This window comes from Nodosilinea sp. P-1105, from assembly GCF_012911975.1.
Lineage (GTDB): Bacteria > Cyanobacteriota > Cyanobacteriia > Phormidesmidales > Phormidesmidaceae > Nodosilinea.
Map to the genome: position 1 here is coordinate 1 of NZ_SMDQ01000031.1, position 55,867 is coordinate 55,867.

General features: G+C 54.5%; 59 protein-coding genes, 1 tRNA gene and 2 pseudogenes. 36 read left to right on the forward strand and 26 right to left on the reverse strand.

Translation table 11 applies throughout. The features are described 5' to 3' along the window. The coding region (locus E1H13_RS14080) for a photosystem II q(b) protein (protein ID WP_169614055.1) at nt 1-732 on the forward strand (732 nt) is incomplete at its 5' end. A 175-nt stretch (nt 733-907) separates the two neighbouring features. Here the strand turns inward: E1H13_RS14080 and E1H13_RS14085 are convergent. Continuing rightward, the gene (locus tag E1H13_RS14085; protein ID WP_206070504.1) at nt 908-2,056 is read right to left on the reverse strand and encodes a sensor histidine kinase; all 1,149 of its coding nucleotides are present in this window, start codon (nt 2,054-2,056) and stop codon (nt 908-910) included. A gap of 305 nt (nt 2,057-2,361) precedes the next feature. Between E1H13_RS14085 and E1H13_RS14090 the strand changes: the two genes are divergently transcribed. After that, a complete protein-coding gene (locus tag E1H13_RS14090) occupies nt 2,362-2,640 on the forward strand; it encodes a hypothetical protein (RefSeq protein WP_169614057.1) in 279 nt (92 codons plus the stop codon). Between the two features lie 44 nt (nt 2,641-2,684). Here the strand turns inward: E1H13_RS14090 and E1H13_RS14095 are convergent, their stop codons facing one another. Further along, complete coding sequence (locus E1H13_RS14095; protein WP_169614058.1) at nt 2,685-3,059, reverse strand: hypothetical protein; 375 nt, start codon at nt 3,057-3,059, stop codon at nt 2,685-2,687. 148 nt (nt 3,060-3,207) lie between these two features. Beyond that, complete coding sequence (locus E1H13_RS14100) at nt 3,208-3,597, reverse strand: glutamyl-tRNA amidotransferase (RefSeq protein ID WP_169614059.1); 390 nt, start codon at nt 3,595-3,597, stop codon at nt 3,208-3,210. Between the two features lie 120 nt (nt 3,598-3,717). On the opposite strand from E1H13_RS14100, the gene E1H13_RS14105 reads away from it, so the two are divergent. Continuing rightward, complete coding sequence (locus E1H13_RS14105; RefSeq protein ID WP_169614060.1) at nt 3,718-4,590, forward strand: bile acid:sodium symporter family protein; 873 nt, start codon at nt 3,718-3,720, stop codon at nt 4,588-4,590. A 16-nt stretch (nt 4,591-4,606) separates the two neighbouring features. On the opposite strand, the gene glgP is transcribed toward E1H13_RS14105, so the two are convergent. Beyond that, nucleotides 4,607-7,237, reverse strand: a complete 2,631-nt coding sequence (gene glgP, locus E1H13_RS14110; RefSeq protein ID WP_169614061.1) for an alpha-glucan family phosphorylase — start codon at nt 7,235-7,237, stop codon at nt 4,607-4,609. A gap of 296 nt (nt 7,238-7,533) precedes the next feature. On the opposite strand from glgP, the gene E1H13_RS14115 reads away from it, so the two are divergent. Continuing rightward, nucleotides 7,534-7,671, forward strand: coding sequence for a hypothetical protein (locus E1H13_RS14115; RefSeq protein ID WP_169614062.1), 138 nt, complete (start codon nt 7,534-7,536; stop codon nt 7,669-7,671). A gap of 147 nt (nt 7,672-7,818) precedes the next feature. On the opposite strand, the gene E1H13_RS14120 is transcribed toward E1H13_RS14115, so the two are convergent. Further along, the gene (locus tag E1H13_RS14120) at nt 7,819-8,628 is read right to left on the reverse strand and encodes a hypothetical protein (RefSeq protein WP_169614063.1); all 810 of its coding nucleotides are present in this window, start codon (nt 8,626-8,628) and stop codon (nt 7,819-7,821) included. 284 nt (nt 8,629-8,912) lie between these two features. On the opposite strand from E1H13_RS14120, the gene E1H13_RS14125 reads away from it, so the two are divergent. After that, nucleotides 8,913-9,446, forward strand: coding sequence for a pentapeptide repeat-containing protein (locus E1H13_RS14125; RefSeq protein WP_169614064.1), 534 nt, complete (start codon nt 8,913-8,915; stop codon nt 9,444-9,446). A gap of 145 nt (nt 9,447-9,591) precedes the next feature. On the opposite strand, the gene E1H13_RS14130 is transcribed toward E1H13_RS14125, so the two are convergent. Then, entirely contained in the window at nt 9,592-9,711 is a 120-nt protein-coding gene (locus E1H13_RS14130) for a photosystem II reaction center X protein (RefSeq protein WP_169614065.1), read from the reverse strand. Nucleotides 9,712-10,006: 295 nt separating this feature from the next. On the opposite strand from E1H13_RS14130, the gene E1H13_RS14135 reads away from it, so the two are divergent. Next, nucleotides 10,007-10,291: a YggT family protein gene (locus E1H13_RS14135; RefSeq protein WP_169614066.1), complete on the forward strand. Its 285-nt coding sequence runs from the start codon at nt 10,007-10,009 to the stop codon at nt 10,289-10,291. 39 nt (nt 10,292-10,330) lie between these two features. Here the strand turns inward: E1H13_RS14135 and accC are convergent, their stop codons facing one another. Further along, nucleotides 10,331-11,677 carry an acetyl-CoA carboxylase biotin carboxylase subunit gene (gene accC, locus E1H13_RS14140; protein WP_169614067.1) on the reverse strand — a complete coding sequence of 449 codons (1,347 nt, stop codon included), beginning with the start codon at nt 11,675-11,677 and terminating at the stop codon, nt 10,331-10,333. A gap of 183 nt (nt 11,678-11,860) precedes the next feature. Here accC and E1H13_RS14145 point away from each other — a divergent pair. Beyond that, nucleotides 11,861-11,942: transfer RNA gene (locus E1H13_RS14145), tRNA-Leu, on the forward strand. 92 nt (nt 11,943-12,034) lie between these two features. Here the strand turns inward: E1H13_RS14145 and pstB (E1H13_RS14150) are convergent. The 6 genes from pstB (E1H13_RS14150) to E1H13_RS14175 form a co-directional block, all read right to left on the reverse strand. Then, nucleotides 12,035-12,847, reverse strand: a complete 813-nt coding sequence (gene pstB / locus E1H13_RS14150; RefSeq protein ID WP_169614068.1) for a phosphate ABC transporter ATP-binding protein PstB — start codon at nt 12,845-12,847, stop codon at nt 12,035-12,037. 178 nt (nt 12,848-13,025) lie between these two features. Next, entirely contained in the window at nt 13,026-13,934 is a 909-nt protein-coding gene (gene pstA, locus E1H13_RS14155) for a phosphate ABC transporter permease PstA (protein ID WP_169614069.1), read from the reverse strand. Nucleotides 13,935-14,117: 183 nt separating this feature from the next. Further along, a complete protein-coding gene (gene pstC / locus E1H13_RS14160) occupies nt 14,118-15,086 on the reverse strand; it encodes a phosphate ABC transporter permease subunit PstC (RefSeq protein ID WP_169614070.1) in 969 nt (322 codons plus the stop codon). 121 nt (nt 15,087-15,207) lie between these two features. Next, complete coding sequence (gene pstS, locus E1H13_RS14165) at nt 15,208-16,317, reverse strand: phosphate ABC transporter substrate-binding protein PstS (RefSeq protein WP_169614071.1); 1,110 nt, start codon at nt 16,315-16,317, stop codon at nt 15,208-15,210. 538 nt (nt 16,318-16,855) lie between these two features. After that, complete coding sequence (locus tag E1H13_RS14170; protein ID WP_169614072.1) at nt 16,856-18,172, reverse strand: ATP-binding protein; 1,317 nt, start codon at nt 18,170-18,172, stop codon at nt 16,856-16,858. Between the two features lie 577 nt (nt 18,173-18,749). Continuing rightward, a complete protein-coding gene (locus E1H13_RS14175) occupies nt 18,750-19,445 on the reverse strand; it encodes a response regulator transcription factor (RefSeq protein WP_169614073.1) in 696 nt (231 codons plus the stop codon). 220 nt (nt 19,446-19,665) lie between these two features. Between E1H13_RS14175 and E1H13_RS14180 the strand changes: the two genes are divergently transcribed. Beyond that, on the forward strand, nt 19,666-20,079 hold the full coding sequence (locus E1H13_RS14180) for a hypothetical protein (RefSeq protein ID WP_169614074.1): 414 nt from the start codon (nt 19,666-19,668) through the stop codon (nt 20,077-20,079). 258 nt (nt 20,080-20,337) lie between these two features. Here E1H13_RS14180 and pstB (E1H13_RS14185) read toward each other — a convergent pair whose 3' ends face one another. Further along, nucleotides 20,338-21,144 carry a phosphate ABC transporter ATP-binding protein PstB gene (gene pstB, locus E1H13_RS14185; RefSeq protein ID WP_169614075.1) on the reverse strand — a complete coding sequence of 269 codons (807 nt, stop codon included), beginning with the start codon at nt 21,142-21,144 and terminating at the stop codon, nt 20,338-20,340. 980 nt (nt 21,145-22,124) lie between these two features. Between pstB (E1H13_RS14185) and E1H13_RS14190 the strand changes: the two genes are divergently transcribed. The 25 genes from E1H13_RS14190 (at nt 22,125) to E1H13_RS14310 (ending at nt 44,715) form a co-directional block, all read left to right on the forward strand. Further along, nucleotides 22,125-23,117 (forward strand): ligase-associated DNA damage response exonuclease, encoded by a 993-nt coding sequence (locus E1H13_RS14190; RefSeq protein WP_169614076.1) that lies wholly within the window; start codon nt 22,125-22,127, stop codon nt 23,115-23,117. Nucleotides 23,118-23,765: 648 nt separating this feature from the next. Beyond that, nucleotides 23,766-24,047 (forward strand): hypothetical protein, encoded by a 282-nt coding sequence (locus E1H13_RS14195; RefSeq protein WP_169614054.1) that lies wholly within the window; start codon nt 23,766-23,768, stop codon nt 24,045-24,047. Then, nucleotides 23,935-25,422 (forward strand): nitrogenase cofactor biosynthesis protein NifB, encoded by a 1,488-nt coding sequence (gene nifB / locus E1H13_RS14200; protein WP_169614077.1) that lies wholly within the window; start codon nt 23,935-23,937, stop codon nt 25,420-25,422. Before E1H13_RS14195 ends, nifB begins: the two co-directional genes overlap by 113 nt. Nucleotides 25,423-25,604: 182 nt before the next feature. Continuing rightward, entirely contained in the window at nt 25,605-25,982 is a 378-nt protein-coding gene (locus E1H13_RS14205) for a 4Fe-4S dicluster domain-containing protein (RefSeq protein ID WP_169614078.1), read from the forward strand. Between the two features lie 195 nt (nt 25,983-26,177). Then, nucleotides 26,178-27,371: a cysteine desulfurase NifS gene (gene nifS, locus E1H13_RS14210; protein ID WP_169614079.1), complete on the forward strand. Its 1,194-nt coding sequence runs from the start codon at nt 26,178-26,180 to the stop codon at nt 27,369-27,371. Nucleotides 27,372-27,529: 158 nt separating this feature from the next. Continuing rightward, complete coding sequence (nifU, locus tag E1H13_RS14215; RefSeq protein WP_169614080.1) at nt 27,530-28,486, forward strand: Fe-S cluster assembly protein NifU; 957 nt, start codon at nt 27,530-27,532, stop codon at nt 28,484-28,486. 289 nt (nt 28,487-28,775) lie between these two features. After that, nucleotides 28,776-29,648 (forward strand): nitrogenase iron protein, encoded by an 873-nt coding sequence (gene nifH / locus E1H13_RS14220; protein WP_169614081.1) that lies wholly within the window; start codon nt 28,776-28,778, stop codon nt 29,646-29,648. 124 nt (nt 29,649-29,772) lie between these two features. Beyond that, nucleotides 29,773-31,215 (forward strand): nitrogenase molybdenum-iron protein alpha chain, encoded by a 1,443-nt coding sequence (gene nifD, locus E1H13_RS14225; RefSeq protein ID WP_169614082.1) that lies wholly within the window; start codon nt 29,773-29,775, stop codon nt 31,213-31,215. 182 nt (nt 31,216-31,397) lie between these two features. After that, on the forward strand, nt 31,398-32,969 hold the full coding sequence (nifK, locus tag E1H13_RS14230) for a nitrogenase molybdenum-iron protein subunit beta (protein ID WP_169614083.1): 1,572 nt from the start codon (nt 31,398-31,400) through the stop codon (nt 32,967-32,969). An 86-nt stretch (nt 32,970-33,055) separates the two neighbouring features. Next, nucleotides 33,056-33,349 (forward strand): nitrogen fixation protein NifZ, encoded by a 294-nt coding sequence (locus E1H13_RS14235; protein ID WP_169614084.1) that lies wholly within the window; start codon nt 33,056-33,058, stop codon nt 33,347-33,349. A gap of 207 nt (nt 33,350-33,556) precedes the next feature. Beyond that, nucleotides 33,557-36,316: a bifunctional nitrogenase iron-molybdenum cofactor biosynthesis protein NifEN gene (locus E1H13_RS14240; RefSeq protein WP_169614085.1), complete on the forward strand. Its 2,760-nt coding sequence runs from the start codon at nt 33,557-33,559 to the stop codon at nt 36,314-36,316. A 184-nt stretch (nt 36,317-36,500) separates the two neighbouring features. After that, nucleotides 36,501-36,926, forward strand: a complete 426-nt coding sequence (nifX, locus tag E1H13_RS14245) for a nitrogen fixation protein NifX (RefSeq protein WP_169614086.1) — start codon at nt 36,501-36,503, stop codon at nt 36,924-36,926. Then, nucleotides 36,923-37,399, forward strand: coding sequence for a NifX-associated nitrogen fixation protein (locus E1H13_RS14250; protein WP_169614087.1), 477 nt, complete (start codon nt 36,923-36,925; stop codon nt 37,397-37,399). The genes nifX and E1H13_RS14250 overlap by 4 nt, the downstream gene beginning before the upstream one ends. 89 nt (nt 37,400-37,488) lie before the next feature. Further along, complete coding sequence (locus E1H13_RS14255; RefSeq protein WP_169614088.1) at nt 37,489-37,698, forward strand: CCE_0567 family metalloprotein; 210 nt, start codon at nt 37,489-37,491, stop codon at nt 37,696-37,698. After that, a complete protein-coding gene (nifW, locus tag E1H13_RS14260; protein WP_169614089.1) occupies nt 37,695-38,012 on the forward strand; it encodes a nitrogenase-stabilizing/protective protein NifW in 318 nt (105 codons plus the stop codon). Before E1H13_RS14255 ends, nifW begins: the two co-directional genes overlap by 4 nt. Nucleotides 38,013-38,191: 179 nt before the next feature. Continuing rightward, the gene (locus tag E1H13_RS14265) at nt 38,192-38,980 is read left to right on the forward strand and encodes a HesA/MoeB/ThiF family protein (protein ID WP_169614090.1); all 789 of its coding nucleotides are present in this window, start codon (nt 38,192-38,194) and stop codon (nt 38,978-38,980) included. Between the two features lie 335 nt (nt 38,981-39,315). Next, entirely contained in the window at nt 39,316-39,681 is a 366-nt protein-coding gene (locus E1H13_RS14270) for an iron-sulfur cluster assembly accessory protein (RefSeq protein WP_169614091.1), read from the forward strand. Between the two features lie 95 nt (nt 39,682-39,776). Further along, on the forward strand, nt 39,777-40,076 hold the full coding sequence (locus tag E1H13_RS14275) for a 2Fe-2S iron-sulfur cluster-binding protein (RefSeq protein ID WP_169614092.1): 300 nt from the start codon (nt 39,777-39,779) through the stop codon (nt 40,074-40,076). 78 nt (nt 40,077-40,154) lie between these two features. Continuing rightward, nucleotides 40,155-40,409 carry a ferrous iron transport protein A gene (locus tag E1H13_RS14280; RefSeq protein ID WP_169614093.1) on the forward strand — a complete coding sequence of 85 codons (255 nt, stop codon included), beginning with the start codon at nt 40,155-40,157 and terminating at the stop codon, nt 40,407-40,409. Nucleotides 40,410-40,550: 141 nt separating this feature from the next. Further along, entirely contained in the window at nt 40,551-41,078 is a 528-nt protein-coding gene (locus E1H13_RS14285; RefSeq protein ID WP_169614094.1) for a flavodoxin, read from the forward strand. A gap of 191 nt (nt 41,079-41,269) precedes the next feature. Continuing rightward, nucleotides 41,270-41,863, forward strand: a complete 594-nt coding sequence (locus E1H13_RS14290) for a CBS domain-containing protein (RefSeq protein WP_206070511.1) — start codon at nt 41,270-41,272, stop codon at nt 41,861-41,863. An 87-nt stretch (nt 41,864-41,950) separates the two neighbouring features. Next, nucleotides 41,951-42,943 carry a cysteine synthase A gene (gene cysK, locus E1H13_RS14295; RefSeq protein WP_169614095.1) on the forward strand — a complete coding sequence of 331 codons (993 nt, stop codon included), beginning with the start codon at nt 41,951-41,953 and terminating at the stop codon, nt 42,941-42,943. Nucleotides 42,944-42,966: 23 nt separating this feature from the next. Continuing rightward, the gene (locus E1H13_RS14300; RefSeq protein ID WP_169614096.1) at nt 42,967-43,590 is read left to right on the forward strand and encodes a cupin; all 624 of its coding nucleotides are present in this window, start codon (nt 42,967-42,969) and stop codon (nt 43,588-43,590) included. 10 nt (nt 43,591-43,600) lie between these two features. Then, nucleotides 43,601-44,053, forward strand: a complete 453-nt coding sequence (locus E1H13_RS14305) for an ArsC/Spx/MgsR family protein (protein ID WP_169614097.1) — start codon at nt 43,601-43,603, stop codon at nt 44,051-44,053. Between the two features lie 59 nt (nt 44,054-44,112). After that, on the forward strand, nt 44,113-44,715 hold the full coding sequence (locus E1H13_RS14310; RefSeq protein WP_240966636.1) for a class I SAM-dependent methyltransferase: 603 nt from the start codon (nt 44,113-44,115) through the stop codon (nt 44,713-44,715). Nucleotides 44,716-44,838: 123 nt separating this feature from the next. Here the strand turns inward: E1H13_RS14310 and E1H13_RS14315 are convergent, their stop codons facing one another. From E1H13_RS14315 to E1H13_RS14335, 6 genes are all read right to left on the reverse strand, one after another. After that, nucleotides 44,839-45,141, reverse strand: a complete 303-nt coding sequence (locus tag E1H13_RS14315) for a hypothetical protein (RefSeq protein WP_206070513.1) — start codon at nt 45,139-45,141, stop codon at nt 44,839-44,841. A 99-nt stretch (nt 45,142-45,240) separates the two neighbouring features. Continuing rightward, on the reverse strand, nt 45,241-45,792 hold the full coding sequence (locus E1H13_RS14320) for a hypothetical protein (protein ID WP_169614100.1): 552 nt from the start codon (nt 45,790-45,792) through the stop codon (nt 45,241-45,243). 147 nt (nt 45,793-45,939) lie between these two features. Continuing rightward, nucleotides 45,940-46,131 carry a hypothetical protein gene (locus tag E1H13_RS14325; RefSeq protein WP_169614101.1) on the reverse strand — a complete coding sequence of 64 codons (192 nt, stop codon included), beginning with the start codon at nt 46,129-46,131 and terminating at the stop codon, nt 45,940-45,942. A 125-nt stretch (nt 46,132-46,256) separates the two neighbouring features. Continuing rightward, nucleotides 46,257-46,505 (reverse strand): hypothetical protein, encoded by a 249-nt coding sequence (locus E1H13_RS26910; protein ID WP_206070515.1) that lies wholly within the window; start codon nt 46,503-46,505, stop codon nt 46,257-46,259. After that, nucleotides 46,498-46,767: a hypothetical protein gene (locus E1H13_RS26915; RefSeq protein ID WP_206070517.1), complete on the reverse strand. Its 270-nt coding sequence runs from the start codon at nt 46,765-46,767 to the stop codon at nt 46,498-46,500. Before E1H13_RS26915 ends, E1H13_RS26910 begins: the two co-directional genes overlap by 8 nt. Before the next feature lie 166 nt (nt 46,768-46,933). Continuing rightward, complete coding sequence (locus E1H13_RS14335; RefSeq protein ID WP_169614102.1) at nt 46,934-47,434, reverse strand: hypothetical protein; 501 nt, start codon at nt 47,432-47,434, stop codon at nt 46,934-46,936. A 617-nt stretch (nt 47,435-48,051) separates the two neighbouring features. Between E1H13_RS14335 and E1H13_RS14340 the strand changes: the two genes are divergently transcribed. Next, nucleotides 48,052-48,861, forward strand: a complete 810-nt coding sequence (locus tag E1H13_RS14340) for a hypothetical protein (RefSeq protein WP_169614103.1) — start codon at nt 48,052-48,054, stop codon at nt 48,859-48,861. A 175-nt stretch (nt 48,862-49,036) separates the two neighbouring features. Here E1H13_RS14340 and E1H13_RS14345 read toward each other — a convergent pair whose 3' ends face one another. Continuing rightward, nucleotides 49,037-50,050, reverse strand: a complete 1,014-nt coding sequence (locus E1H13_RS14345; RefSeq protein WP_169614104.1) for a helix-turn-helix domain-containing protein — start codon at nt 50,048-50,050, stop codon at nt 49,037-49,039. 695 nt (nt 50,051-50,745) lie between these two features. Here E1H13_RS14345 and E1H13_RS14350 point away from each other — a divergent pair. Further along, nucleotides 50,746-51,249 carry a hypothetical protein gene (locus E1H13_RS14350; protein WP_169614105.1) on the forward strand — a complete coding sequence of 168 codons (504 nt, stop codon included), beginning with the start codon at nt 50,746-50,748 and terminating at the stop codon, nt 51,247-51,249. A gap of 154 nt (nt 51,250-51,403) precedes the next feature. Here E1H13_RS14350 and E1H13_RS14355 read toward each other — a convergent pair whose 3' ends face one another. From E1H13_RS14355 to E1H13_RS14365, 3 genes and pseudogenes are all read right to left on the reverse strand, one after another. After that, nucleotides 51,404-51,679 (reverse strand): BrnA antitoxin family protein, encoded by a 276-nt coding sequence (locus E1H13_RS14355; protein ID WP_169614106.1) that lies wholly within the window; start codon nt 51,677-51,679, stop codon nt 51,404-51,406. Next, entirely contained in the window at nt 51,642-51,917 is a 276-nt protein-coding gene (locus E1H13_RS14360; RefSeq protein WP_169614107.1) for a BrnT family toxin, read from the reverse strand. The genes E1H13_RS14355 and E1H13_RS14360 overlap by 38 nt, the downstream gene beginning before the upstream one ends. Nucleotides 51,918-52,077: 160 nt before the next feature. Continuing rightward, a pseudogene (locus E1H13_RS14365) lies at nt 52,078-52,805 on the reverse strand (IS1 family transposase). Between the two features lie 162 nt (nt 52,806-52,967). On the opposite strand from E1H13_RS14365, the gene E1H13_RS14370 reads away from it, so the two are divergent. Further along, the gene (locus E1H13_RS14370; protein WP_169614108.1) at nt 52,968-54,587 is read left to right on the forward strand and encodes an EAL domain-containing protein; all 1,620 of its coding nucleotides are present in this window, start codon (nt 52,968-52,970) and stop codon (nt 54,585-54,587) included. Nucleotides 54,588-54,827: 240 nt separating this feature from the next. Here E1H13_RS14370 and E1H13_RS14375 read toward each other — a convergent pair whose 3' ends face one another. Together E1H13_RS14375 and E1H13_RS27995 are read right to left on the reverse strand one after the other, a co-directional pair. Then, nucleotides 54,828-55,403, reverse strand: a complete 576-nt coding sequence (locus E1H13_RS14375; RefSeq protein WP_169614109.1) for a TMEM175 family protein — start codon at nt 55,401-55,403, stop codon at nt 54,828-54,830. Between the two features lie 255 nt (nt 55,404-55,658). Then, nucleotides 55,659-55,832, reverse strand: a pseudogene (locus E1H13_RS27995) (DUF5996 family protein); the annotation flags it as partial. Nucleotides 55,833-55,867: the final 35 nt, after the last annotated feature.

Here is a 55,867-nt window from a genome sequence, read left to right on the forward strand (position 1 = left end):
CCTTACCAGTTCGTTATCTTCCACTTCCTGATTGGCGTTTTCTGCTACATGGGTCGTGAGTGGGAATTGAGCTACCGCCTGGGTATGCGCCCCTGGATCTGCGTTGCTTACAGCGCTCCTGTGGCCGCTGCTACCGCTGTGTTCTTGATCTATCCGTTGGGTCAAGGCTCCTTCTCGGACGGTATGCCCCTGGGTATCTCCGGTACCTTCAACTTCATGTTGGTGTTCCAAGCTGAGCACAACATTCTGATGCACCCCTTCCACATGCTAGGTGTGGCTGGTGTGTTCGGCGGTTCTTTGTTCTCCGCCATGCACGGTTCTCTGGTGACCTCTTCTCTGGTGCGTGAAACCACCGAGACCGAGTCTCAGAACTACGGCTACAAGTTTGGCCAAGAGGAAGAGACCTACAACATCGTGGCGGCCCACGGCTACTTCGGTCGTCTGATCTTCCAATATGCTAGCTTCAACAACAGCCGCAGCTTGCACTTCTTCTTGGGTGCCTGGCCTGTAATCGGCATCTGGTTCACCGCCCTGGGCATCAGCACCATGGCGTTCAACCTGAACGGGTTCAACTTCAACCAGTCCGTCCTGGATTCCCAGGGTCGCGTGATTGGTACCTGGGCAGACGTGATCAACCGCGCCAACCTGGGGATGGAAGTGATGCACGAGCGCAACGCTCACAACTTCCCTCTGGACCTGGCTTCTGCTGAGGCTCCTGAAATCATCGGCTAGTTTTGGCTAGTCCATTGATTTAGAAAAGGCGTTCCCTGCGGGGAGCGCCTTTTTTGTGGCCAGTACGCGACACAACGATCCGCAAACTCTGACGTTAGAAATACTCAGCTTTCATTGGCGATCGCCATGCTTCCATCTATCCTCAACGGTGTTAACCGCAGGGTGATGGTAGTACTTAATCTGGCTGCGATCGCGGCAGGCGAACGGTGAATGTCGTGCCTGCCTGCGTCGTCGAGGTGACTTCTACTGTACCCCCGTGGGCAACGACGATCTCGCGCACGATGTACAACCCCAGACCAATGCTGCCAGAAGCTTGCCGCGCTGCCGATTCCTCCGGCACAGCGTTGCGCATGAGTGGATCAAAGATTTTTCCCAGCCTCTCCGACGGGATCGGCGGCCCTTCATTACACACGCTCAAGACTACGGTTGATTCTTCTGAAGCGACCGATAGGTCAACTGGCCCCTCGGGCGACCCGTGCTGAAGTGCGTTGCGCATCAGGTTGGAGACGACCTGCTGGAGTCGGGCCGCATCCCAGTCGCCAGCCAGGTCGCCGTCTGAGTGAAAGCGCAGGGTGCGCTGCGGGTAGGAAAAGCAGAATCCCTCAAAGACATCGCAACACAGTTTTTCCAGATCAACCGGACCACGCGTCAGCGGCATCGCGCTGCCCAGCCCCGTCGATGCGAAGTCGATCAGGTCGCTGATTAACCGCGTGATCGTCTCCGTGTTCGTCTTGATCATTGATAGCGCTTTGGCAGAGCCTGGGTCTTCGTTTGCGCTGCGTGAGGCGAGTTGTGCGGCCATGCTGATGCGGTTCAAAGGGTCACGCAGGTCGTGGCCCAGGATCGCCAGGAACAGGCGGCGCGACTGCTCGACGAGATTGGTGTAACTGCCGACGGCTACGGCGAGCGATTGATCGATCGATTCATTGAAGCGGATGAGATCATCAATATCGTTGATATCGAGCTGCGGGTGGTGCTTATGCCACAGGCGGAGCACGCTGGCGCGCAGGGAGCGGTATTCGGCGACGACTTCCACGATGTCAAAGCCCGAGCCCACACGCTGCACACCATGTAGGGCCGAGGCGTGGTCGAGCCGATCGCTCTCCTCACCAACAGCATCGCCGTCACCTTTAGTATTGTTTGCCTGCTGCGCGGGGTTCTGACCGGTCTGCATGTCCTCCACGGTTGCCAGAAGTATCCCCCTAGCGTGGTCACGCAGGGCGAGCTTTGTCATCGTCGCCCCAGACTTGAGGCTACGCGCAAACGCTTCCCATTCTGTGAGGATGGGCTCGATGTTCCCAAGAATGAAGTCTGCCAGTCGCATCGATTGCTCCGCTGAGAACATTTTAAGACTCGTAGGACGATAACAATATCGTCACCCCCTTGACGCCTTTTCTGCCGTACATTTCCGTCGTACAGTTGTACAACATAATGGGGCATATTATAACGTTGGCAAAAGCAGCCAGTTAACCACCCGACCTATGGCGCCAACCTGCCAAGATTTCCAGCAGGCCCAGGGGGCGCGGCTCAGGGGGGCTTCTGTATACAGGCATAAGGTTTTCCTGAGGCATGGATCACGTTAATCTTTTGAGTCTGCCATTAATTCCAGCCTTAATGGGGTGTTAGGCCATGCCTGCAAAAGGTGAAATCGACATCACGGTTAAATTTAGCGGTATCCCCATAGCCACGGCTGCTCCTAGGGGCGTTACAAAAATCGAAATGTTTTGCAGCGGCTATACCGTCTTGGCCGATATCAAAACCAAAACGTTCAAACGCTTTATTGAGATGACTATGAAGTATGACGTTTGGGAAGGCGTTGTCAGTGGCAAGCTTCACCATATTCAAGGCCATCAGCTAATCCTTACCCACGCTGGCCTTCATTGCCGTGAAAGGAAAACAGGAGGCTAGGGGAAGGACGGGCACTGAACTCCAACAACTGGTATCAAATTGCCCTAGGGAAACCTCAAACACTTGAATCCAAAAGATAGGCGGCGTTGCATCTGGGCCATTGGAAAAGACAGCACAAAGCCCCCGGTCAGGCACGTGCCAATCCCCCCGACTCCCGGCCCACCACAGTCCTGGTGAGCTTTTCTGCAAAGGGCTTTAAGCCATTGGGTAATCGGACTCGACTGATGCTTCGCAAAGCAGTAAAACTCTTGACTGATGCAGATATGAGCCACCAATTCCAGAGTTTTAAGCACCGAGAAGGGGCGATCCGGTTGGTCAAACAGCAGGGGCATGTAGACCGTGAAACCATCTGCTGCAATCTGCCGTCCCAGGTCTACGCACTCAGGAATCAGGCCAGGTAGTTCATGGAGCAGCACCACCGCCGGTCCGGTCCCCTTCGTATAAACAGTTAAACAGTTCGAGTGGGAAAGGCCTCACTGGCGAACTCAAAATGAGAAAAGTCTTTTATGCGATCGCGACCCGACACCCGACACCCTCAGTCAAGATAATCATTTCTGCCAGTCAATCCTACTCTGGCTCTGGGGCCAGGTAGGCCCGCCAACCGCCAAATTCAGAAATATCTTTTTGACCCTCACACAGAAAGGGTTCCCCCAGCACCCCCAGGACGGTTTCACCATTGTTGAGAGTGACCTTACCAACGCAGAGTCCAGGGGGTTCCTGTTGGAGGACTCGCAGCAGGCCAGCGGTAGGAACCTGCCAGACTTCTAGGGCAACTTCGACCCCACCTTGGCTGACCCGCATCATAGCTGGATGGTTGTCGTAAATAGACCACAAGCGATAGTCAGGGGTGGTGTTGGCCTCGTACAAAAATTTTGCCCCCACAGTCAACAGGTTTTGGTTGAGCGCCAGCCCCCGCATCAGGGTGCCATTGACCGCCAGTTTATGCAGGTCATTCATTGTGATTCAGCCTCAGAACATTGATGGTGATCATATCGGACCACTCTCTTCCCAGCCATCTGTAGCGCCATCTTCCAGAATCGGTATAAACTGCCCAAAGCAAAATTAGACGGGTTTGTCATGGAATCGAGCCTGCTGACGGCGGTGGTGCTGCCCTTGGCCTTGTTTTTGGTGATGCTGGGCATGGGGTTGGGTCTCAAGCTCGATGACTTTACCCGGGTGTTGGTCTATCCCCGAGCGGTGATAGTGGGCTTGGCAGCTCAATTGGTGCTGCTGCCTTTGGTGGGGTTTGGGCTGGCGTCGCTATTGCCCCTGAGTCCAGAGTTAGCGGTGGGTCTTTTGATTATTGCCGCTTGCCCAGGGGGGCCGACGTCTAACCTGGTCACTTACTTGGCTCGGGGCCATGTGGCCCTGTCGATTACCCTGACTGCCATCAGCAGCCTAATTACTGTATTTACCATTCCCTTGGTGGTCAACCTGGCCATGGGAATGTTCATGGGGGAGACCATGGCTTTACGGTTGCCTTTTGGGGCTACGGTCTTGCAAATTGCGGTGATCACGATGCTGCCAGTGGGGCTAGGAATGGGGCTGCATCACTCCTATCCGGCGTTAGCGATCCGGCTTGAACGGCGGGTGAAGTGGGTGGCCCTGGGTTTTCTAGGGTTGATTATTGCGGGCCTACTGGTGCAAGAACGGGCCAATGTATTGGCTTTTTTTGCCCAGGTGGGCTGGGCCACCCTGACTTTAAACGTGACTACCATGGCCTGCGGTTATTTGATCGCCACCTTAGCCCGTCTCGATCGCCCCAGTACCACGGCTATCACCGTAGAAGTAGGCCTGCAGAATGGCACCCTGGCGATCGCCGTTGCCAGTGCCCCTACCTTGCTCAATCAGCCCAACTTAGCTGTTCCTGCTGCCATCTACAGCCTACTGATGTTTGCCACTGGCGGAATTTTTGCCACCTGGGCTGGGCGTGGGACGTTGCGGGTATAGGGGCATTGCAATGCCCCTATACCCCTAATGGTGCCACTGACTTCCCGGCATCTGGCCCTACATTCACGGTCACGTCCTGGGGATCGGCCCAGAGAATGAGCTTGGGATCGTAAGCGCTGTTGAGGTACTTGTGCTGAGGCAGAATACGCAGGGACAATCCTTGCAAACCGCTGGCGGTGTAGGACACGGTGATGCTATAGAGGCTGTTGCCGTGATCATCCTGCCCTTGGTAAGTCATGGGGGTGGCGATCCCCGTATGGATCTCGCCATCGACGTCGACGGCACCTCGGTACAGTTCGACCTGGATGTCTTCAGGGGTTAAGGTACCTAGATGGACCCGAGCGTCTACCTTCAAAACCTGATTGACTTGTAGGTCTACGGCCTCAGACATGGCCACTTCTTGGAATCGCATGTCGTACCAGTGCTGGGTTAGGCGCTGCTGCCAGGCGGCGAGTTCTTTGCCCGGACCATAGTTTTGGCGGACCAGGTTGTGAGCCCGATCGCTGGCGGCAAAGTACCCTTGGTTAGCGTAGTCTTTGACCATACGGGCGGTGTTGAATTGGGGGGTGTTGAGGTAGATGGCCTCTTTCATTTTGGCTACCCAGCCCCGGGGAATTTCGTCCTTGTCCCGCTCATAGAATAGGGGCACCACGTCTTTTTCCAGAATGTCATAGAGGGCATTGGCTTCCACATCGTCCTGGTAAGCGGGGTCGTCGTAGTCTTCGCCGTGGCCGATGGGCCAGCCGGTGCGAATGTAGTCGGCTTCATCCCACCAGCCATCTAGCACACTCAGATTGGGCAAGCCGTTCATGGCGGCTTTCATGCCGCTGGTGCCGCTGGCTTCTCGGGGGCGGCGGGGGTTGTTGAGCCACACATCGCAGCCAGCCACCATGTCCCGGGAGACGTGAATGTCGTAGTTGGGCACAAAGACAATGGATCCACTCAGTCCTTCTTCTCGAGTGAAGTGGATGATGCTGCGGATTAACTCTTTGCCAGGAATGTCTTTGGGGTGGGCTTTACCGGCAATTACAAACTGGACTGGGCGACCATGACCCCGCCCCTGAATAATCTGACGAATGCGATCGAGGTCGTGGAGAAACAGGGTGGCCCGTTTGTAGGTGGCAAATCGACGGGCAAAGCCAATGGTTAAGGTGAAGGGATCAAGCACCTCCTGGGCAGCAGTGAGCTCACGGGCTGAGGCCCCGCGATCGAGCAGATTTTTGGTTAGGCGTTCGCGCACGGCCATCACCATTTGAGACCGACATTGCTCGTGGTTACGCCACAGTTCGTCGTCGGGGATGGCATAGACCCGCTCCCACAGGGAGGCACCAGGGCTGGCTTGGGACCAATTGGGGCCAAGGTAGCGATCGTAGAGGCTCTGGGTGGACTTGGGAACGCAACTGCGGGCATGGACCCCGTTGGTGATGGCGTGGATTGGCACTTCCTCTAGGGGCAGTTCTCCCCACAGTTCTCCGAACATATGGCGGGATACTTCGGCATGGAGCTTGCTCACCCCGTTGATGAAGGTGACGGTTTTAATTGCCAGTACCGCCATGCTAAAGGGGGCTGAAAAGTCGCCGGTATGGGCACGCCCCAGGGCTAAAAATTCGTCATCCCCTAGACCGAAGCGATCGCGGTATTGACCCAGGTAGTGCAGCACCTTGTCGGGGGGAAACAGGTCGATACCCGCCGGGACTGGGGTGTGGGTAGTGAACATCTGGCTGGCCTGGGCTACTTGCAGCGCCTGGGTAAAGCTGAGCTGATCTTCGTCCATGAGAATGCGCATGCGCTCTAGGGCCATGAAGGCGGAGTGGCCTTCGTTCATGTGGTAAGCAGTGGGGGCTAAGCCCAGGGCCTTGAGCATCCGCACACCGCCAATCCCCAGCATGATTTCCTGGTGGATGCGCATGTCGATGTCGCCGCCATAGAGGCGATCGCAGATATCTTGGTCATACTGATTATTGGGCTCGATGTTGGTATCCAGCAGATACAGGGGAACCGTACCCACCTGCACTCGCCAGATCCGAGCGTAGACGGTGCGTCCAGGGTAGTCTATCCCGATCCGTAGCTCGTCGCCGTGGGCATCGCGCTCCAGGTGCAGGGGCATGTTGTAAAAGTCATTGATGGGATAGCGCTCTTGCTGCCAACCATCGGCATTCAGGTATTGGGCAAAGTAGCCCTCCTGGTACAGCAGCCCGACCGCTACCAGGGGTAACCCCAGGTCACTAGCTGACTTCAGGTGGTCCCCAGCCAGTACCCCGAGGCCGCCAGAATATACCGGCATGCAGGAGGTGAGGCCAAATTCCATCGAGAAGTAGGCGTAGCACTCCCCAGGCACCGGGTTAGGGCGATGCTTTTTATACCAAATGCGATCGCGGCGATAGTCGTCTAATCGCTGGGCGGCTCGATCCATCTGGGCTAAAAAACCTTCGTCTTCTACTACCTCATTCAGCCGACTCTGGCTTAGGGTACCCAGCATCAGCACCGGGTTGTAGCGACTGGACTGCCATAGGTCGGCATCAAGTCGGCGAAATAAATCTTCTGTTTCTACGTCCCAATCCCAGTGGAGGTTATAGGCTAACTTCCGAAGAGGCTCTAGGCGCTGGGGTAGGGCCGGCGTTACGTTAAAGGTGCGAATCGGTCGCATGGATTTTAGCTTTCATTGTGGTTTTACTTAGGCCTATTTTGCCGCCGATCGCTGACAATCGGTCGGCTTTTAATACTCTCTTCCCAGATGAAGGCGAGGAACTTGTGGGTTGACCTCGCCTTCATGACCCGGCAGCTCTGGTTGCATCCGCTACCCCCGCCCCTGTCTTTCCCAGGATTCCTCGCCAAAAAGTAATGGAATCCCTACCTGGATAGGTTGTTGTGGGTCTCTCTGCCAAAGGATAATAAAGCTATTAGGAGTTTGGGTGATAACAGAATTACTGCGAGGATAGAACGATGAGCCAGCAAGAAAATTATCAGAGTCGGGCGAGGTCTTTAGCTAAAGGCGATCGCGCTGAGGTTGAGTTTGATCAATGGGCAAAGGCTGTGCGGCAGCAGATGGTGGCCGCTCTGAAGCGTCGAGGCAGTCTTTAGTACTGTCTGGCAGAAGCAAGACGAGGGTGACGGGTGTTTAGGTGACAGGTATTAGGTGACAGGTATCAGGAAAGGTGAACTGACTGATGTCGCAGGGTACTAATGCTCAGTCAATCTGATCATGCCGGGTTCTGGGAACTGGAGACATCATCCTTTGGCTGTCCCTGCGGGGACGGCGATCACCTGATCCTGGTTTTGGGCCGTGTAGCTATTGGGCGGGTAGCGGTCAAAATGGCGAAACAGGGCAATGGGCTTATGTATCCGGCAGGAATAAAATTCCACTACGATCTCTGAATCTTGGCGCAGGACCACTTTAGGCGAAAAGTCTTCAGGGGCTTTGGTGCGCCATTGCCAGGTAACTTTTGCCGGAGGGGCGTTAACCAGCCGGTGATGCGCCCAGCGGGCATATTGACCGAAACGGCCAAACTCCCGCACTTCTCGAATAAAGACAGAGGCGGATAAAAACGATGATAACGAGCCATCGCCGTCTAGGCTGGCCATTAAGCTGGGGAGTATGCCCATGGGGGACGGGGGTTGACCGGTCTGGGTTGCTTTGTCAATGGCTGTTTCCAGTTGCTCGATGGTGCTAAGCAGGCTAGGCAAGGCCACAGTGACCCCAATACCGCCCTGGTGATCTTGGCGCAGGTAAGACACTAAACGAATTCCTGGCTGCAGCCATAGCCCGGGTAATTTGCTCAATGCCTCGGCTGGGTCCATAGTGCTGACAAACCAGCGCCCCTCTGCGTTGGGGGCTGGCAGGTTATCTTCGGGCATATCCCCCGCCCGGAATAAATCCCCTAAAGCATTGAGAGAATCGGGGAGCATGGTGTCGTCAGCCACAGTCGGGGAGCCATCCGCCTGATGGCAGGGCTGCTCGTGGGGCGGCAACACTAAGGTTTCGCGAACAAGTTGGCTAACCTTTTGGACAGTGGCAAGGGGGTATCTTTGAAACGACATGGTTTCCTATCCGGTGGTTTGCCCTGGGGTTGCTAATCATCTGTTTTCAGTGTTCCGCAACTCACCAGAAACCTAACGGAGAAGACGTTAAGAAAGCCATCTGCGGAGCCTCAGGGGAAATCATTAAGTCTTGGGTGTACACCATTTGAGTAGGGGGCAACCAAGGGCGGAAACCTGAAAAGAACCTTAATAGCTCTTGATTACGAAACGTAAACGTTTACAGTATTTTTCGATCTAATACTTGAGCAAAAATACTTAGGCGTTATGCCTAGCAGTCGTACCCTATGGAGCCACTGAGCAGCGATAATTTACTTCAAGCCTATGACAACGGCGATCGCCAGTTTGCGGGCATTGATCTCTCAGCCGCCCAACTGTTTGAAGCTGACCTGCGCCACATTGACTTGCAGGCCAGCTGTTTGAATCGCTTGTATGCCCCCTACAGCAACTTTAGCCAGGGCAATTTACAGGCCGTCACCCTAATGGGGGCAGAGTTAGGGGATAGCAGTTTCTATGGTGCTGACCTCAGCCAAGCGATTCTAACTAATGCGAGTCTAAGCCGGGCTGACCTCCGGGCCGCTAACTTTGGGGGGGCCAACTTGCGGGGGGCTAACTTGCAAGGGGCTGACCTGCGCCAGGCCAACTTGACCTCAGCTGATTTAGAGGGGGCTAACCTGCAGGGGGCCAACCTGGAAGGGACCATTTTAAAGGATGCTAACCTGAGCCGGTGTAACCTGTTTCGAGCCGTAGGGTTAGCGCTGGATAGCAGCCGTTGCGATCGCACCACCATTCTGCCCGACGGCCACACCTATGACACCTAACGTCGAACAATCAGGTGACCAAACCACCAGTACCTATGGCCGAAATTTATGGCCGAACTGGGGTTGTGAACAGAAAAGGTCGGGGACACCAGTGGCATCCCCGACCTTTTGGCTACTAATTGGCTACTAATGGGAAGGTTAAGCGTTACTGACGCTGAATCTTATCCCGCTGGCTAACGAAGACGAGGAAAGCCGTAGCCGGCACCACAACGATGATGGCTCCAGCCAGTATGCTGAGTAGAAAGTTAGTTAAGGAAGGTGTCATATATCCCTTGTCCTGACTAAGGTGTAGACGGTATGTTAACTTCCATTATTGCGTAAGTTACGCCCCCAAAACGCAAGTGTGGTTATCAACCATCACTAAAAATCGAAGAAACACTTGAATTTAGGCCCAGGAATAGGGTTAGGTTCATCGTTACAAAGCTTTAGAATATGACATATATCTAGCTCGCGATCGCCACTGAAGGACGATTACGTTGGGATGTCGGGCGATCAGGCGATCGCCCGACATCCCGGCCTGGGATAATGGCTCATATGCACAACACGCTGAGGAGTAACCCATGACCACCACTGACCTATTCACCTGGGGCGTTGGCTTGCTCCTGGGGTTGATGACCTTGCTGTTTATTTTCCGGATTGTCTTGACCTGGTATCCCCAGGTGGATCTCACCAAGCTGCCGATTGCCCTGGTGGTGTGGCCCACGGAGCCCCTATTGGTACCCGTTCGCAAAGTGGTGCCTCCCATCGGTGGGGTCGATATTGCCCCGGTGATTTGGGTGGGAATTGTCACCCTGCTGCGGGAAATTCTCGTCGGTCAGCAGGGGCTGTTGCGCATGTTGGGCTAACGCACCGTTCCCTAAAACCTGACACCTAAAACCTGACACCTAAGTGCCCATCATTTCCACCACAAAATTGGTATAGACATCGCCCTTGAGGAAATTGTCATTTTCCAGCACTTTTTGATGGAAGCCAATGGTGGTGGGTAAGCCAGTGATGGCGCACTCCCGCAGCGCCCGGCGCATGCGTCTGATCGCCGTGGGGCGATCGGGGCCCCAAACAATTAACTTGCCCACCAGGGAGTCATAGTAGGGGGGGATTTCATAATCGGTATACACATGGGAATCCATCCGCACCCCCATGCCCCCAGGGGCTAAATAGCCGCTAATGCGACCCGGGTTGGGACGAAAGTTGTGGTCGGGGTCTTCGGCATTGATGCGGCATTCAATGGCGTGGCCGCGAAACTGAATGTCAGCCTGGGTAAAGGGCAGCTTTTCCCCCTGGGCAACCCGCAGTTGGGCGGCAATCAGGTCGATACCCGTGATCATTTCGGTGACGGGGTGTTCCACCTGAATGCGGGTGTTCATTTCCATGAAGTAAAAGTTGCCGTAGCGGTCCACCAAAAATTCCACCGTGCCTGCCCCCACATAGTTAATCGATTGGGCCGCTCGCACCGCCGCATCCCCCATTTTCTGTCGCTGTTCTGAGGTAAGTTGGGGGCTGGGGGCCTCTTCTAGTAGCTTTTGGTGCCGCCGTTGAATGGAGCAGTCCCGCTCGCCCAGATGCACGACGTTACCATAGCTATCGGCCAAAATTTGAAACTCAATGTGGCGGGGCCGCTCAATAAACTTTTCCAGGTATACCCCAGGGTTGCCAAAGGCCGCCTGAGCCTCCCCCTGAGCCGCCATAAAGGCTTTGCTCATGTGGGCTTCGGTCTCTACCAGGCGCATGCCTCGGCCGCCGCCACCAGCCGTGGCTTTGATGATTACCGGATAGCCGATTTCGCTGGCCACGGGGTAGGCTTCCGACTCATCCAGCAGCAGGCCCTCGCTGCCGGGCACTGTGGGCACCCCCACCCGCTGCATGGTTTCTTTGGCCGTAGACTTATCCCCCATTTTGCGGATTGAATCGGGGGAAGGGCCGACAAAGACAATCTGGTGGTCAGCGCAAATCTCAGCAAATCGGGCATTTTCAGCCAAGAAACCATAACCAGGGTGGATGGCGCTGGCGTTGCGGGTTAATGCCGCCGCAATAATGTTGGGAATGTTTAGGTAGCTCTTTTGGCTGGGGGCTTCGCCGATACACACGGCTTCGTCCGCCAACTGAACGTGGAGAGCATGGCGATCCACAGTGGAGTGTACGGCTACGGTGGCGATACCCATTTCCTCGCAGCTGCGGAGGATTCGCAGGGCGATTTCTCCCCGGTTGGCAATCAAAATCTTGGAAAAGCGCATTATATACGGCGGTAGTGTCTGATCAGAATCATACGACGGTTGCTGATCCTAACACGGGGTTGGGGTGACAAAATTTAGTCCACGGCAACCTGCAAATGCCACACTTATGGTTTATTCTTAATATGGCTAAGTCGTTTGTCTGGCCTGATGTCTGGGGTTGGTTAACGGTTTGCGCTCACCCATGCGGATGTGGTGGAATTGGTAGACACGCACGCTTGAGGGGCGTGTGGCTTATGCTGTGCGAGTTCGAGTCTCGCCATCCGCATTAATGTAAGAGAATATACACCCAAAAAAAACCAGAGAGCGAACTCCCTGGTATGTGTGACGGATGAAAAAGTTACGCCGATCAGCCCTGGCCTAGCCAAATCGACCGCTGACGTAATCGCGGGTGCGCTGATCGGCGGGGTTAGAAAAGACTTTGTCTGTGGTATCTACTTCCACCAGGTAGCCCACCCGCTTGCCGCCGTCTAGAGCTTCGGCGTTAAAGAAAGCGGTATAGTCAGCCACTCGAGAAGCCTGCTGCATGTTGTGGGTGACGATAACAATGGTGTATTCCTGCTTTAGTTCCTTCATCAGCTCTTCAATCCGCATGGTAGAAATGGGGTCTAGAGCTGAGCAGGGCTCATCCATGAGGATGACGTCGGGCTGCACAGCGATCGCCCGGGCAATACACAGACGCTGTTGCTGCCCCCCGGACAGGGATGTGCCCAATGTCTTGAGCTTATCTTTGACTTCGTCCCACAGGGCGGCCTTACGCAGAGACTTTTCGACCACCTCGTCCAGGTTTTGCTTCATGCCATTCACCCGCAGACCATAGGCCACATTGTCATAAATGGTCTTGGGGAAGGGGTTCGGCTGCTGAAACACCATGCCGATCTTGCGGCGCACCACCACCGGGTCTACGGTTTTGTCATAGAGTTGCTTACCGCGATAAGTCAAATGTCCCTTGACCTCCGCCCCAGGAATCAGGTCGTTAGTGCGGTTGTAGCAGCGCAATAGGGTGCTTTTACCACAACCTGAGGGACCAATAAAGGCCGTAATCTTGCCTTCTAGGATGTTCAGGGTGACGTCGCGCAGGGCAATACTATTGCCATAGTAGACCGACAGGTTTTGGGCCTCAAAGATGCGCCGTAGGTCTACGGCCGTGTTGTTCATCGATTGGGATTGCATGGGGTTTCTACGTGGGTTAATGGCTCGGGGGATTGACAGCTCGGGGGGTTGACAGCTCGGGGCATCAGCAGGCTGAAACGGAAAATTACCGGTCAGCTTAACCAGAGCCAGACCAAGTCCAGGTGGGGACCTGAAGTTTTTCCACAGGTAGACCCCCAGGCCCGGACTTGAGTTTGACTTAAATTACTTTCTTCCTGCTGAAATAGCGGGCCAGAATACTGAACAGAAGCACAATCACCAGTAACACCAAAGCCGCCGCCCAACCCAGTTGCTGAGATGCTTGGTAGGGGATGATGGAGAAAAAGTAAATCAGCACTGGCATGGTGGCCACGGGTCGCCATAAGTCAGTGGACCAGAAATTATTGTTAAAGGCTGTGAACAGCAGTGGCGCCGCTGACCCTGCCGCCTGGGCCACCGACAACACAACACCAGTAATGATAGAGGTCAGGGCAGCGGGCAGAACAATGCGACTAACGGTTTGAAACCGAGTGGCCCCAATGCCAGTAGCGGCCCACCGCATTTCGTTGGGGACCAACAGCAGGGCTTCTTCGGTAGCGCGAATAATAATTGGTAACATGAGCACTGCCAGAGCCACCCCCCCAGCGAAAGCAGAAAAGGTACCCGTGGGCAGCACCACAACCGTATAGGCAAACAAGCCCATGAGAATCGACGGTACTCCAGCTAGCACATTGGCCGAAAACTTAACCAGGTAGGCCAACTTGGTACCCCGGCCAAACTCGGCCAGGTACACCGCTGCCAGCACCCCAAAGGGCACCGAAATGGCAATGGCAACCCCTAGGGTCATCAAGGTGCCGATAATGGCATGGCCAACGCCGCCCCCCGATAAGCCTGGCGGCGGTGGTAACTGGGTAAAAATATCGGGGAAGACCAGGGCTTCGGCACCCCTCTGAAAGACGCCAACCAGCACCCAAGCCAGCGGCAACACCACCGCCGCTGCAAACACCATCGTCAACACTGTCAGCGCCTTACCGGCAATGCGACGGTGGGAGGCCAGATTTTGGCCGGTCATATCAAACGAGTCTTCGCCCTCAAAGGCTAAATTGGGCTGTCTGCCTGCGGTATCCATAGCGGGGTGTTCCTCTTCTGACAACTGACAGTAACCGACAACTGATCACAAAACAAATTTTTAACGGTCGCAGATCCGGCACAGAATGGCTAGAGCCTCGGTGTCAAAAGCCATCGTTCTAATCACATCACCAATGCCGATCAAGGAATCGGATCCTAAACCAATGATCTAGCCCCAGTTAGGCTACTCAACATTTTGGAACCGGCGAATGACAACCTCAGCCAGAATATTCACCACCAGGGACAAAATCATTAGCACTAGACCGGCATACATCAATGCCGCCACCTGGGTACGACCGGCCTCACCAAACTGAGAGGCAATGAGCGCCGTAATGGTAGTCCCTGGCTGTAGCCAGGAAATGTCGATGCGATTAGCATTACCCACCAGCATGGCCGATACCATGGTTTCTCCCAGGGCGCGCCCCAGACCCAGCATCACAGAGCTAATGATGCCCGATAATCCCGCTGGAATCAGCACCCGCAAAATCGTTTCCCAGCGAGTGGCCCCCAGGGCGAGCGAACCAGTACGCATGTCACGGGGCAGCACTTCAAAGGTGCTGCGGGTAATGGAAATGATGACCGGCACAATCATGATCGCTAGTACCAGACCCACCAGCAGTAGATTGTTACCCCGGGGGGTACCCCCACCAAAAATTGGAATCCAGCCAAAGTTAGCGTTTAAAAACCGAAAGAAGGGTCGAATGGCGGGGATCAGCACAAAAATGCCCCAGATGCCCAACACCACACTGGGGATGGCCACAATTAGCTCGATGGCAAAGGCGATCGGTGTGGTCACCCACTTGGGGGCAAACCCCTCGGTTAAAAAGATGGCCACCCCAATGCCCAGGGGCACGGCAAGCGCCACGGCAATGAACGACGTGATCAGGGTGCCATAGATTTGGGGCAGCACCCCATAGACATTGGTCACCGGGTTCCAGGTGGTGCCAAAAATAAACCCTGGGCCAAAGGCGCGAATGGCGGGCATGGCCGAGTCGGCGGTCTGTAAAATCACCCAGATCAGCACCGCCCCAGCCCCAATGGCCAGCAGCAGGGTTAGCCCCCAGAACCCAACATCCAGCACTCGGGCCGTGCTGTTGCGTTTTTCAAGCCCTTGGCTTCTTTGATACCCCGTTGACTGTTCTGCCAGCGTCATGATACTTCCTTGGCTCTTGTGAAAAACCTGTCAATTTACACTTACGTGGATGAAAAAACATAGATGAAACAAAGAACTAGATTGCCCTAAATTTAGGGCAATCTAGTTCTCATCAAGGGGATTAACCGGCCTCTACGGTGTCAAACACCTCAATGATGCGCTCTACCAGTTCATCGGGCAGGGGCACAAACAGCAGTTCTTCGGTTAGGGCATCCCCTTCAGGTCCTAAAGCCCACTCAAACACACCCCGTAGGGCTTCCCAGGTTTCGGCACTTTCGTATTCCTGGTAAATCATCACCCACACCAGACCGACGATGGGGTAGGCATCTTCACCGGCAGGATCGGGGACCAGCAGGGCAAAGTCATCGGGTACTTCTTCGCCGAGTAGCGCATTGGAAGCGTTCTCGGGGGTGGGCTCCATGAAGTTGCCAGCGTTGTTTTCCACCAGGGCAGAGGGAATGTCATTCAGGGCCGCGTAGGCGTAGGACAGGTAGCCGATCGCCCCTTCGTTTTGCTGAATACCAGCGGCTACCCCTTCATTACCCTGACCGCCGATGCCCACGGGCCAGTCCACGGAGGTACCCACACCCGCTTCCCAACCATCGCAAACGGTATCGATATGGTTGACGAACACGAAGGTGGTACCTGAACCATCAGACCGATGCACCCAGGTGATGTCTAGATCAGGAAAATCGATGTCAGGATTGGCTTCCGCAAAGACGGGATCATTCCAGTTAGTGATTTCGCCAGTAACGATGCCGCAGTAGGCTTCACGGTCGAGGCTGAGCTCTTGGTCACCAACCCCAGGCAGGTTGTAGGAAAAGGAAACGTGACCGCCAGTGATGGGAATCTGGATGGGCTCAAAGGGCCAGGCTTCCCGGAACGACTTCATCCGGTCTTCGGAGTCAGTGATCGGGGCCTCCGATGCACCGAAGTCTACGGTGCCATTGATGTATTGCTCTAGACCGGCACCGCTACCGACGGACTGGTAGCTGACCTGTACATCGGGGTTGACTTCACGGTTGTAGGTGTCAAACCAGCGCTGGAACAGAGGAGCCGGGAAGGTCGCCCCCGCCCCACTGATGGCAACAATATTGCCACTACCATTAGCTCCAACGGGGGGAGCATCATCACCGTTGACAGCTATTTCACCGCCACCACCACAGGCGGCAACCCCTAAGACCATAGGCAGAGAAGCCGCTGCCAAAAACGCTTTGCGATTGAAAATCATGGGAAGCATGTCCACTTTTGAAAACGACTAGTAAAAGCGATGGAAAAACTTAGATAGAGGAGCCATACAGGCCCTGATGTGATCCAATAGCTGTTGAAAAACCAACCCGAACTGGAACATCCAAACAAGAAACTATCACACTATGCAGCAAAATGTTTACTCATTTTTAGGGCCTCTTTCAAATAGCTCCGCTGAGAGGATTGCACACAAAAAGGATATAAAAGGGACAGTCTTTCAGCGGGAACGAGTGCATATGGATGCCGTTATTGTTGAGGCTTAATCAAATCTTAAGCTGCTCTTAATTAGGTCTTGGTTGACTTTGTGATTGCTTTCTGGAGGTTTTTCAGCACTGATTGAGGTTGGTCTGAGCTGAGGGCAGACCCTCTACGTGATTCAGAATGTGATTGAGATTGGCCTGGGCGGGAAATTAGATTTAATTAGCTTAGGATAAGTCTAAGGAATGACGATTAAGTTGGGGTTAATGAAAACTGTGGGGCAAGCTTAATGTTAGCCCTTGGGGTAACTTTCGGGGATGTTTTTAGCCAAATTGATGGGGACTTGACTGGCTGGTTGGCAAGGCCGGGGGAGTTCGGCTAACCCTGGGATGCGATTGGCTGAGGGTAATGGTGAAGGTGGTGCCGACGTCGACCTGGCTATGCACCTGGAGGGTGCCGCCGTGGGCTTGGACAATTTGTTGGGCGATCGCCAGACCCAGGCCAAACCCACCGGTTTCTTGAGCCCGAGCCTGGTCAACCCGATAAAATCGCTCAAAAATATGGGGCAAATCGGTGGGGGGAATGCCAATGCCGTTGTCTTCCACGGCGATCGCTACGTGATCGCCCTCTACCACCAGGCGCAGGGTGACCCGCCCACCAGGGGGAGTATAGCGACAGGCATTGCTGAGTAAATTCGCGATCGCCTGACGTAGGAGAGCAGCTTCTCCCCTAACCCAGAGGGGCTCGGCTGGGGTCTGTAGTTCCCAGTGCAATCCCTTGGTCATGGCCTGGGGTTGAAACTCTGTGGCTAAGTCTTGGGCTAGGGCGGTCAGGTTGCACTGGTCGGTGGTGGCGGGTTGGTCGCTGGAGACCAGCAAAAACAGGCTACTAATCAGCTCGCCCATTGCCTGGGCCAACTCGGTGATGCGCTGCAATCGGGCTCGTTGATCGGTGGGGGACTGGGTCAACAACCCTAGTTCAGCCTGGTTCAAGATAGAGGCTACGGGCGATCGCAGCTCGTGGCTGGCATCGGCGCTAAATTGTTCTAGACGCTGGTACGACTGGCGAATGGGCCGGATCATCTGGCCCGCGAACCACCAGCTCACCAGCCCCATTAGCCCCACCCCCAAGGGCAGGCCGATACTTAAAAACCTGCGGGTCTGAGCCAGGGTTAACTCTGCTGACGCCAGGGGAATTCCCACCTGTAGATGGCCTAACCCCTGCCCTTCTGCCTCCAGGGGAATCGTCAGTTGACGCAGCCGCTGACCGTCATCGGTGAGGGTTTTATAGCCTGGCACAACCACCTCGGATTCCCCTGGCATCGGTCCAAAGAACATTAGTAAATGGTTATTGGGGTCGTACCAGCGGGCAAAGACCAGTTCTGACTCAACGCTCAAGGTGGCATTGCCCAATAGGGGAGTTGTATCCAGCTGAAATTCCCAAAGGGTGGGCTGGTCGGCCTGAGGGGAGTAGGTGGTGCTGCTGATTAATAGGCTCGCTTCTCGGTAGAGGCGGCGATCCAGCTTTTGCAGTTCGCGCTCCACCTCGGTGATGTAGAGAACACCACCAAAAATAACAAACACACTGCCCATGGCGAGCATGAGCCACTGGGTGAGGCAACGGCGACTGCGGACGAACATAGGGGAGGGGGGAGGGGGGGGAGTGGATGGGTGGGGGAGTGGATGGGTGGATGGGTGGATGGGTGGTAGACGCGGAGCGGCTTCCCGAAGGGTAGGGTGGATGGGTGGTAGACGCGGAGCGGCTTCCCGAAGGGTAGGGTGGATGGGTGGTAGACGCGGAGCGGCTTCCCGAAGGGTAGGGTGGATGGGTGGTAGACGCGGAGCGGCTTCCCGAAGGGTAGGGTGGATGGGTGGTAGACGCGGAGCGGCTTCCCGAAGGGTAGAGTGGATGGGTGGATGGGTGGATGGGTGAAGGAGTATAGACGCGGAGCGGCTTCCCGCAGGGTAGGGGTGTTGGGGTAAATAGTTTTGAGTGTTTAGTTTTGAATTTTGAGTTCTTTCAGCAGTGCTCTAGTCCAAAACTTATCCTCCGCAGACCCTTCGCGTAGGCGTTCACGAAGCGAGTGCTTGGCACTCAGCTTGTCCCAAGGACTTGCAAAATTCAAAGTTTCCCCCCTCTTCACCTCCCCACCTCCCCATCTCCCCATCTCCCCATCTCCCCATCTCCCTATCTCCCCATCTCCCTACCTCTCCCCCGTCACCCCGGTGTCTGAACCTGGGAAGCGGGAATGCTGAGCCGATAGCCCATGCCGTAGATGGTTTCGATGTAGCTGTCGGCACCCAGGGGTTTGAGGCGCGATCGCAGTCGTCGCACCAGCTTTGGCAGGGCATTACTCTCTGGCTCGCTGCCCACAGCCCACAGGGCTTGCTCCAGTTGGTTGTGAGAAAGCACCTGGTGGGGATGGCGCAGTAGGTACTCCAGTAGTTGGAATTCCCGTTTAGATAGCTTGATCCGTTGGTTGTCTCGCTCTAGTTCCAGGCTGTGTAGGTGCAGGTACAGATCCCCGAGGGACAGGATATCTCCCTGCCATTGGGGTACCCGTCGCCCCAAGGCCCGCACCCGAGCCACGAGTTCGAGCAGGCTGACGGGCTTTACTAAATAGTCATCGGCCCCGGCGTCGAGGCCATCAATCCGGTCTTGGAGTCCGCCACGGGCGGTGATCATCAGCACTGGGGCGCCCCCCCCCTGCTGACGGTAACGGCGGCAAAGGTCAATGCCGCTGATTTGGGGTAGCATCCAGTCGAGGATGAGCAGGTCGTAGGTATTGGTGGACAGCAACCAGTCGGCGGTGGCGCCGTCGGTAGCTGAGTCAACAATGTGATTAGCCTGCTCCAAGGCAATCTGCATGGGCTGGAGCTGATCTAAATTGTCTTCCGCCAACAAGATACGCATAAGACCTGTTGATCCCCATGACTCAATCGCTAGACTAACTCTATGTTACTAGTACTCTGCGGCGTCAATGTAGCTATTTTTCTCCTGGCGTCAGGTGTCGGGGCTCAGGTGCCGGGGAGGGTGGGCTGATTAACGCCGGGCTGCACTAGAGTGACAGGTACTAGAGTGATCGTGACTCGCAGGCCATAGGTTTTTAGGGATACTCAGGGATAATCACGCCATGAACCGATATTGGCCTTTGCCTGTGAAGCAACTGTTAGCCCGCTGCGGCATTGAATTTTGGCTACCCCTAGGGTTGTTGGGGGTAGGGTTTTGGCTGTTGGGCCAAGTCTGGACTAATCAATACTTACAGGCATCTAATCGGGCGATCGCACCCCTAACCCTAACGCCCAATACCGCCGTCCAGGACCACGGCTTGCTGAGCGCTCGGGCGGTGCTCAATAACGACCTGCCCTTCACCCGGGTGGAGGTGCTTGTGGTCAAGCCCGTACCCCGCACCTTGCAGTTCTTACTGCCCCTAGATACCCCCTCAGAGCTTGAGGTGGAACTCGGCAACCAGCTGAAGGTATCCCCAGAGCTGATCCGACGGCTGATGCGCTACGAAAATGCCTCCCCTGCCCCAGAATTACCCTAGTCAGTAGGTGGACAAAAATAAAGGGCTCAACGTTGCTGGTTTCGACTCCGCTCAACCAGCAACGAGGCCTGAGCGGAGTCGAAGGCCGGATCAAGGATCAGTCCGTAATTGTGTCCATGTACTTACATCAAGGCAGAAGTTATGAAGGCAGTAGAGCTACGCTCGTGAGTAACAGGCAGAACGGGGACTCTAGGCCGCGCAGGGTCTGCCGCTCTAGCGAGACCTGTTATTTCTGCCTCTTATTTCTGCCTCAGAGTACTAGCCGAAACGGCCAGACACATAATCGCGGGTGAACTGTTCACGGGGGTCATTGAAGATCTTTTCGGTGGTATCGTATTCCACCAGATAGCCCACCTTATGGCCACCTTCGGTAGCCTCAGCGTTAAAGAAGGCGGTTCTATCGGCAACCCGGGAGGCCTGCTGCATGTTGTGGGTGACAATGATGATGGTGTACTTCTGTACCAGATCCTTCATCAGTTCTTCAATCTGGATGGTAGAGATAGGATCGAGGGCTGAGCAGGGCTCATCCATCAGGATTACCTCTGGCTCGATGGCGATCGCGCGGGCAATACAGAGACGCTGCTGCTGCCCTCCGGACAGGGATAGGCCGCTGGACTTCAGTTTGTCTTTGACCTCATCCCACAGCACCGCTCGACGTAAAGAGCGCTCGACCAGCTCATCCATGTCTCCTTTAAAGCCATTCAGCCGAGCCCCAAAGGCAATGTTTTCGTAGATTGACTTATGGAAAGGATTGGGCTTTTGGAACACCATGCCAATGCGACGGCGTACCTCCACCGGGTCAATGTTGTCGCCATAGAGGTCTTGGCTATGGTAGCTGACATGGCCCTCAACCCGGGCCCCAGGAATCAGATCGTTAGTGCGGTTGAAGCACCGTAGGACTGTGCTCTTACCACACCCAGAAGGACCGATCAGGGCGACGATTTCCCGAGGCAAAATATCTAGAGACGTGTCTCGAACGGCTAAGGCCGAACCATAGTAAACGTTCAGGTCTTTAGCACGCAAAACAGTCTCAGTCATGGTCGGGCTCGATGTATCAGAAACCATGGTGGTAGCTCTCTAAAGCAATAAATCTAAAGCAACAAAATTTTTGAATCGGGGGCACAGATTAGGATAGGGCGTTGAATGGCCGCCGGACGGTTGCTACAGACAAGTATCCAAGCAAATGCCCCAGAGCCGAGGTGATTTCAGTCCTGACATGGATCAGCAGCATCACCATTAGCACAATAGTTTGATTGGCAGCAAGTATTGACAGGTGGCCGGAAATTTGTGAACCAAAATAGCAGCTAAAAAAGGACATCAAAAGGACAAGAAGAACAAGCTTACCAATATCTATAAAGTATATCGGATCAGGGTTAATAGCCCTTTGGGGCAAGATTGTGATGGCGTTAATGAAAGGTTAACGAATGATTAATGAACGAGTCTAGGGCAGCATCGAGTTTCAATTTTAGGGTTGGCATCTGTAGAGATTTGGCATCATTAAGGTCCGAAATTCCCTCCTTGGTAGGCCTGTGCTGTTCGCGCAGGCACCCCTCCCAGGGAGGCTATTGTGTACACATAAGTCCCAGAACCTTTGCCGCCAGGGCTTTTCCCACCCTGCGGGAAGAGCAAGCTTTACATCCCCCAACCCCTGCTACGCGCGTCCTACGGCCTACTCCCAGGACGGAAGAAGGGGAGCCGGAAAGCCTTGTCTGGCCTCCCCCACTCTTCGAGAAGGAAGCTACGCCCATTTTTGGGAGAGGGGGATTGTTGGCGTAGCCTGCCCAGAGGGCTTGGGGGTGAGGGCCGAGATGTGTATACACGGTAGCCCAGGGAGGGGAAGGTAATGCTTGCTGTATTGGGGCAACCCCGCTGAAGATAAAAGGCTTTTGCAAAGCACTTATCCTAATCCTAATTTCTAGTTTTGACAGACTACTAGCCCCTGAGACCTAGCCCCTGAGACCTAGCCCCTGAGACCTTCAGCCATGATGCTATGGAGATCTCTTGTTCCAATGCGTCATCATAGACAAGTCGTATGATGGAAGGCCATGGCGTTGATTACGGTTCGCCCAGAGGGGCTGTACTGCGAGCAGGGAGATTTCTTCATTGACCCCTGGCGTGGGGTAGACACCGCTTTAATTACCCACGCCCACAGTGACCACGCCCGGTCTGGATCCGCCCATTACATCGCTACGGCTCAGTCGGAAGGGATACTGCGCCAGCGCCTGGGGAATGATATCCATCTGCAAGGGGTGATCTATGGGGAGCCAGTCAAGCTCGGCCAAACCTGGGTGTCGTTTCATCCGGCGGGGCATGTGCTGGGGTCAGCCCAAATTCGGGTGGAATGCAAAGATCAGGTGTGGGTAGTTTCAGGGGACTACAAACGCTGTGCGGATCCCTCTTGCACCCCGTTTGAAGTGGTGCCCTGTGACACGTTCATCACCGAGGCCACCTTTGGGCTGCCCATCTATCGTTGGGACAGGGGAGATGAGATTGCCCGCCGCATCTATGACTGGTGGCAGGGGGACTTAGATCGCCCTTCAATTTTGTTTTGCTACGCCTTTGGTAAGGCCCAGCGAATTTTAAGCGAGCTCACCCAGTTGTGCGATCGCCCAGTTTATGTCCATGGGGCGATCGAGACCATTAACCAGGTATACCGCGACCAGGGGGTGGCCATGCTGCCCACTATCCCCACTGCTGATATGCCCCGCAATCACACCTACCAGGGGGACTTGGTGTTGTCGCCCCCCTCAGGGCATCGGTCCAGCTGGATGAAGCGGTTCAAGCATCCCCAGACCGCTTTTGCCTCGGGCTGGATGGCGGTGCGGGGAGCCCGGCGACGGCGGGGCTACGAGCGGGGTTTTGTGCTGTCAGACCATGCGGACTGGCCAGGGCTGATTCAGACAGTCAAAGACACGGGCGCTAAGACGGTATATGTCACCCACGGGCAATCGGAGGCCGTCGCCCGGTATTTGCGGGAAGCCCTTGCGGTGGAAGCAATGCCCCTGGAAACCCTGTTTGAGGGGGAAGGGGATATTTAAACCCAATCCCAGCTGGACGTGCTATGGAATCAGACGGTAACATTTCTTAAGCTTGAACAGTTGCATTAATTACCATTATATTTAGGTAATGGATAAACTTGATACAGTTTAATATTTGATCAACTAATTCAGACATTTCATTCTGTATCTGTTTACTCTAAATAGTAGGTTTTGAGTACTCAAAAGAGAGCTTTACTGACAGCTTGATTTTATGGAAAGTCCCCTATTTATGGGGGGTGTAGCTGAGTACACAAATACCGAATCAGCTAAATAAAAAGCAAGGTCTGGGTAAATAAAACACTCGTACCCCCGATCCTAAAAAAAATTTTTGCCAGTATTAGCAAGGGTTTCGGCGACTGAGTACAGCGCTAATAATTCAATAAATCCTATCGGTTGGTTCTTTCGCTGCTGCGATCGCCCCGTTGCTATAACTCTTTCAACGCCGAGCACCCCAGTGTTACTCGAACGTTAAGTACCGAGGCATTCACAGATAGCAGCGATAACCTTGGCTGGTTTAAGCCTATTTCTCCCGTCGCTTTGCCTGTCCGTGTAATACTCCCTCAGCGATCGACTAGCTAAGACGATTTCAACCCACACCACCCTCCCTCAAGAAATCGTTTTGGTTGTGAACACAAGGTGCACTGACTGATGGGTTCTGCTCCCCTGATTTGGGGGCCACCCATCGGCCAGCGGCGGCAATTCCAAACCGGTGGGCAATGCCCTACACCCGGAACCCAACACCCATCCACCCACCCACCCATCTACCCCTTTCCTCATCCACCCATCCACTCCCTAACCCCCCTACCTCCCCAAACCCATGACGCCACCGCCCTCCTCTGCCCTGCCTTCCGCGCCTGTTGCGACGCCCGAGCTGGACATTACCCTGACCAAAACCAAAACCATGGTCAAACCGGCGGGCGGCGGCTGTAGCAGTACCACTGGCTGCACCACCAAAACTGATACCGCTCTCAGCGATCGCATGAGAGCCCGCATTGAACAGCATCCCTGCTATAGCGAAGCCGCCCACCACCACTATGCCCGCATGCATGTGGCGGTGGCTCCTGCTTGCAACATTCAGTGCAACTACTGCAACCGCAAATACGACTGTGCCAACGAAAGCCGCCCCGGTGTCGTCAGCGAACTACTTACCCCCGAAGAAGCGGCTCACAAGGTGCTAGTGGTGGCGGGCAAAATTCCCCAAATGACCGTACTGGGCATTGCTGGCCCCGGCGACCCCCTGGCCAACCCGGAACATACCTTCCGCACCTTTGAGTTAATTGCCGAACAAGCGCCCGATATCAAGCTCTGCCTCTCCACCAACGGCCTGATGCTGCCGGACTATGTAGACCGCATCAAAGCCCTGAATATCGACCACGTCACCATCACGATTAATATGGTGGACCCCACCATTGGCGAGAAAATTTACCCCTGGGTCCACTATCGCCGCAAGCGCTACCGAGGTATTGACGGCGTCCGCATCCTCCACGAACGTCAGATGGAAGGTCTGCAGGCCCTGAAAGAAGCGGACATCCTTTGCAAAGTCAACTCGGTACTCATTCCCGGCATCAATGACGAGCACATGCCAGAAGTGAATGCGGCGATTCGGGAACGGGGTGCGTTTCTGCACAATATCATGCCCTTGATTTCGGCCCCCGAACATGGCACCTACTTCGGCCTCAACGGTCAGCGCGGCCCCAACCCCAAAGAACTCAAGCAGGTGCAAGACAATTGCGCCGGCAACCTGAAGCTGATGCGCCACTGCCGTCAGTGCCGAGCCGATGCCGTGGGCCTGCTAGGGGAAGACCGCAGCCAGGAATTTACCAAGCAGAAGTTCATGGACATGCCGGTGGACTACAGCCTGGAAACCCGCCAGGCGGTACACCTGGGCATCGAGCAGGCCAAAGCCGCCGTCGAGGCCAAGAAAGAAGCCTCTGCCCGCATCCCCGGCAGCCTGTCGGAGGCTTCGCCTAAGGTGCTAGTGGCCGTAGCCACCAAGGGCGGCGGCATCGTCAACCAGCACTTCGGCCATGCTAAGGAATTCATGATCTACGAAGTGGACGCTGCTGGCGCTAAGTTCATCAGCCATCGCAAAGTGGCCGACTACTGCCAGGGCGGCTATGGCGAAGAGGCGATGCTGACCGGCATCATCGACACCATTGCCGACTGCAAAGCGGTGCTAGCGGCCAAAATTGGCCCCTGCCCCAGCAAACAGTTGCAGAAAGCGGGCCTGGTAGTGGTCGAAGCCTACGACGTAATTGAAACCGTGGCCCGGCAGTTTTACGACGAGCATGTGCTGAAACGGTAGGCCAATTTTAGATTTTGGATTTCAGATTTCGGATTGACCAATCCCCTCCAAAATCCAAAATCCCCAATCCAAAATCCCCCTAGCCCCTCCAAGGAGGGGAAACAGAACTACCCCATCCACCCATCCACCCGCCCACCCCCTCACCCCCTCACCCCCTCACCCCCTCACCCCCGGAGGCTCCCATGACCTACACCATTACCCAAAACTGTATCGGTTGCCAGCGCTGCCTCTCCGCCTGCCCCACCGGAGCGATTCAGACCGATGGCCTAGCCTTCTGGATTCAGATCGATCGCTGTAACCAGTGCCAGGGCTCCCACGGGGTGCCCCAGTGCTGGGCCTCCTGTCCCACCAATGAGGGCTGTGTGCCCCTAGCTACCGGAGCAACGGCGGTCCCGCTCACCTCCATCTCTGAGACCTCAGGGGACTACTGGGAGTCTTGGTTTGCCACCTATACCCGGATGGTGGCCAGACTTCAGGGGGTGCAGGAGTTGGGCTATTGGCACGACTGGTTTGACGGCTATGCCCAGGCCGTGCAGCGATTGCAGGCGACGACGGTGTGATTCCGATTGACGGCATTTCCAGTTGACGGAATTGATGTGGTTCGAGATTCCCGCAATGGTGCATTGCTTCGCGAATGCACCCTACGCTACCCCATCACCCCATCACCCCATCACCCCATCCACCCATCCACCCATCACCCCATCACCCGCCCACCCATCCCCCCATCCACCCGCCCACCCACTCACCCAAGCGCCATGGTTACTTATCTCGACAACAACGCCACCACCCGCACCGACCCCGAGGTCCTGGCGGCGATGCTGCCCTACCTAAGCGAGCTCTACGGCAATCCCTCGTCGATGCACAGCTTTGGCGGCCAAGTCGGAGCCGTGATCGAACAGGCCCGCGAACAGGTGGCTAACCTGCTGGGGGCTGAGCCGACGGAAATTATCTTTAACAGCTGCGGCAGTGAGGGTAATAACACCGCTATCCATGCGGCCTTGGCGGCTCAGCCGGAGAAGCGGCACATTGTCACCACAGCGGTGGAGCACCCGGCCATCCTGGCGGTGTGCAAGCACCTGGAGAAGAAGGGCTACACCGTGACCTACCTGTCGGTAGACGAGCGGGGTGAGCTAGACCTGGTGGAGCTGGAAGCGGCGATGACTGGCGGCACCGCCCTGGTCACCACCATGGTGGCCAACAACGAAACTGGGGTGATTTTTCCGGTGGAGCAGATTGGCGCGATCGCCAAAGCCTACGGTGCCACCTTCCATGTCGATGCTGTCCAGGCGGTGGGCAAAGTGCCCCTCAACCTGACCAGCAGCCCCATCGATTTGCTCACCCTCTCGGGCCACAAGCTCCATGCCCCCAAGGGCATCGGTGCCCTGTATGTGCGCAAAGGATTCCGCTTCCGCCCCTTCCTGATGGGGGGCCACCAGGAGCGGGGCCGCCGGGCCGGCACCCACAACGTGCCGGGCATTGTGGCCCTGGGCAAAGCGGCAGAACTGGCCCAGACCCATCTGGTAAACGTCAGGCGCGAGGCCGAACTGCGGGACATGCTGGAGTACGGCCTGCTGGCCACCATCCCCGACACCGTGGTCAACGGCGGCGGTGCTCCCCGCCTCCCTAACACTACCAATATCGGCTTCAAATACATCGAAGGGGAGGCCATCCTGTTCATGCTCAACCGCGAGGGCATCTGCGCCTCCTCCGGCTCCGCCTGCACCTCCGGCAGCCTCGATCCCTCCCATGTGCTCACCGCCATGGGCCTGCCTTACACCATCCTGCACGGCTCCATCCGGTTTAGCCTCTCCCGCTACACCACCGAAGCCGACATCCGTCAGGTGCTCACCGTCATGCCCGATATCGTTGAACGCCTGCGCGCCCTGTCGCCCTTTAACGATGATCAGGCGGGGTGGTTGCAGGAGCGAGATGTTGCTTTGGCGACGTAGATGGGTGGATGGGTGGATGAGTGGATGAGTGGATGAGCTGATTCTGTCCATCATCCATCCACCCCCTACCCATCCACCCCCTACCCATCCACCCCCTCACCCCTCACCCCTTACCCATCCACCCCCCTACCCATCCACCCCTATCCCCCGAAACCGCCATGTGGGACTACTCCGAAAAGGTACTCGAACTCTTCTACAACCCCCTCAACCAGGGCGCCATTGACGACCCCCAGGAGCCAGATGTGACGGTGGTCTTTGGGGAAGTGGGCAGCATTGCCTGCGGCGATGCCCTCAGGCTGCACCTGAAGATTCAGCTATCCACGGATAGCATTCTAGATGCCCGGTTTCAGACCTTTGGCTGCACCAGTGCGATCGCCTCCTCCTCGGCCCTGACCGAAATCATTAAAGGCAAAACCCTCGATCAGGCGCTGCACATCACCAACCACGACATCGCTGACTTCCTGGGGGGCCTGCCGGAGGCCAAAATGCACTGCTCGGTGATGGGCCAGGAAGCCCTGGAGGCAGCGATCTACAAGTATCGCGGCATCGCCATCGAGCACCACGACGATGATGACGGCACCCTGATCTGCACCTGCTACGGCATTTCGGAAAAGAAAATCCGCCGGGCGATCGCTGAAAACGACCTGACCACCGTGGAGCAAGTCACCAACTACGTCAAAGCCGGAGGCGGCTGTGGCTCCTGCCTGGCCGGCATCGAAGACCTGATTCTGGACGCTCAACAATCCGGCGAAACCATCCGAGCCGCCGCCCAACTCGCCGTCGCCAGAGAACAGCGCACTCAACCCCTACCCATCCACCCATCCCCCTCCTTCGACTTCGCTCAGGACAGGCATCCACCCACCTACCCCTCCCCTCCCCTAACCAATCTGCAAAAAATCACCCTGATCCAGACCGTTCTGGACAAAGAAGTCCGTCCCCTACTGCTGGCCGACGGCGGTGATGTCAGCCTGCACGACCTGGAAGGCGATCGCGTCCTGGTCAAACTCCAAGGCGCCTGCGGGTCCTGCCCCAGCAGCACAGAGACGCTGAAATATGCGATCGAAGCCAAGTTGAAGGATTTGGTGCTGCCCTCCCTCGTGGTTGAGGCGATTTAGGCCCTCACCCCTAACCCCTCTCCCCAAGGGAGAGGGGAACCGGAACCACCAAAATCCAAAATCGCCAATCCAAAATTTCCCCCAGACCCACCCCTAGCCCCTCCCAAGAGGGGAACCATCCACCCCCTACCCATCCACCCATCCACCCATCCACCCATCCACCCATGCACCCTTCCCCTCCCCACGCCGGACGCGACCCACCGGCCAACCCCCAGGCCCTCGCCTGATCCAAGCTTACGAACGTTCATTCCCCTCAGACCCAAATTTCAAACCTAGGAGAAATCTCCCCATGCGACAGATTGCATTTTACGGAAAAGGCGGTATCGGTAAATCCACCACCTCCCAAAACACCCTGGCCGCTATGGCCGAACAGGGCCAACGGATTATGATTGTGGGCTGCGACCCGAAAGCAGATTCCACTCGTTTGATGCTCCATAGCAAAGCTCAAACTTCTGTGCTGCAACTGGCCGCCGAACTCGGTGCCGTTGAAGATGTCGAACTTGAGCAAGTGCTGCAAGAAGGCTATCGCGGCGTCAAGTGCGTCGAGTCTGGCGGTCCAGAACCCGGTGTGGGTTGTGCCGGTCGGGGCATCATCACCGCCATCAACTTCCTGGAAGAAGAAGGCGCTTACGAAGACCTGGATTTCGTCTCCTATGACGTACTGGGCGATGTAGTTTGCGGTGGTTTCGCCATGCCCATTCGGGAAGGCAAAGCCCAGGAGATCTACATCGTGGTTTCTGGCGAAATGATGGCCATGTATGCAGCCAACAACATCGCTCGAGGTGTACTCAAGTATGCCCAATCCGGCGGCGTGCGCCTGGGCGGCCTGATCTGCAACAGCCGGAATACCGACAAAGAAGTTGAGCTGATTGAAGAACTAGCCAGAAGACTCAACACCCAGATGATTCACTTTGTGCCCCGGGACAATGTGGTGCAGCACGCGGAACTACGCCGGATGACGGTGAATGAGTATGCTCCCGAAAGCAACCAAGCTAAAGAGTATACGGCCCTGGCTGACAAGATCATCAACAACAAAAATCTCACCATTCCAACCCCCATCTCCATGGACGAACTGGAAGAGTTGTTGATTGAATTCGGCATCCTCGACAGCGACGAAAAATATCAGGAGGCTTTAGCTCAAGAAGCCGTTGCTACTGTCTAGGTTCCGTTGCAGCAGATCCCAGGGATCTTGACCAATGGCCAAATTGACTGGTTCAGCCCAGAAGACCCCTGGGATCTCTCCCGACGTCCCACTCATCCCATCCACCCCTACCCGAGAGGGCATTATGACTACTGTAGACGATAGAAAAGAGCTGATTCAGGAGGTGCTTGAGGCCTATCCTGCTAAAGCTAAAAAGCTGCGGTCAAAGCACTTAGATGTTCACGCTGAAGGTGAATCAGACTGCGGCAATAAATCCAACAAAAAATCTGTTCCCGGCGTGATGACCACCCGTGGCTGTTCCTTTGCAGGCGCTAAAGGGGTAGTCTATGGCCCCATCAAAGATATGGTTCACCTCAGCCATGGTCCTGTGGGTTGCGGCTACTACTCCTGGGCCGGTCGGCGTAATTATTACACTGGCACCACTGGAGTGGATAGCTTTGGTACCATGCAATTCACCTCCGACTTCCAGGAGCGCGACATTGTATTTGGCGGTGACAAAAAGTTGGCCAAACTGATTGATGAAGTCGAAGACCTCTTCCCCCTCAATCAAGGTGTAACGATTGAATCGGAATGTCCCGTTGGGCTAATCGGCGATGACATTGAAGCGGTTGCCCGGGCCAAGGCTAAAGATACAGGCAAGCCTGTAATTCCAGTCCGCTGCGAAGGCTTCCGGGGGGTTTCCCAGTCGTTAGGTCACCACATTGCCAACGACACCGTGCGAGACTGGGTGCTGCCTAAGGCCGATGAATATCGCAAACTGCCCGAAGGCTTTGAACCCGGCCCCTACGACGTCAACATCATCGGTGATTACAACATCGGTGGAGATGCCTGGCCCAGCCGCAAACTACTGGAAGCGATCGGTCTGCGGGTGCTGTGTCACTTCTCTGGAGATGGCACCTTTAACGAAGTGGTGATGACCCCCCTGGCCAAAATTAACCTGATCCACTGCTATCGGTCGATGAACTACATCTGCCGGTTCATGGAAGAAAAGTACGGTATTGGCTGGATGGAGTACAACTTCTTTGGGCCAACCCAAATTGCTAAATCTCTACGCAAAATTGCCGAGCAGTTTGACGATGTTATTCAGGCCAACGTGGAAGCGGTGATCGCTGCTCACCAGACTCGGGTAGACCAAATTATCGCTAAATATCGACCTCGTTTGGAAGGCAAAACGGTGATGATTATGGTGGGTGGTCTGCGCCCCCGCCACGTCATCCCCGCCTTTGAAGACCTGGGTATGAATGTGATCGGCACGGGCTATGAATTTGGCCACGGAGATGACTACAAACGTACCCTCGACTATGTGAACGATGGCACCATCATTTACGACGACGTCAGCGCCTACGAATTTGAAGAGTTTGCCAAACAGCTCAAGCCCGACTTGATTGCCTCTGGGGTTAAAGAGAAGTACGTCTTCCAAAAAATGGCCGTACCCTTCCGCCAGATGCACTCCTGGGATTACTCCGGTCCCTACCACGGCTATGAAGGCTTTGAAGTCTTTGCCCGGGATATGGACTTAGCCATTAATAATCCCACCTGGGGCCTGGTTAAAACCCCTTGGGCCTAGGTGTGGATGGGTAGATGGGTAGATGGGTAGATGGGTGGATGGGTCTGCCTCTACACCCCGCCCATCCTACGTATCGGGCAGACACGTGGGTCTGCCCCTACCCATCTACCCGCTCACCCGCCCACTCATCCACCCGCCCACTCATCCACCCGCCCATCCACCCTCTCACCAAGGAGAGCACCATGCTTGACAATCTTGACAACACTATTCCAACACCCTGTGGAACCGACGATCCAGGCAAAATTAAGGATCACTTCGATCTATTCCAAACAGAGGAGTACCAAGAGTTATTCGCTTATAAGCGCCAGTTTGAAGGAGCCCATGATCCTGAGAAAATTGCCGAAATTGGCGAATGGACTAAGACCTGGGAATACCGGGAAAAGAACTTTGCCCGTGAATCTTTGACGGTTAACCCAGCCAAAGCTTGTCAACCGTTAGGAGCTTTGTTTGTGGCCGCTGGGTTTGAAGAGACCCTGCCCTATAGCCATGGTTCCCAGGGGTGTGTCGCCTATTTCCGGAGCCATTTGACCCGGAACTATAAAGAACCCTTCCAGGCCGTGTCCTCTTCGATGACCGAAGATGCGGCGGTGTTTGGTGGGCTGAACAACCTGAAACAGGGTCTAGAAAATGCCTACACCCTCTACAAACCCAAAATGATCGCCCTGTGCACCACCTGCATGGCCGAAGTAATTGGGGATGACATTGGTGCCTATATTGCCACCGCCAAAAATGATGGCCACATTCCCACCGATTTCCCGGTGCCCTGTGCCCACACCCCCAGCTTTGTGGGGTCCCACATCACGGGCTACGACAACATGTTGAAGGGGATTTTGACCACCCTTACCAAGGACAAAAAAGCCGAAACTACCAATGGTAAGTACAACTTCAACCTGGGCTTTGATCCCTATGTGGGCAATGCCCGTGAACTGAAGCGCATTCTGGACTTGTTCGGGATTGATCACACCATTCTGTCGGACAATTCCGATGCCTTTGATTCTCCCAATACGGGCGAATTCAAAATGTACAACGGCTTGACCACCCTGGAAGCGGCTGGCGACAGCATCAATGCCGAAGGTAGCTTCTTCTTCCAGAAGTACACGACCCCTAAGAGCCAGGAATTTCTGGCCAAGGAAGGGGGACAGAAGACCTACAACTTCCGGCCCTTTGGCATTCGGGGTACCGATGAGTTCTTGATGAACCTATCGGCCATTACCGGTAAGCCGATTCCCCAGGAGTTGCAGGCGGAACGGGGACGAGCCATTGATGCCATGACCGATTCTCAATCTTGGGTGCATGGCAAGCGGGTGGCGGTCTATGGCGATCCTGACCATGTGATTACCTTGATCAATCTGCTGCTGGAATTTGGCGCTGAGCCGGTTCATGTTCTGACTGGCACCCTGAACGAGCCCTTTGAGGCGGAAGCCCGCGAGATTTTGGCCGCCAGCCCCTATGGCAAAGATGCCACGGTTTGGTGCGGGAAGGATCTGTGGCACCTACGCTCTTTACTGTTCACAGAGCCGGTGGATCTACTAATTGGTAATTCCTACGGCAAGTTCCTCTCCCGCGATACGGGCACTCCTCTGCTGCGCATTGGCTACCCGATCTTCGATCGCCACCACATGCACCGCTACGCCACCATTGGTTACCAGGGTGCCCTAAATCAGATTACCTGGTTGGTCAATGCCTTCCTGGAAGAAGCGGATGCCAAGTCTGGTGTGGTTGGTAAAGACATCTCCTTTGACCTGATTCGCTAAGGGGTGATGAAGCCAGGGCAGACACCCAGGTCTGCCCCTACCCCTCACTCGCTCATCCGCTCCCTGACCTACTTCATTCCCTCGCCATGAAACTCCCTGACACCATAGAACTCGATTCTCCGCCTGTGTTTGATTTGGGCGATCGCGTGCGAGTGTTAAAAGTCATCCGCAATGATGGCACCTTCCCCGGCAAAAACATCGGGGACAAGCTAGCCGAACCAGACGACATTGGTTACGTGATCGGCATTGGCACCTACCTGCAGCGGGCCTACATTTACTCAGTGCATTTTTTAGAGAGTAACCAGGTCGTCGGTTGTCTCAGCATCGAACTCGAACGTGCCGAAGATCGCGCTCCCCTGATTGCCCAAGCGGAATGGTAAGGCTTTGAGTTTTGAATTCTAAATTTTGAATTTTGAATTTTGAATTCATAGGTACACCCAGCCCTCAAACCGCATCCCACCTCCCCATCTCCCCCACCCTTCGACTCCGCTCAGGGCTCTGCCTCCCCACTCCCCCACCTCCCCACCTCCCCCACTCATCCACTCATCCACTCATCCACTCATCCACTCCCCCACCCCCCACCCCCCATGTCTTCCACCAAAGCCAAAATGAATGACCTCCTGACCCAACCGGGTTGTGAGCACAACCATAAGAAAAATGGCAAAGGTCACAACAAGGTATGCCAGCAGCAGGCCAAACCCGGAGCCGCCCAGGGGGGCTGCGCCTTTGATGGAGCCAGCATTGCCCTGGTGCCAATTACCGACGTAGCCCACCTGGTACATGGCTCGATCGCCTGTGCGGGCAACTCCTGGGGCGGGCGGGGCAGTCTCTCCTCTGGCGATACCCTCTACAAAATGGGTTTCACCACCGACCTGAGCGAGAACGACATCATCTTTGGCGGCGAGAAGAAGCTCTATAGGGCCATCCAGGATGTGCAAGAGCGCTACCAGCCCGCTGCTGTGTTCGTCTATTCCACCTGTGTGACGGCGTTGATTGGCGATGACCTAGATGCCGTCTGCAAGACGGCCACAGAAAAGCTGGGCCTGCCGGTGGTGCCAGTGCAGTCCCCCGGCTTTGTGGGCAGCAAGAACCTGGGCAATCGCCTGGCAGGGGAGGCCCTGCTGGAGCATGTGATTGGCACCGCAGAACCCGAGTTCACCACCCCCTACGACATCAACCTGATTGGCGAGTACAACATTGCCGGGGAAATGTGGGGGGTGCTGCCTCTGCTAGAGAAAGTGGGCATTCGGGTGCTCGCCAAAATTACCGGCGATGCCCGCTACGAAGAGGTGGCCTATGCCCATCGGGCCAAGCTGAATGTGATGATCTGCTCCAAGGCGTTGATCAACCTGGCCCACACCATGCAGGAGCGCTACGGCATTCCCTACATTGAAGAGTCGTTCTATGGGGTGGCGGATATGAACCACTGCCTGCGGGCGATCGCGGCCCAGATCGGCGATGAAGCCATGCAAGCTCGGGTGGAAACCGTGATTGCCGCAGAAACCGCCAAACTAAACCAGCAACTGGCGCCCTACCGCGATCGCCTCCAGGGCAAACGGGTCGTCCTCTACACGGGCGGCGTCAAGAGCTGGTCGATTATCTCCGCCGCCCAGGACCTGGGCATTAACGTGGTTGCCACCAGCAGCAAAAAGAGCACCGAAGAAGACAAAGCCCGGATCAAAACCCTACTGGGCCAGGACGGCATCATGCTGGAGAAGGGCGGGGCCGCCGAACTGCTGCGCGTGATCGAAAAGACCAACGCCGACATGCTGATCGCCGGAGGCCGCAACCAGTACACCGCCCTCAAGGCCCGGATTCCCTTTCTGCACATCAACCAGGAACGCCATAACCCCTACTCCGGCTACGGCGGCCTGCTGGAGATGGCCAAGGAGCTGGACGAGACCCTGCACAGCCCGGTGTGGGCAGAGGTGAGACGGGAAGCGCCGTGGGCAGACCCTCACCCCCAACCCCTCTCCCTAGGGGAGAGGGGGGCCGGAACCGAAGCCAGGGCTACCACCAAGATCATCGCCCGCCGCAAGGCTGTGGCCGTCAACCCGCTCAAACAAAGCCAACCCCTCGGGGCCGCCCTGGCCTTTCTGGGCATTCAGGGAGCCATGCCGCTGTTCCACGGCTCCCAGGGCTGCACGGCCTTTGCCAAGGTGATGCTGGTCAACCACTTCCAGGAGGCGATTCCCTTGGCCACCACGGCCATGGGCGAGGTCAGTACCGTGCTGGGGGGCGACGACAACGTCCACGGTGGCCTGCTGACGGTGCTTCAGAACTCCCAGCCGCAATTGGTGGGGCTATTGACCACCGGGCTGACGGAAACCCGGGGTGACGATATGCCTGCTATCTTGCGGGACTTCCATACCGCCAACCCGGAGGTCACTGTGCCCATCGTCTTGGCCTCTACCCCCGACTACAAGGGCAGCCTGGAAGACGGCTTTGCGGCGGCGGTGGAAAGCCTGGTGCGGACCATGCCGGAGCCGGGGGAGGTGAACCCCAAACAGGTAACCCTGCTGGCCAGTGCTGCCTGGGGGCCGGGGGATGTGGCGGAACTCAAGGAGATGGTGGAAGCCTTTGGCCTGATCCCCATCGTGGTGCCGGACCTGTCCACCTCCCTGGATGGCCACTTGGAGGATACCGACTTTGCTACCACTGCCACGGGCGGCACCTCGATCGCCGACCTCAAGGCCGTGGGTCGCTCCGCCCTTACCCTCACCCTGGGGGGCAGCATGGCCAAGGCAGCAACCATTTTGAGCGATCGCTTTGGTACCCCCGCCATTCCCTTCCCCCGGCTCACAGGTCTCGGTGCCGTAGACCAATTTCTGCACACCCTAACCCAGGTAAGCGGCCAGCCCGTCCCCCCCAAGTACCAACGCCAGCGTCGCCAGGTGCAGGATGCCATGATGGATACCCACTTCTTCTTTGGCCGGAAGAAAGTCGCGATCGCCCTTGAACCCGACCTGCTGCACAACGTTGCCTGGTGGCTGCACAGCACTGGCGCCGAACTCCAAGCCGCCGTCACCACCGCCCCCTCGCCCCTGCTGAAGGACCTGCCCATCGCCCAAACCTACATCGGCGACTTTGCAGACCTGGAAGACCTCGCGGCCACCGCCGACCTCTGGATCACCAACTCCAAAGCCCGCCCCATTGCCCGTCGCCTCGGCATTCCCCTCTACCTGCATGGCTTCCCCATGCTAGAGCACCTGGGCAACGGCCACCGCTGCACCGTCGGCTATCGCGGCACCCTAGACATGCTGTTTGCCATCGGCAACATCTTCTTGGCCGCCGACGAGGAGCGCACCCATGGGTTGGTGCATCGGTGGCGGGAGGGAGGGGGATGAGTGGATGAGTGGGCGGGTGGATGAGTGAATGAGTGGGCGAGTGAATGAACTAATAGATGTCTGTTTACTCCTCTCCCTTTCACCCCTACCCTCCGGGAAGCCGCTCCGCGTCTACCCCCCTTCACCCCTTCACCCATCTACCCCTTCACCCATCTACCCATCCACTTTAAAAAGGAGACCTCCCATGAAAATAGCTTTCGCCACGAATGACAACGTCCACATCAATGCCCACTTTGGCTCGGCCAGCACCATGGATGTCTATGAGCTAACTGCCGATACCTGTACCTTTTCAGAAACACTAAAGTTTGGCGGCAATCTTAAGGAAGACGGTAACGAAGACAAGGTAGATGCCAAGCTGAAGGCACTTAAGGGCTGCACCATTGTCTACGTGGCAGATATTGGCGGCAGTGCGGCGGCTCGGCTGATTGGTAAACGGATTACGCCGATGAAGTCCCATTCCTTGGATGAAAAAATTGAGACAATCTTGGGCCAACTGATGCACACCCTGCAAGGTAGCCCCCCACCCTGGCTGCGCAAAGCCCTCAGCCAAGACCAGGCCCCTCGCTTTGACGAAGCCTATCTGGAAACCGAGGAGGAAGTGACCGTATGACCACCGCTGAAACGCCTACCCCAACTCCGCCCTTAACTGTCGCTGAGTCGCCCTTTTTACAGGCGATCGTCCAGCAAATTCGGGCCAATGATAGCTATGGCACCTATCGCCACTGGGCCGATGAATTACTACTCAAGCCCTACATTCTCACCAAAGCCCAAAAGCGCGAAATTTCCGTAGAAGGCGAGGTTGATCCCATTACCCAAGCGCGAATTGCGGCCTTCTTTCGAGCCGTCGCTTACTGCATTGAGCAAGAAACTGGCATGCTCTCCCAGGTGGCCATCGATCTGAGTCACGAAGGCTTTGGCTGGGCACTAGTGTTTTCTGGTCGTCTGTTGCTGGTGTCCAAAACCCTGCGCGATGCCCAACGGTTCAGTTTTGTCTCCCTAGAGAAGCTCAGCCAAGAGGGCGATCGCCTCATAGAAAAAGGCATCGAACTCGCCACCCGATTCCCAGAAGTTAGCCAGTGGTGAAAATTAGTTTTGAATTTTGAATTTTGAATTTTGAATTCTTAGCTCAAACCTAAAAACCAGCCCCTCGAAACCTCTCTCTTACCGCCACCATGACCACTGCCACCCTCGACGATCTCAAGACTCGCATCAAAAGGCTGAACAGCAAAGCGGGTCAGCTCAAGATGGATCTACACGATATTGCCGAAGGACTGCCCACAGACCTAGAGTTATTGCCTGATACGGCGGCTCGGACCTACGAGATCTACTGCCAATTGCGTGACCTCCGACAGCAGCTAAAAACCCTGGAGCAAGCCCCATGAAGACCAAAGCCCAAGCCTTCAACCAAATCACCCAGGCCGAAGACTACTTTGCTTTTTTTGGCCTGCCGTATGATCCCCAATTCCTAAATGTCAATCGGCTGCACATCCTGCAAAAGTTTTCTCGTTTGATGAAGGAACAAGGGATTGAAACCCCTGACCTAGACGATGATGCCACCTTCAACCATTACCGCAGTCTATTGCAAGCAGCCTATAGCTTGTTTGAAACCTCGTCGCCCTTAGAACAAAAGCTGTTTAAGGTGTTCAACCAGAAGCCCAGCAATGTGGTGCTGCTGTCTGACATTGAGGTGGAATAACCTCTGCATCCCCTCCTGAGAGGGGAACTGGAGCATGCACAAGTCCTCGCAGACCCACCCCTAGCCCCTCCAAGGAGGGGAACCGGAAATCCCCCACTTCCCCCCACCCTTCGACAAGCTCAGGGCAGCGCCCATCCACCCATCCACCCATCCACCCCCCATCTCCCCACCCACTCCCCATGCTCTCTCCCTCTGAACTAGAACGCTACCGTCGTCAAATGCAGCTTCCTGGCTTTGGTCAGGCCGCCCAGGAACGTCTGAAAGCCTCTACGGCCCTGGTCACAGGGGTCGGTGGCCTGGGGGGGACGGCTGCTCTGTACCTGGCTGTGGCCGGGGTTGGCAAACTGATTTTGGTGCGGGGGGGGAACCTGCAGCGGGACGACCTGAACCGCCAGGTGCTGATGACCGATGACTGGGTAGGCCAACCCCGGGTGTTCAAAGCTCAAGAGACCCTAGCGGCGTTGAATCCTGACATTCAAATCCATGCCCTGTGTGAATACGTCAATATCGACAACGCTGACGCCCTGGTGCAGCAGGCCGATATTGCCCTGGATTGCGCCTTTGACTTTAAGGAGCGGGATCTGCTCAATGCGGCCTGTGTGCGCTGGGGCAAACCCATGGTGGAAGCAGCCATGAATGCCATGGAAGCCTACTTGACCACCGTTGTACCGGGGGAAACGCCCTGTTTGAGTTGCTTTTACCCTGAAAAGCCCGACTGGGATCGCTGGGGCTTTGGGGTGCTAGGAGCGGTATCCGGCACCCTGGCCTGCCTGGCCGCCCTGGAGGCGATCAAGCTGATCACCGGGTTAGGTGACCCGCTGCTGGGGCAACTCCTAACTATGGACCTAGCCCGGGCCGAGTTTGCCAAACGCCGTGCCTACCACGACCCTGACTGTCCCGTGTGCGGCGGGTCGAAGGTGGGTGAAGGCAGCGATCGCGCCCTACCCTTAGCCCTATCAAGGAGGTAACCGTGGTCTATCCTCGCTATCCCCCTTGAGATGGGGGACTATACCCGCTCTACGGGAACATGGCCAAAATCCAAAATCGCCAATCCAAAATCCGCCCTGACCCACCCCTACCCACTTCGACAGGCTCAGTACAGGCCTCCCAGGAGGGGAGCGGACAACCCCAAATACCCAGCACATGCCCACCGCAGTGCCCACCCTCTCCATCCCCCTACCCTGCGGGAAGCCGCTCCGCGTCTACCCCCCATCTCCCCATCTCCCCATCTCCCCATCTCCCCCATCTCCCCATCTCCCCCATCTCCCCATCCCCCCATCCCCCCATCCCCCCATCTCCCCCTATGGCCATCACCCTCACCGAACTTGCCGAACTCCGCCTGCGCACCTTCCTGCGCGGCACCCCCAACTACACCCCCGATCGCGGCATTCGCCTAGCGGTCAAAGACGGCGGCTGCAACGGCTATGAGTACGACATCAAAATTGCCAACGCCCCCAAACCCGATGACCAGGTACTGGAATCGGGCAGCCTCAAGGTCTTCGTGGACCCCACAAGCTGGCCCCTACTGGACGGCATTGTGGTGGACTACATCGACAGTCTGCTGGAAAGCGGCTTTAAGTTCACGAACCCCAACGCCACCGACACCTGCAGCTGCGGCAAGTCATTCCAGGCGGGCAATTGCAGCCCAGCAGGAGTGCCCTGTTCGTAGGTTTTAGGTTTTAGGTTTTGGGCTACTCCGTGAACCGTGAACCGTGAACCCGACACCCGATACCCGACACCCATCCACCCAAAAGGAACCCCACCATGACCACCTATCAAGTTCGACTGATCAACAAAAAGCGAGATATTGATATTACTATCCCCGTTCCTGATGATGTGTACATTCTTGAAGCGGCGGCAGAACATGATCTCGATTTACCCTCTTCTTGTTGTGCTGGAGCCTGCTCTAGCTGCGTTGGCAAGGTGATGGAAGGAGGCGTTGATCAGGAGGATCAATCTTTTCTAGATGATGAACAAATAGAAAAAGGATTTGCCCTTCTCTGTGTTGCTTATCCTCAATCAGACTGCACCATTAAAACCCACATGGAGGCCTATCTGGTTTGAGCGAGTGGCCCCATCTCGTAGGGTGCGTCACCGCCAGACGTGACGCACCAAGGTTAACCTTTTCCTTGGAGTTGCGTCATGTTTAGCGGATTTACAGTTTCAGGAGCATCGTTACAGGTGTTGAATGTGGGCGATCGCGGCACCATTTCCCGCTTCACCCGAGTTGATCCATCAACCCTATCTCATTTGCAATCTCTGGGCCTAGATCGCGGTACAAAAATTGCCGTTACCCAGCGCCACCCCAACTTTATGGTGAGCACTGAGGATGGCGATTTGACCTTGCCTCCCTCGCTGGCAAGGGCGATCTATGTGCGTCTGACCGGCCCTAGCTGAAATAACCCACCCCTGCCCCTCCCAAGAGGGGATAGAACCCACCCCTGCCCCTCCCAAGAGGGGATAGAACCCACCCCTGCCCCTCCCAAGAGGGGATGTCGATACCTGATACCTAACACCTAATTCTCTAGGAGCAAACCCATGACTAAAATTGGACTATTCTACGGCAGTACCTCAGGCGTCACCGAGGAAATTGCCGAAAAAATACAGGCTGCGATCGGTGAAGATCACTGCGACCTCTACAGTATGGAGGAGGATTTTGATGATGTCGATGATTTATTAAAGTACGACTATTTGATCCTGGGCTGCTCCACCTGGGGGGCTGGGGAACTGCAGAATGATTGGCGCGAACCACTCTTTGATATGGAGATGGACAAGCCTGACTTTACCGGTAAAACCATCGCCCTATTTGGCCCTGGCGACTGCGAAGGGCACAGCAAGCACTTTGTTGGAGCCTTGGGCATCTTATACAACCAGTTTAAAGCCCTGGGCGCAACGATTGTTGGGGCGGTTTCTACGGACGATTATTCCTTTGAAAAATCCTCCGCCATTCAAGACGACAAGTTTGTGGGACTACCCCTAGATGAGGTAAATGAAAGCGAGAAAACCGACGATCGCATTGCTAACTGGCTGGAAAGTCTAAAGGCGGATTTTCCAGCGATCGCCTAACTCACCTCTCCCAGCCTCCTCACGGTGCATTGCTGCGCTAATGCACCCTACGGCACCAACCTATCTCATCCACCCCTTCACCCGCCCACCCTTACAGGAGGTGATGCCCTTGAACTAGCTACTTTTGTACCAAAGACCATTAGGAGGATCTGACTTATTCCCATTTAGATTGCATCAAGGAGACTAAGACTATGGCTACTGCTAAAGAGATCATGACCGATGACGTCGCTACCATTAAAGGCTCTGCGACTGTAGCCGAAGCTGTGCAACTGATGAAGTTCAAAAAGCTCCATTCTTTGATTGTGGAGCGCCGTGGCCCAGAGGATGCCTACGGCATTGTCACCGATACCGATATTGTTAACAAGGTGGTGGCCTACGGTACCGACCCCAAAACCATCAAGGTTTACGAAATCATGAATAAACCTTGTTTGGTGATCAATCCCGATTTGGGGGTTGAGTATGTGGCGCGGCTGTTCGCCCACTTTGGCATCGATCGCGCCCCAGTGATTCAAAATGACCTGATCGGCATTGTTTCTAATACCGATATTCTGCAAAAGAGCGACTTTGTAGAAAACCCCAGAGTGCCCCTGCTACAAAAAGCACTCCAGGCACAGACCGCCCACGCCCGTGGTGTATCTGCCGCCAAAGGCCCCTACTCCAATGCGGGTAAAGAAGCCTGGGCCGCTGTGGCTGAACTAGAAGCAGAACTCGCCTTCTGTCAGGGCCAAGCCCCTGCCCAGAGTGCTGTCGAAGATGCCCCTGCCCCAGAGCCTGCTCTGGCCTAGCCCTACCCCTCGGCGGTGGAATCTCTCCATTCTGCCGCCGAGAAACAGACTCTTGCCCTACGCCTACTTCCAACCCCACGCCTCACCATGCCCATCGCCCACGACATCACTGAACTGATTGGCCGTACCCCCTTGGTACAGCTCAACCGCATCCCCCAAGCCGAGGGCTGTGTTGCCCGGATTGTGCTGAAGCTGGAGGGTATGAACCCGGCCGCCTCCGTCAAAGACCGGATTGGTTTCAATATGATCCAGGCCGCTGAGGAGACCGGAGACATTGAACCCGGCAAAACTGTATTGATTGAACCCACCTCTGGCAATACCGGCATTGCCCTGGCTATGGTGGCCGCCGCCAAAGGCTATCGGTTGATTTTGACCATGCCCGACACCATGAGCCTGGAACGGCGGGCCATGCTCACGGCCTATGGGGCTGAACTGGTGCTGACCCCAGGGGCACAGGGGATGAAAGGGGCGATCGCCATGGCTACCCAACTGGCCCAACGGGTGCCCAATGGGGTAATGCTGCAACAGTTCGAGAACCCGGCCAACCCGGCCATCCACCGGGCCACCACCGCCGAAGAAATCTGGGCCGACAGCGACGGGGCGGTGGATATCGTCATCGCCGGGGTGGGCACGGGCGGCACCATCACTGGCATTGCCGAGGTGCTCAAACCCCGCAAACCAGACCTCCAGATTATCGCCATCGAACCAACCAACAGCCCCGTGCTCTCCGGTGGTGCCTCCGGCCCCCACAAAATCCAGGGCATTGGGGCCGGGTTTGTGCCTCCGGTACTGCGCCCTGACCTGCTGGATCAGGTGGTGACTGTGACCGACGAAGACGCGATCGCCTACGGTCGTCGCCTGGCCCGGGAAGAGGGGCTACTCTCTGGCATTTCCAGCGGTGCTGCCCTGGCCGCCGCCATCCAGGTGGGCCGCCGCCCCGAAAACCAAGGCAAGCTGATCGTCGCCATCCAGCCCAGCTTTGGGGAACGCTACCTGAGCACCCTACTGTTCAAGGACATCGAGCCCCCCGCCCCTTCGCTGCTGGCCGACTTGGAGATTCCCACCCTGCAGATGGCGTAGTAACAGGCAGAAGGAGAACGATGATGACAACTGAACTACTCCACCAAGATTGGCTAGTGGATGGGGCGGGTCAGTGCCAGTCTCGTCCTACCCGTCGCCCCTGGGACTTGTTGCAAGATCACTATTACCTGCACCAGTTCCTCAGCGATATTCTGCAGATTCTGGCCCACGCCCCCCACGAACTAGACCAGTGGGATTATTTACCCCCCATTCGCTGCCAGGTCCGCCAACTTATCCTCAACTCCTACTGGTTGCGCACCCAACGGGCAGACCCCGACCCCAAAACCGGCACCACCGTGATCACCCTCTACGACGAAATTGGCTATCCCCTGACGGTACAAAACGTGATCACGGCCCCCCGCGTGACCACCCCGATTCATAACCATGGCACCTGGGGGGTGGTGGCGCTACTGGAAGGGCAGGAACGCCATAGCTTCTGGTCGTACCCCGCCAAGGGCGATCGCATTACCCTTGCCAGCCAACAAGTCTTCAGCGCCGGGGAAATTATTAGCTTTAGTCCTAAGGCCATTCATCAAGTGGAAACCCTGGGACCTGGGCCTGCTCTCACGTTTCAACTCTATGGAGATACCCAACCCAACGCTCGTTTTCAGTTTGATCCCGAGACCTTAACGGCCAAACCCTTCTAAGAGGTGGATGATGACCACTGTGATCTTTTACGAAAAAGCGGGCTGCATCAACAATACTCGTCAAAAAACGATGTTGAAGGCGGCTGGCTATCGAGTGATTGCCCGCAACCTATTGCTTGAACCCTGGAGCCGCGATCGCCTGCGTCCTTTCTTTGGTGACCTGCCTGTGGACCAGTGGTTCAACACCACCGCCCCGGCCATTGCCACCGGCCTGATTGTCCCCCATCGGCTAGACGCTGAAACAGCCCTGGGGCTAATGCTGCTTGACCCGCTGCTGATTCGCCGTCCGCTGATCAAAGTGGGTAAACAGTGCCACGTCGGGTTCGACCTCGATTTTATGGAACAGTGGATTGGCCTGAAGACTGCTCTGGATCTGCACCAAGCGAAGTCCTTACCGGACTTAGAAACCTGCCCTCGCTCTACTCACCCTGCCTACGGAGGGGCTAGCCTAGCCCAACCATAATGTGTGATTTTTTAAACCGCTGGCCTCTCTCCAATAGCCCAAAGCCAGCGGGAGGATTTATGAATTGTGAACCGAGATGGACTCAATACTACGAAGCGGTGGCAGGCCGCCCCCCTCGCCCTACCCTGGTCAAAGCACTGGCCGCCTACGCCCAAGATGCCAACCCCTTACCGAAGTTTGCCGTGGACCTGGGCTGTGGCGATGGCCGTGACACTGTAGAACTACTCAGCCAGGGGTGGCGGGTGTTGGCGATTGATGGGGAACAGGAGGCGATCGCCCGCCTGCGACAGCGCTCTGACTGCAATCGCCTCTACCTAGAAACCCGGGTGCAACGCTTCGAAGCCCTGACCCTACCGCCCGATGTCAGCCTGATCAACGCTAGCTTTTGCCTACCCTTCTGCCCACCCCAGCACTTTGTCCACCTTTGGGAAGAAATTGTGGTCGCCCTGGCCCCCGGCGGTCGATTTTGTGGTCAGTTGTTTGGCGACCAAGATTCCTGGGCCGCTTACGCCGACATGAACCACCACAGTCGTGAGCAGGTTAAGGACTTGCTAACCCCCTTTACTGTGGAGTGGCTGGAGGAAGAAAATCATCCCGGAAAGACCGCCCTGGGTGAAGACAAGCACTGGCATATTTTCAACATCGTTGCCTGCAAGCGGTAGCCGATCTACGCTCTATCAACCAGCATCGATAACCTGAGGTGCCCGATTACGGCATGGCAAGCTCGCTAACAACGTCTTCCTCCCTTAGCGGATGCCCAGAAGGTAGGGAAAAACCGTGTTTATTTATAGCCCTTGTCGACGTAGCACGCCTTCCTGAAAGCCTTCGTCATAATAGGTGGTTGCCCGAAAGTTGTCGTAGGGTAGGCCATTCAGGGCATCCTGGAGCCCACGAAAGAATTCCTCTTCAGAGGATACAGTTTGCCGACGCTCCGCCTCTGTAGCTCGCTGCTCAGCTTCAGTTGCTCTGCGGTTGGAATTGATCACAGCACTGGTTCCTGCCGCCGTCCCCACTCCCAACATGAAGTTGCCAAAGCTAGCCTGAGCGATATTGGCCGTTGGTGCCAAAGATGCGATCGCAGTGAACATAGATAAACCAACAGCTATCAAGGGTTTCATCATTTCAACCTCTGTACTTCAGTTAGATAACGTTTAAACATCGCCAAGACTTGATGTATGGGCTGGAAATCACCTCTCAGAAGGACGGGCCGAAATCCAACCATCGACGGTCGCAGAGGTGATTCGTACCTGACCATCTACCCGACCTAAACGCAGCACAGTTTGACTAGCCGCTATCCAGGCTTCCCCTTCTAAGGTTTCAACGTTTTCCATTTGATAGATTTTCGCAATCCCAAAATTGTCATCAATGATGTCAATGGTGATGTAGTTTTCCAGGCTCTCCCGACTCTGGACTTGCCTAAATGATTGCTCTAGTATTCGTTGATGGGCATATATTCCTTCCAGGTGGGTGGTAATCGTTGAGAGGCCGCTACCAGCCTTAATTGTCACCACCGTTACGGCAAATGGAGCGATCAAGTCAAGAATTCTTTCTACATCCTGGTTAGCTCTTGCTGCTTCTAACTGGTCAATGACAGCCTGAACATTTCCTTCTGTCATTTGGGCCGCAGCCTGCGCTAATTCCACCGAAGGGGACGCTGACATCGCCTTTACCGGCAGTGAAATTGATGCTGTTGTCAGACAACAAGCCAAAGCAGAACAGACTATAAACTTTGACTTCATACTCCCAGGCTCCATCCATGAAACGAAGTTGGTTAAAAAAATGCTTGATGACCTCTACCCAAGTTTCCATTAGCTATAGCTAGAGACCAGAGCCTTATTTTAGCGCGAATTGACCCCACATGCGATAACTAGGACCAGGTGTAAACGCTACTCACAGGCGGTTACAGCAATGGTGTAACCGCTGCCGTTAACCCCACCTAGGCGAACATTTACCACCGCAGGTTGCCGTCCAGTAGGGGACTCAAATAGAACCGAAACAGTCATACCAGCCTGTAAGTCGGCCCGCTCGCTAAATGCTTTTTCAAAACCACTTTGGGGTAGTCTTAAGCTGATCGGCATTCAGAATTCACTAGTAAAATTGTCCCGAAAGTCTTGCCGTAAAGGCTTTGCAGGAGATTTAGGGGGCAAGCCTAATGGTTTGGGACGTAACCCAACGGTATTGGGTGGTGCTCGGTCATATAGGGTCAATCGTCGGGGGTGCCGTCTGCCTCTGCAGGTTCCAGGCTGATGTCAGCCTGATCGAGAAATAGACCATCGTCAGTGGCAAAGACGCTACTGGCGGTCATGGTATTGTCGGTTTGGCTGATGCGGGCGACCCCTGCAAATTCGGAACTACCCCCGGCGGTATACAGTACATTGCCCCCAGATTCAAGCTGTTCTGCAATATCTGCCTTAATCGCATCACGGATTAGCTGGGCACCAGCTTCAGCCACCTGCTGCAATGGTTGCCACCGGGGGGGCTACGATTAGCCCAATTAAGCCACCAACCACCCCACCGGTCACCAACCCTCTACGAGTACGGCGCTTGGCATCGGTAATTTTGAGCTTGCCATCGGCATCTTTGGCCACCACTGCAGCATCAATGATGCCAATCAGTCCGGCTTTTTTACCCTGCTTTAGATCAGCCATTACCGTAGTGGCTGCATCAGGGTTGTTAAAGGCGGCCACAATCACTTGAATCGGGCGATCGCTCATCGTTTTCTCCAATATATCTTTAGCAATTGCAACGGACTTTAGCAATTGCAACGGATGTCATCACAGGGACCGCCGCTGAACGCCCCAGGCAGATATAGACACAGCCCAACTGGCTATGCCCGATATCTCCCTGGCATTGGCCCAGCTATTGGACCTATGGGTTCAGTTAGCTTTCGCAGGCAGCAATCGAAATCGAATAGAAGTTACCATTGATGCCTCCTAACCTGGCATTAATCAAAGCAGGATGACGCCCCGTAGGAGACTGAAACGGAATCACATAGGTGGTTCCAGCTTCCACATCGGCTCGACCACTAAAGGCGGGTTCTGAGCCCCCTTGCGGTAGGCGCAGGTGAATATCGAGATGGTAAGGGCCAGTATTTTCAGCGGTGACCAGTGCGACGAAATAATCAAACTCTGGACTGTTGGGTACCAAAAAATCGGTATGCCAGTTATTTCTGCTGATCACCCGGTTCTCAATCCGCTTGCGCACTTCGGTTTGACCTGTAGTTACCTCCTGCAGTAAAACACAGGGGTTCTCCATCGTGTCGGCTTGAGCCACCAGTGGATCAGAACTAGCCTCAGCCGGGGACATAAACATACCAGGGGCGAGGGCTAGGCTAGTGGCTACACCAAGGGTTGCGGCAAAAAGACGTTGGAATCTAATCATTTTTAACCTAAAAAAACCATAAAAGTCGCATAACCAAAACTCCGGACAATTTTTGACAGCCCGCCGCAGAATGTGAATTTTAAACCTCTTCTCCAGTGGCTTAGTCAATGGGAATTCTAAGTAAGGCTTTCAGCACTTACTCGAAAAATCCTCCGGGTTATATCGCTATCCTACGTGAATCGTGAAAATTCGTAGGGCAGGCGTCTCGTCTGCACGGGCAAGATGCCCATCCTACCTCCATGAATCAACTCAGATTGCTATGGATGCAGAACAATAATAAAGCGAAACAGGCAAAGTAGACGCAAGGAAGAGTGGAAAACAAGCAAAATTGCGTTTTTTGAATAATAGGGCTGAAAGGCTAGACGTATGATTATGCTGATTTGAGTCTTACGCTATAGAATTGCTAAGGGTTGAACCCCATGCAGTCTTCTTAACATTTGTTTTTGCAACACCAGGCTTCAGGGAACCTATTAAAGTAGTACAGCAAGGCAGAAGTAAGAAGGCAGAAGGCAGAAAGGGAATCCCCTATGTGTCCGGGGTTTTGCCACCCAGAAATAGCAGTGCCATTTCTGCCGTGGAGTAGTAGGCCCTAAATATAATTATCGAAGGTGATTATGATGAAAATTCGCTCAATCCTGTCCTATTCGCCTTTGGTCTATGGCGCTGCCGTCATAGTTTTGAGTACTCCCCAGATCGTTAACGCAACTGAACACCTGCCCGCCATCCCCATGATTGCCCAACGGGCCAACTGGAACTTATTCGGAGAAGGAGAAGGAACCCTATCCATCGGCAACCGCCCCAGCCAAACTGTAACCTTTGTCACTGTCACCGGTCGCCCCAATCAGATGGTTCAGGTTTCTCTGCGTTTGGCAGATGGCAACCTACAGTGGTGGGATGGGCAACTGGTCAGTCGCAGTGGGAACGAGGCTCAGATCCAGTTAATCAGTGCCGGTGGGGCTGATGCTACCGGTACACTCACCGTCCGCTACCAAGGCAACACTCTGATCTCCCTGAGCGGTAGCGGCACCCTTGATGGCCAACCCTTGTCGATTCGTTTCACCATCGCCGACGACAGTGTCAGCCGTCCCCCGACCGCCGACGTGGTGACCCTAGCGCAGCAAGGGCAAGGGGTGTTCGGTCTTCAAGGGCGTCCAAATCAGAACATTACCTTTGCTTCGGTAACAGTTCAGTCTGATGATAGGGCTGAGCTATCGATTCGCTTGGCCAATGGTAGCAATTTGACGTTTTCGGGGCAGCAAACCCGCAAAACAGCTGAAGACATAGTTCTCAACCTTACTGCATCGGGCAATGCAACGGCCCAAGCACCGGCCAACATTCGCTATGGTCCTAACAACTCGATAATCAGCATTTCGTCGAATGGCACTCTGGATGGACAGCCTTTCTTCATTCAATTTAGTGGTCAATAGAATACCTGGAAATTAATACAAAATCTCTTTGAAAGAGCATTAAAGGCCATTTCGTTTGTCTTTCAGGCAGGCTACGCTAATGCGAAGCGGTTCCTTCGGAACAACAACCCGTCCTCGTCGCTGCCCTGCCTAACACCATCATCTGCCGTCTAGCCGAGAAGCTGGATGTCTGTTCTTAGCGTCGCTTCAAGGTCTGAGACGGCAGTTCGCCAAAGAGTTTTTTGTAATCTCTAGAAAAGTGACCTAGGCTAAAAAAGCCCCACTGATGGGCAATGTGAGCGACGGTTTCTGGCTTCGGATCAGCGTTGAGCAGGGCGCGGCGGATGCCGTGGAGACGCTGTACCTTGACAAAGGCCATTGGTCCCATGCCCAGCATCTCCTGGAACCCATACTGAAGCGATCGCTGGCTGGTGCAGACCGCCTGACAGATCTGGGCCAGGGTTAGGGGTTGATCCAGGTGGTCCATGATGTAGGCTTTGGCCGCGGTTACCAACTCAGCCCGACGGTAGGACTGGGGAGTATCGGCCTGGTGGAGCGGGGGCAGGGCATCAATTAAGAGTGGCATCAAGTCTTGCTCCAAGAGAGTCGCAAACTGGGGGGCACTGCACCAGGTCTGATCTGCACTGGACTGGAAGAGTTGAAGGAGGTAGGCGCGAAGGGGAGAGAATTGATCCAGAGCAGGCACTACCATGTTGCATTGGAGGAACGCCTCGTCTAAATCGTAGCGATGGGCCAGGGCCGCATAGTGCTGAAACAGTTCCTTGGAGACATTGATCTGGCACTGATCTTGCCCCGCTGAGGAGGTAATGAGATGAACCGGACGCTCTACATCAAAGCCAAAAATGGCATTGGCCACTAGGGGTCGATCGCGGGCAAAGGCGGGCGTTGATGGTGAGGAGAGCAGCACCACAAACCTGAGGCAATGGGGGCGTTGGTCGCTAGTCACCTGCAGCGATTGGCTCGCTTGCTGGCGGGTCACCGTCAGGCTGGGGCTCAGCGCCCAGGCGGCCAAATGCCCTTGAAATGTGCCCCTGCTGAGCTGGGTCACCTGTAGCCCACGAAGGGCGATCGCCTCGCCAAAATGGTCTACATCGTTAAAGGAAGCCTCTCGGTATTGCGGGCGATCGGCCTCCGGCAAACTAGGGAGCAGTTGAGCAGAGTCATCTCGATTTTGGCCAAGTGCCTTCATGCTTCACCTCACAGCAATGCTGACCATAGATTCTTTAGCGGTACCATCCCCAGCATCCATAGAAACCATCGTTGGGTGCCATGGAGTCATCCTTTCCATCTATCACGAAAAACATAAGGAAATTGTGAGGAAAAATAAATCTACTTATTCACTCATTGATTTTATCCAATGCCTATTCCCCGCGTTGCTCGCATCGCTGTAGGCAACGCGACGAGAGTGGTCAAGGGTACATCCCAGTCGTCCAATCTGCTGGGCCTGCTAGGCCTTGCCAAGACATTAAAGAAAAACCACCTGCCGACTATGCGATCACGCTCAAAGCACGGCACCGTGAGGGATAGCCGCACGTGGTGTGTTTAGAATGATCCACTTATAAAACGCTGCTGAGACGAAGTAAAGCCAAACCTCCAAAACTTGCGGTTTTTGAATAGTGGTGCTAAAAACTTAATCTGCAACTCGCCTAGACTTGCGGTTTTTGAATAGTAGGGCCGGGGCGTTAAACCTACAATCGACACAGCTTTGGACTGAAGCGTTTTTGCTCCTCCCCAGAAAAAATCACCGCTTCAGCCGTCTTCTATGTACTTTAGCTGTACTGCTGTGTTGAGGACGTGAGTCATGCGTTGTCGGATTAGAGGGCTTATCCTAACTTAGCCATCATCGCCGCCCTGGTCTTGCCAAGTCGCCCACCCAATACTGCCGTGTTTTTTACCCGTCACCTGTCCAAGATGCTGTTCGTCATGGGTTTGGCGACGGCGTCCTGCTTTATCTATGCGATCGTGCCGCAGTGGGCGATCGTAAACATCCTGAAACTCCCCTACAGCGAAGCTTTCGCCACGACCTATTTCGATCAGGGGCACTATTTCTTCTATTACCACTGGGGGGTCATGGTCGGCTTCATGGGGGTGGTCATGGTGGTGGCCGCCTTCAAGCCATCCTGGCGAGCCCCGGTCGTCTTTTACTCCTTTGCCGAAAAAGCCTGGATGGTGGTGCTCTACATCGCCTCACGGGGGTTTGCCAACCCCAGCACCTACGGTTACTTTCCAGTTTTAGTGGTGGATTCCTTGGTGTCGCTGTGGACGCTGGGCTACTGGATCGAGCAGCGATCTATCTTTCCCGATCCAGAGATTGCGTTCCCGTCAATTACCGCTAATTTGGAGACTCCTTCACAGACCGCTTTGTCAGATTCCGAAAAAATAGTCTGACTTAGGCAGTAGGCAAATTGCGTCAGCAATCTAACGTTTCCAGTCAGCGGTTGCCGTGGCTTTCCACATTCCACCAACCAATCTCGACAATCCGCTGCACTAGGGTTGTTATGCCGCAGAAGTCGTCGTTTCTAGATGCGATATCAATTGACAGCTACTGATGTGCTTCCATGTAAGCTCGTAGCAATTGGTTGATCTGAGTTTGATAGCCCCGGCCATGGGATTTAAACCACTCCAACACATCGCTATCAATGCGGAGCGTGACTTGAGTCTTGGTTCTTGTAGCAGGTAACCCCCGCCGCACTACCGCCTTAGCAAACATTTCTGGCGTAATCTCTGGGCAATCCGATAAATCAATATCTTCATCGCCCATAGCATCCAATCGTTGCCAATCAGTTTGAGAGTTGCTGGAAGTAAATTCGTTGTTCATATTTCGTCGCTTTCCTTGCAGAAATAATACGGATGCAATCCTCACGTTCTGTATGGACAACGGCAATCACACGCCCTTGCAACAAGCCAAATGTGACAAAACGCTCCTCTCCATAATCGTGACGATTGTCTTCAACCGTCACGATATCGCCATCAAACACGGTGGTAACATCGATGAAATCTACTCCGTGCTTACGGAGATTAGCCAGACGTTTTGCTTCATCCCACTCATATTCCATAACTAAACGGCAACCATACCCACTAATTGTAGCTACAAAACGTAGCTACAGCCACTCGGGTTAGCCATATTCCATCAGAGTAGCTACCCCGCAACGCATAGGCTCACGCTCACGCCTCGATTAAACGAGGATCAGGAACTTCAAGATTTGGTAGTGCCTTTTAGTAAAGGACAGAGGAAAAGCTGAGCCCGCCCTGTTCTGCTAGCTTCTCTCTGACGCAGCGATTGTAGTCGTGGATGAATAGCCAGATGGCTCCAATGTGGTTCTCTAGCTTTTTGGAGAACGACAGCGTCTTCCGTACCAGTCGGGAAATTCGCTGCCTCCGGGTGTTGTTCAGGCGTTCGATGTAGTTCGTCAGACCGCTCTCTTTGCCAACAGCAACATGCCTTTGCTCGGAATCACCTCAACGTAAGCCTCCCAGTAGTCGGTGTAGACTTTGGCACGTTGTCAGTAAACCGCCGGGATGGACTGCCATAGGGCGATCGCCGATTCCCTGGAACGGTCGCTGATGTGGCAGTCGATGATTTCTCGGGTATCTGCATCTATTGCCAGCCAGACCCACTGCTTATTGCCTTTGTTGTCGACAAATGACCAGAGCTCATCCATCTGCACTTTCATCTTGCCTTTAGGCTTGGGTACAACGCCTACTGCTTTTGGCACGGCTTCGTAGCCAGCGTTGGCATGGCCTTGTAGCCAAGTAGCAGAGTCTCCAGTGGCTCTGGCGATGCCAACGAATGGAATCTTGTCTAACAGCAGCAGATTGACCAAAGCCCGAGTGTCTTGGTCTTTCGGCTTCCACTGCGGATCCTCTACGAATTGGCGGTTGCAGTCTCGGCACTTGTAGTTCTACTTACCGCGCCTAGTGGTACCGTGCTTGCTCACACTGATCCTGTGTCACTACTCGTTATCTCAAATTTAGTCGCCCCCTTCGCGACTATCTCCTAACCTCAAACAAGTCCAGATGTGGAGTTCTGCCTGTAGAAAAACTACAGTTCCCGAGCTGGTCTTGGCATGAGATTATACTTCTATGTCACTTTCGGGAAATAGCTTATGAACAGTCGATTCAAAAAGCAAATCTCACTTTTAGGCAGTATTTTGGGAGTCAGCCTAATTGCACCCACTATATTTTTAAGTATTTCCTATTTTGAGTACATCAGTGCTACCAGAGCTATGTTAAGAGCAAATGTTGATAGCGGTGTTCAACGAATTGACTTCTTACTAAAAAATGGCAGCGATGTTCTATCAGATGTCGCTAGAAACGTTGATCCTAATACTCCAAACGATCCAAATTCCAAAGCAATACTACAGAGAATAGTTTATGACAAGCCCTTGTTTCGGGAAATCGGGATTATTAATAATCAAGGATTTTTGACTTTGACCAGCTTTGGTCCAGTTGATCCTCCCCAAAAGGTTTCACTCGATCAACGCTCCAACCCCAACGATAGTTCACTACAGATTCTAGGACCACTTCAAACAGTTGTCATGGGAGAAGAGTCCATTGTTTTAAGTCTACCTACTCAGGAACTTGGCGAGGTAAATGCCTTAGTACATCCAATCATTTTAACAGAGCCATGGGGGGTTGACCGATCTTTACACCTTGGCAATGATGGATTCTTTGCTTATATCAATACAAAAAATGGCGAGATTTTAGCAGGAATTGGCATTATTCCTTCTCTTGAAACAATAAAGAACGAACAAACAAAAAATTTGATCCGATTTAGTCGAACATCGTATAACGGTGATGTGCTGGTCATTAGCGAAGTATCCAAAAACTGGGCCTTGAAGAAATGGCGCAGAATGTTATTCATTAGCGGCCCGATCACAGCATTAACTAGTGGTCTTATGTTTTTTGGGGCTCTACAACTGATCAACCAATTGGAAGGACTAGATCGCGAACTAAAAAGCGGACTTGAAAATAAAGAATTGGTGATTCACTATCAACCTATTCTCAACTTAAAAACCCGTGAATGTGTCGGTTCTGAGGCGTTGTTGCGATGGTATCACCCTGAGCAAGGGATTTTATCACCTGGTTTATTTATACCTGTGGCCGAAAAAACTGGCTTAATCAACGAAATTGGAAAATGGGTGGTCATGCAGGTTTCCCAGGAACAGAAACAGTTATATGATAAGTACTTAGATTTATATACATCTATCAATGTTTCGCCAGGTCAGTTGAACTCTGGCAGTCTAGACGATCTTATAAACTGGTTCCAAAAACCATCAGAGGAAAATCAACCCTGTCAACCTCATCGATTTGTCTTCGAGATAACTGAATCTGCAGCAGCAATTAGACCCGGAACTATCACAACTGATATTTTATCTCGTTTGCGTACATTGGGATCTCGTATTGCTCTAGACGACTTCGGGCAGGGATATTCAGGCTTAAGCTATCTGCACCAATTAGATGTTGATATTTTGAAAATTGATCGATTCTACGTTGCAGCTATTAACCAAAATCCTCAAATCACTAACATTCTAGAAAGTATTATTGATCTGGGAAACAAAATGGGTTTTACTATGGTAGCGGAGGGCATTGAAACTGAAGAACAGCATCAATTTCTTTGTAGTAGAAATGTTACATACGGCCAGGGCTGGCTATATTCTAGGCCAGTTCCTATTCAAGAGTTTGAGTTGTTCCTGAATAGATCGAGATCATCTGTTGATGACTAATTTAGTAATTTGGAGAACTGGTTATCTGCCAGCGGGACAGCAGCTAGCGATCGCCCGTGCTATGCTCAAAGACCCACCTATCCTAGTGTTAGATGAGGCCACCCCAGCGCGTCTGGGCGCTCGGAATTGCGATGATTGATACCTACCGGACGTAGATAACCTCTGCTTCTTGCCGATAACTTGACTTCGTTCTGGTACAGCAGAATTCTTAGCTTTTTTGTCGCATCAAAATGTGAAACTTTATGAGTTCAATGTCTTTTCGATGCGGCGATCAGGAACAAGCCACACGACGGCAACCAGAATATATAACGCACAGGCAAACCAAGGGATCGCAAAAGCAAGGGGAATCGCAACGGCATAAATCAATACCGAAAACTTTCCTTTCAGATCCCGACCAAGAGCGTTTGCAATGGTGGAATTTTGACCATGGTACAAAATAAGCGTTCGGGTTAGAGCAAAATAGGCAATCGCAGCCAGCAATAGAACTACACCATAAAGCGCAACGGGCAGCGCTCCAAAGTGATTCTCACCCATCCATGCTGTAGCAAAGGGAAATAACGATAACCAGAACAACAAATGTAGGTTTGCCCACAAAGTTGCACCATTTACGTGTCGGACGGCCTGAAACAGGTGATGGTGATTATTCCAGTAGATGCCAACATACACGAAACTCAACACGTAGCTTAGGAATGTTGGAATCAGGGGAGCTAGCGCCACTAGATCTGACTCCTGAGGTCTTTTTAACTCCAGCACCATAATGGTGATAATAATGGCAATCACCCCATCACTAAATGCTTCTAACCTGCCTTTAACCATTTTGTATATACTCCTTGTCTGCTTACCGCATTGTCTAACCACTGTGCACAAAATGCTTGTCCGTTTATTCACGATTCATCAGTACAGTGAAGTAGCGGCAGATCGCCTCAAACCTTGTATCAGAATCGATAGTTTATCCGCTTCAAAATTTGTTATGTCAGTACAACATGAAGGTGAACGAAAAAGCTGAAGCCAGAGTCCCTTAAACAAAGGCTTTCAGGCGATGGATTATGCTCATCCTCACAAAGTTTGGTATTAACCTTGCACGATTGGGGTACGCTCCACGGCTACCCGATCCCAATGTCCTAAATTTGCTGCTGCTTCATAAGTGCTTTGGAGAAAAGCAAGGATTACTATATCTGGTTCACTAGCTTGTCTTACTATCTCATAGGGTAGGATAAACTCTTGCAACTCCGAGCTACAGAAACTGCCATAAGAAGCCTCTACTTAAGGAAAATATATAC

What these genes read in the sequence shown, in the direction of transcription:
- E1H13_RS14355 (WP_169614106.1), bottom strand. Translation starts at nt 51,679, where the DNA reads ATGAACAACGAATTTACTTCCAGCAACTCTCAAACTGATTGGCAACGA.
- E1H13_RS14250 (WP_169614087.1), top strand. Translation starts at nt 36,923, where the DNA reads ATGACCACCGCTGAAACGCCTACCCCAACTCCGCCCTTAACTGTCGCT.
- E1H13_RS14285 (WP_169614094.1), top strand. Translation starts at nt 40,551, where the DNA reads ATGACTAAAATTGGACTATTCTACGGCAGTACCTCAGGCGTCACCGAG.
- nifD (WP_169614082.1), top strand. Translation starts at nt 29,773, where the DNA reads ATGACTACTGTAGACGATAGAAAAGAGCTGATTCAGGAGGTGCTTGAG.
- glgP (WP_169614061.1), bottom strand. Translation starts at nt 7,237, where the DNA reads ATGCGACCGATTCGCACCTTTAACGTAACGCCGGCCCTACCCCAGCGC.
- E1H13_RS14325 (WP_169614101.1), bottom strand. Translation starts at nt 46,131, where the DNA reads ATGCCGATCAGCTTAAGACTACCCCAAAGTGGTTTTGAAAAAGCATTT.
- nifB (WP_169614077.1), top strand. Translation starts at nt 23,935, where the DNA reads ATGACGCCACCGCCCTCCTCTGCCCTGCCTTCCGCGCCTGTTGCGACG.
- E1H13_RS14290 (WP_206070511.1), top strand. Translation starts at nt 41,270, where the DNA reads ATGGCTACTGCTAAAGAGATCATGACCGATGACGTCGCTACCATTAAA.
- E1H13_RS14085 (WP_206070504.1), bottom strand. Translation starts at nt 2,056, where the DNA reads ATGCGACTGGCAGACTTCATTCTTGGGAACATCGAGCCCATCCTCACA.
- E1H13_RS14270 (WP_169614091.1), top strand. Translation starts at nt 39,316, where the DNA reads ATGGCCATCACCCTCACCGAACTTGCCGAACTCCGCCTGCGCACCTTC.
- E1H13_RS14275 (WP_169614092.1), top strand. Translation starts at nt 39,777, where the DNA reads ATGACCACCTATCAAGTTCGACTGATCAACAAAAAGCGAGATATTGAT.
- E1H13_RS14105 (WP_169614060.1), top strand. Translation starts at nt 3,718, where the DNA reads ATGGAATCGAGCCTGCTGACGGCGGTGGTGCTGCCCTTGGCCTTGTTT.
- nifW (WP_169614089.1), top strand. Translation starts at nt 37,695, where the DNA reads ATGAAGACCAAAGCCCAAGCCTTCAACCAAATCACCCAGGCCGAAGAC.
- E1H13_RS14235 (WP_169614084.1), top strand. Translation starts at nt 33,056, where the DNA reads ATGAAACTCCCTGACACCATAGAACTCGATTCTCCGCCTGTGTTTGAT.
- E1H13_RS14280 (WP_169614093.1), top strand. Translation starts at nt 40,155, where the DNA reads ATGTTTAGCGGATTTACAGTTTCAGGAGCATCGTTACAGGTGTTGAAT.
- E1H13_RS14375 (WP_169614109.1), bottom strand. Translation starts at nt 55,403, where the DNA reads ATGGTTAAAGGCAGGTTAGAAGCATTTAGTGATGGGGTGATTGCCATT.
- nifS (WP_169614079.1), top strand. Translation starts at nt 26,178, where the DNA reads ATGGTTACTTATCTCGACAACAACGCCACCACCCGCACCGACCCCGAG.
- E1H13_RS14255 (WP_169614088.1), top strand. Translation starts at nt 37,489, where the DNA reads ATGACCACTGCCACCCTCGACGATCTCAAGACTCGCATCAAAAGGCTG.
- nifH (WP_169614081.1), top strand. Translation starts at nt 28,776, where the DNA reads ATGCGACAGATTGCATTTTACGGAAAAGGCGGTATCGGTAAATCCACC.
- E1H13_RS14100 (WP_169614059.1), bottom strand. Translation starts at nt 3,597, where the DNA reads ATGAATGACCTGCATAAACTGGCGGTCAATGGCACCCTGATGCGGGGG.
- E1H13_RS14120 (WP_169614063.1), bottom strand. Translation starts at nt 8,628, where the DNA reads ATGTCGTTTCAAAGATACCCCCTTGCCACTGTCCAAAAGGTTAGCCAA.
- accC (WP_169614067.1), bottom strand. Translation starts at nt 11,677, where the DNA reads ATGCGCTTTTCCAAGATTTTGATTGCCAACCGGGGAGAAATCGCCCTG.
- E1H13_RS14130 (WP_169614065.1), bottom strand. Translation starts at nt 9,711, where the DNA reads ATGACACCTTCCTTAACTAACTTTCTACTCAGCATACTGGCTGGAGCC.
- nifK (WP_169614083.1), top strand. Translation starts at nt 31,398, where the DNA reads ATGCTTGACAATCTTGACAACACTATTCCAACACCCTGTGGAACCGAC.
- E1H13_RS14175 (WP_169614073.1), bottom strand. Translation starts at nt 19,445, where the DNA reads ATGCGTATCTTGTTGGCGGAAGACAATTTAGATCAGCTCCAGCCCATG.
- pstB (WP_169614068.1), bottom strand. Translation starts at nt 12,847, where the DNA reads ATGCAATCCCAATCGATGAACAACACGGCCGTAGACCTACGGCGCATC.
- E1H13_RS14360 (WP_169614107.1), bottom strand. Translation starts at nt 51,917, where the DNA reads ATGGAATATGAGTGGGATGAAGCAAAACGTCTGGCTAATCTCCGTAAG.
- E1H13_RS14180 (WP_169614074.1), top strand. Translation starts at nt 19,666, where the DNA reads ATGAACCGATATTGGCCTTTGCCTGTGAAGCAACTGTTAGCCCGCTGC.
- E1H13_RS14170 (WP_169614072.1), bottom strand. Translation starts at nt 18,172, where the DNA reads ATGTTCGTCCGCAGTCGCCGTTGCCTCACCCAGTGGCTCATGCTCGCC.
- E1H13_RS14195 (WP_169614054.1), top strand. Translation starts at nt 23,766, where the DNA reads ATGGGTTCTGCTCCCCTGATTTGGGGGCCACCCATCGGCCAGCGGCGG.
- E1H13_RS14340 (WP_169614103.1), top strand. Translation starts at nt 48,052, where the DNA reads ATGAAAATTCGCTCAATCCTGTCCTATTCGCCTTTGGTCTATGGCGCT.
- E1H13_RS14345 (WP_169614104.1), bottom strand. Translation starts at nt 50,050, where the DNA reads ATGAAGGCACTTGGCCAAAATCGAGATGACTCTGCTCAACTGCTCCCT.
- E1H13_RS14310 (WP_240966636.1), top strand. Translation starts at nt 44,113, where the DNA reads ATGAATTGTGAACCGAGATGGACTCAATACTACGAAGCGGTGGCAGGC.
- E1H13_RS14315 (WP_206070513.1), bottom strand. Translation starts at nt 45,141, where the DNA reads ATGTTCACTGCGATCGCATCTTTGGCACCAACGGCCAATATCGCTCAG.
- E1H13_RS14125 (WP_169614064.1), top strand. Translation starts at nt 8,913, where the DNA reads ATGGAGCCACTGAGCAGCGATAATTTACTTCAAGCCTATGACAACGGC.
- pstS (WP_169614071.1), bottom strand. Translation starts at nt 16,317, where the DNA reads ATGATTTTCAATCGCAAAGCGTTTTTGGCAGCGGCTTCTCTGCCTATG.
- cysK (WP_169614095.1), top strand. Translation starts at nt 41,951, where the DNA reads ATGCCCATCGCCCACGACATCACTGAACTGATTGGCCGTACCCCCTTG.
- pstC (WP_169614070.1), bottom strand. Translation starts at nt 15,086, where the DNA reads ATGACGCTGGCAGAACAGTCAACGGGGTATCAAAGAAGCCAAGGGCTT.
- E1H13_RS14265 (WP_169614090.1), top strand. Translation starts at nt 38,192, where the DNA reads ATGCTCTCTCCCTCTGAACTAGAACGCTACCGTCGTCAAATGCAGCTT.
- E1H13_RS26915 (WP_206070517.1), bottom strand. Translation starts at nt 46,767, where the DNA reads ATGAGCGATCGCCCGATTCAAGTGATTGTGGCCGCCTTTAACAACCCT.
- E1H13_RS14190 (WP_169614076.1), top strand. Translation starts at nt 22,125, where the DNA reads ATGGCGTTGATTACGGTTCGCCCAGAGGGGCTGTACTGCGAGCAGGGA.
- E1H13_RS14370 (WP_169614108.1), top strand. Translation starts at nt 52,968, where the DNA reads ATGAACAGTCGATTCAAAAAGCAAATCTCACTTTTAGGCAGTATTTTG.
- E1H13_RS14205 (WP_169614078.1), top strand. Translation starts at nt 25,605, where the DNA reads ATGACCTACACCATTACCCAAAACTGTATCGGTTGCCAGCGCTGCCTC.
- E1H13_RS14135 (WP_169614066.1), top strand. Translation starts at nt 10,007, where the DNA reads ATGACCACCACTGACCTATTCACCTGGGGCGTTGGCTTGCTCCTGGGG.
- E1H13_RS14300 (WP_169614096.1), top strand. Translation starts at nt 42,967, where the DNA reads ATGACAACTGAACTACTCCACCAAGATTGGCTAGTGGATGGGGCGGGT.
- pstA (WP_169614069.1), bottom strand. Translation starts at nt 13,934, where the DNA reads ATGGATACCGCAGGCAGACAGCCCAATTTAGCCTTTGAGGGCGAAGAC.
- E1H13_RS14335 (WP_169614102.1), bottom strand. Translation starts at nt 47,434, where the DNA reads ATGATTAGATTCCAACGTCTTTTTGCCGCAACCCTTGGTGTAGCCACT.
- E1H13_RS14320 (WP_169614100.1), bottom strand. Translation starts at nt 45,792, where the DNA reads ATGAAGTCAAAGTTTATAGTCTGTTCTGCTTTGGCTTGTTGTCTGACA.
- E1H13_RS14090 (WP_169614057.1), top strand. Translation starts at nt 2,362, where the DNA reads ATGCCTGCAAAAGGTGAAATCGACATCACGGTTAAATTTAGCGGTATC.
- pstB (WP_169614075.1), bottom strand. Translation starts at nt 21,144, where the DNA reads ATGGTTTCTGATACATCGAGCCCGACCATGACTGAGACTGTTTTGCGT.
- E1H13_RS14115 (WP_169614062.1), top strand. Translation starts at nt 7,534, where the DNA reads ATGAGCCAGCAAGAAAATTATCAGAGTCGGGCGAGGTCTTTAGCTAAA.
- E1H13_RS14240 (WP_169614085.1), top strand. Translation starts at nt 33,557, where the DNA reads ATGTCTTCCACCAAAGCCAAAATGAATGACCTCCTGACCCAACCGGGT.
- nifX (WP_169614086.1), top strand. Translation starts at nt 36,501, where the DNA reads ATGAAAATAGCTTTCGCCACGAATGACAACGTCCACATCAATGCCCAC.
- E1H13_RS14305 (WP_169614097.1), top strand. Translation starts at nt 43,601, where the DNA reads ATGACCACTGTGATCTTTTACGAAAAAGCGGGCTGCATCAACAATACT.
- nifU (WP_169614080.1), top strand. Translation starts at nt 27,530, where the DNA reads ATGTGGGACTACTCCGAAAAGGTACTCGAACTCTTCTACAACCCCCTC.